The organism is Cryobacterium frigoriphilum (assembly GCF_004403305.1).
Taxonomy (GTDB): Bacteria; Actinomycetota; Actinomycetes; order Actinomycetales; family Microbacteriaceae; genus Cryobacterium; species Cryobacterium frigoriphilum.
Map to the genome: position 1 here is coordinate 56,622 of NZ_SOHE01000060.1, position 56,325 is coordinate 112,946.

Below are 56,325 nucleotides of genomic sequence, written 5' to 3' on the forward strand. Positions count from 1 at the left end.
GAATTGGCCACACGGGGCCACACCAGACCCAGGCGTTGGCGGGTCAGCAGCTGCGGTCAGGTCCTGAGCTCGGGATGCTCGGCCGGCAGGCCATGTCGTTGGCCGCTCCGGGCCAGGCGCAGGTTCTTGCTCTCCCAATCCGCGAGCGCCTGGCGCAGGGGTTCGAGCGCGGACAGTTCGGCGCAGCGCACGCTCGACTTTCCGCAGGTGCAGAGCTGCGGATGCCCCGGGTCGACCCGGTGCAGCGCGTTCAGGCGCCAGATCACCGCCATGGCCCAGTCCACCTGCTTCGCGGCGAGCTGGGCCCTGCGCTCGGCCCGCTTGATCAGATCATTCTCGAGCAACTCCCGCACCCCGCCGACAGCGGTGTGGTCGAAGTTGCCGGTGACGACCTTGCCGAGCTGGGCGACCTGTTCGGCAAGGCCCGCGATCTCGACGTCCTTGCCGCCGATCACGGCGACGGACGCCGCCGCAAAATCGGTGTTGGACTGCTGCTCCTCGGCGAAGCGCGCGGCCCAGGCCGTGACGTGCTCGCGATCCCGCCGCTCGGACTTCTCAGATCCGATGTGGCGCACACACTGCGGGCAGACGACCTGATCGTTCGGCGAGGTGAACGTGAACGGTTGAGCGCTCAGACAGCACAGGCACTGGGCCTGAATATCCTGGTGCAGCGGGTAGTTGTGGGTCACAGCGGGGTCCCTGGGTCAGATAGGTGAGGTGCCTACGACACTACGCGACCCGGCATACTTCGGCCCGGCGCACGCCGCCCTAAGCGACCGGCCGCACGCGCCGCTGCAACGACGGCTGGGTGCGAAACTGACCGGTCAGCACGAGCACGCCGATGACCGCGGCCATCACGATCCACGCAACCCAGCCCAGCGGCCCCACGGCGATCGGATCGGCCGGTGAACCGACGGCAATGACGAGGGCGAGAAAACCTGCCGTCGCGTTGAAGGCACCGTGCGCGAACACGGCCGGCCAGATCGAACCGGTGCGCAGGCGCAGCCAGCCCAGCAGCACCCCGTAGAAGACGCATCCGCCGACCATCATCGCGACCCCGAGAAGGTTGGGCTGGCTGAAGTTGTAGCCGAGCAGGATCAGCGGGCTGTGCCAGAGGCCCCAGAGCAGGCCGGTGACCAGCAGGGCCGGCCAGGTGCCCAGCGGCAGCAGGCTCGGCAGCAGCCAGCCACGCCAGCCGATCTCCTCGCCGAGGGCGAAGATCCCGTTGAAGAGTGCGGCAAACGGAATGAGGATCAGTTGCACGAGAATCACCGTGCCCACCGGAATCGGCAGCCCGCCGGGGCTCGCGGCCTCGAGCACCGCCGCGAAGCCCGAGAAGGTGATCAGATCCAGTTCGACGAGGTCGAGGCCCGCGGCGAGGAAGACACCGGCCACGACGAGCAGTCCACTGCCGAAGATTGCGGCGACGATCATCCAGACCGTGCGCTTCGCCGGTCGCAGCGGCCACAGCCCGAGGTACTGGCTGCTCGGACGGGGCCGCGGCTTCTGCACGAAGAACAGCACCACGAGTGTCGCGAGAAGCGGTGTGAACATGATCGCGGGCAGCAGCAGTCCGGCCAGCGGATGGCTCAGCCCGTCTCCCGAAAGCCACAACGGCAAGGCGACCAGCCAGGCCAGACCACACGCCAGCAGCGCGAAAACCAGCACGGCCGGCCACGGAACGCGATCCAGCACGAGTCCATCGTCGGCGGGCGACAACCCCGCGCGGCTGTCCGCTTCCGTGTCACTGGCCGATCGTGCGGCTGACGTATCGTCGGCTGCGGTTCTGTTGCTCATGGCGATCTCCCCCGAGTGTGGCTTGGCTTTTAAGCCTAGCGGCCGCATCCGCTAAAGCAAACCGTTCGGCCTGATTTTGCCGGATCCTACGAGAGGATGTCCTTGGTCGCGAACCGGCCATAAGCGAGGGCGCCAAAGACCACCATGTAGCCGCCCTGCAGCAGGGCGTTGTCGCTGAAAGAGTCCCAGAGAATGGGCTGACGCAGAATATCGGCGAAACCGAGCCAGTAATGACTGAAGAGCCACGGATGCAGCCACTCCAGCTGCGGCAGCACGTCCAGAATCTGCGAGGTCACCGCGACCACGATCGTGGCGGCCATCGCCCCGACCGGAACACTCGTCAACGTCGAGATGAAGAGCCCGATCGCCGAGAGCCCGAGCAGCGACACCGTGACATACAAGGCGATCAGCACCGACCGACCGATGGAATCCACGACACTGATCGTGTCCCCCGACAGCAGGGTGACCGGCCCGATCGGAAACAGGATCGCTCCGATGACCGCGCCCGTGATCGCCACGGTCAGGGTCGCGGCCAGGCAGAACGCCGCGGCTCCGGCGAACTTCACGAGCAGCAGGCGCACCCGGCCGGCCGGGGCCACGAGCAGGTAGCGCAGCGTACCCAGGCCGGCCTCACCGGCGATGGTATCCCCCGCCGCGACACCGATGGTGAGCGGCAGAAAGAGCGGAATCGCCACGACGAGGGCGGTGATGCCCACGAACAGGCCATTCTGCGTGATGCGATCCAGAAACGGCGGACCCTGCCCGGCCGAGACCTCACTGCTCGAGAGCCGCACGGCGACCGCGATCAGAATCGGGATCAACGCGAGCGCGAGCAGCATGGCAATGGTGCGGCGCCGGCGAAACAGCACGGCCAGCTCGGAGGCCAGCAGCGCCCAACCGAACGACCCGTTCCGAACCGGCGCGGCTAGGCGTTCTTCACTGGACGACATCAAAACCCTCCCCGGTCAGCGCCACGAAACGGTCTTCGAGGCTCGCTTCCTCGACCACGAAGCCGCGCACCCGCACATTCGCGGCCACGAGCGACGCGACGATTCCTTCGGCCGTCACGCGGCGGTCGACGAGCGGCGCGCTCACCGTGTACGTGTCGGCGGGCCCGGCGTCGTCCGCGAGCGGATGACCCGGGTCACCGGCCGCCGTTGGCGCCAGTCCCAGCCGCAGCAGCACTCCACGGGCGATATCCACGTCGGGTGTCTGCAACCGCACGAACGCCTGGCCAACCCGGCGCAACTCGTCGAGGGTGCCGGACGCCACGAGCGACCCGGCGCTCATCACGGCGGCATGGGTGCAGACCTGTTCGATTTCGGCGAGCAGGTGGCTGGAGACAAAGACGGTGGCACCACCCGCGGCGAGTGAACGCACGAGGTTGCGCACCTCGCGGGTGCCCTGCGGGTCGAGACCGTTGGTGGGTTCGTCGAGCACGAGCAGGTCGCGGGGCATCAGCAGCGCGTTGGCCAGGCCGAGGCGCTGCTTCATGCCGAGAGAGTAGGCGTGCACCTTCTTCGTGGCCGCGTGTGACAGGCCGACCCGGTCGAGCGCTTCGGCGACCCGGGTCCGCCGGGTGCGCCCGAAAGCGAAGCGGTCGGCGGTGTCGAGGCGATGCAGGTTCGCGGCGCCCGAGAGAAAGGGGTAGAAGGCAGGGCCTTCGACGAGCGCGCCGACGCGGGGCAGCACCTGCTGCAGGCGGCTCGGCATGTCCTCGCCGAGCACCCGCACCCGCCCGCTTGTCGCTCCGGCGAGTCCGAGCAGCATGCGGATCGTGGTGGTTTTGCCCGAGCCGTTGGGCCCGAGAAATCCGTAGACGGCGCCACGCGGCACCCGCAGGTCCACCTCGTTCACAACGGTCTGTCGGCCGAATCGTTTGGTCAGGCCGACCGTTTCGATGGCCAGGCCGGTATCGGCCACAGCGGTATCGGCCCCGGCGGTACCGGGCCAGTCAGCGTCACTCACTCGGCGGCGGCAGCCTGCAGGGTTTCCACGGGCACGGATCCGGCGAGCACCCGCCCGTCATCGGTGACGAGCACGTTGAGCAGGGTCGTCGAGAACAGCGCTCCGCCGGTCACCGAGGTCGTGAGCTGCGCGAACAGCGGTGAGGAGGTCAGCTCCGCCGACACGGTGCCGGCCGGCAGCTCGGCCACGGCGGCCCAGCCCTCTCCGGTCACGGTGACCGGCAGGTCACCGGCTGCCAGGTCGCTCAGATCCTTCTCCGTCAGCGCCTCATGGTCGGCGTTGCCGTCGTGCTCGGGCAGGGCCTGCTCGGTCACGGTGGCGCCGGCCGGTGGGGTGAAGGCGAACAGCGCCGCATCCGGTGCCGTGAAACTCACCTTGGTGAAGGCGACCCGGAACGCCGGGTCCTCCTGGCCGTGGGCGCGCACGTCGACGCTGAGCGGCATGCCGGTCTCGCTGTCAACAAAGATCGATGCGGATGCGACGAGGGTCTCGTCGGTGCGCGGGGTCAGCCGCAGCTCGTAGGCATCCCTGCCGGCGATCGCGGTGTCGGTACCGACCGTCACCTCGGTGCTGGCATCCAGGTCGCTGAGCAGCCTGTCGGCCAGTTCGGCCGGGGTGGGCATGGCGCCTGCCTCGGCCTGTGCCTTCGCCGTGGCGTCTTCGAGCTCGGCACGGGCATCCGCGTGAACGTCGGCCGGAATGGCCAGGTGGGTCGCTTCGTTGGTCTCGGAGTCGTAGAACCAGACCTCGTCACCGTTGACGATGAGATTGCGCTCATTGAGCGAGTCGATCACCTGCACCCGCAGGTTGTCGGCGCCGTCGGCGAAGACGCGGGCGGTGTGCGAGCCGGTCAGCAGCTCGAGGGCGGTCGTCGCAGCGGATGCCGCAGCATCCGTCTCGGAATCCCCGGACCCGCTCGGCATGCTCGAGAGGGCGGAGCCGAGATCGGGCAGCCCGAGGTTCGACGTCTGCTCGAGGGTGCCCGAGAAACTCGAGACGGTGCTGTCACTGACGAGCCCGAGCACCTCCTGGGCGGTCTTGTCCGGCAGGTCGACGGCGGCTCCGGCCTGCATCGGAACGGCGACAACGGCCACGGCGATCACCGCGGGAACCACGACGGCGGGCAACCACCGCACCCATACGCGAGTCATTCGGTGCATCCCTCAGACAGCTCATCCATACGCCCGAGGGTACGCCGCCCAGCTGACCCCTGTACACCCCGAAGCCCCGAGGATGCCCTGCTCGTGGCGAATTCTCAGCCGCCTGCGGTCGCCGCGCGCCGGGCCGCCCGCCACGATAATCTGGTCTGATGCAGCAGCCCAGCCCCCGCCCGCAGTCGAGCCCAGCGCCGAGCCGCGTGCGCCAGGCCCTCGCCGGCGTCGGATTTCTGCGCAAGGGACTGTCGATGTGGGCCACCTCGCCGCGTCTCATGTTCATCGGGGCCGTCCCCGCCCTCATCGTCGGAGCCGCCTACGTCGTGGGCATCGTGTTTCTCGTGATCAACCTGAACGGCATCGCCGAGTGGGCGACCCCTTTCGCCGCCGGCTGGGCAGAGCCCTGGCGCACCGCCGCACGGTTCGCGGTCGCGGCGGCGGTCGTGATCGGCAGCATCGTGCTCCTCTCTTATACCTATGTCGCCGTCACACTGCTCGTCGGTGACCCCTTCTATGAGCGCATCTGGCGAACGGTCGAAACCAGGCTCGGTGACGCGCCGCCCGAGAGCAGCACCGGCCTCGTGCGCTCCGTACTGCGCTCGATTGCCGACGCTCTGCGACTGCTGGCCCCGGTGCTGCTCGTCGGTGTCGTCATTCTGGTCTGCGGCCTCATTCCGGTCCTCGGCGGCCTGCTGGCCTTCAGCCTCGGAGCGCTGTTCGGCGGCTGGATCCTCGCCCTCGAACTCACCGGCCTCGCCTTCGACGCCCGCGGCTATACGCTGCGCCAGCGCCGTGGCCTGCTGGCCGGCCGCCGGGCGACGAGCCTCGGATTCGGCGTCGCCACCTACCTCCTGTTTCTTATTCCCTTCGCCGCGGTGTTCGTCATGCCGGCCGCGGTCGCCGGCGCCGCCCTGCTCAGCCGCGATACCCTCGCCCGCGCTGCCGCGCCGGCAGCCTGACTCCTCAGCCGGGCAGCAGAATCGTCAGGCCCCAGATCGCGACCGTCAGCACGACGAAGACAATGGGCAGCACGACCCATTCGTGATGCGCCCGCCGCAGCTCCGGCGCGCGCGGCGCGTCGTCGCGGTACGGCATCGACGACGCCACCGGCGGCGCCAGCCAGGCGCGGGCATCCCGAATCTGCACGAACTCCTCAAAGCTGAGGGGCTCGCCCGCACGCCCGGCAAACGGATCGATCACGGGTTCCGGCCGCGACTGTGCCCCGGGCGCTGTGGCCCGCAGCAGGTCCCTGGCCTCAATCAGCCTCACGAACTCGGCCGTGGCCACCCGAATATCGGCGTCGGTGGCCCCGACGAAGCGATCCGGGTGAGACAGGCGGGCCCGGCGCTGAAAGGCCCGGTCGACATCGGCGACGGATGCCCCACCACTCACGTGCAAAATGGCCGCCGCTTCAGCGGGGGTCATGACGAGGCCCGGTAGGCCCGCAGATAGGCCTCGTAGGCCAGCCGATCGAGCTCGATTTTCACCCGCGGCGCATTTTCACGCAGGTTGTCGAGGAGCGCGGTGTTGATCGTGTCCATGCTTCGGGCTGCGTGGATGATCTGGATCGGTCCCCAGAGCATGGCCGCCCAGAACACGATGAACAGGCCGATCGGGGCGGCAATGGCCGTCAGGGCACTGGTGACGATGGCTCCGGTGCCGAGCACGAGCAGTCCGATCCAGATCGACCGGCGGGCCCGGGCCGTGTAGGTGTGGGCGTACTCTTCCCACGCTCCCTCGTTGCGGCGCCAGAACACCCAGCCAGCCGGCGCGGGCGGGCAGTCGGGCGTCGGCGTCCAGCCCGGTGCGGGTTGCCAGCCGAGGTGCCCGGCCACCCAGTCGGCGGTCGGCGCGGTCCAGCGTGGGGGTTGCTGAAACTCCAAGGGCAGCCGGTGTGCGAGCTGTGAGGCGTCGACCATGCGACGAGCGTAGTGCTCAGACCGTCACCTGCGCGAGGACAAACTTCACGCTCGCCGCGGGCTCGTGACAGCCCATTTCGGTGAAAGCCGCAGCCGGGTACAGAAAAAGGCCCCGGATTTCTCCGGGGCCTTTCCGTACTTCACCTGCTTTGTACTGCACGTGCCGTGTACTGCACGTGTTCACATGTGCGCGAGAGGGGACTTGAACCCCTACGTCCTTTCGAACACTGGCACCTGAAGCCAGCGCGTCTGCCAATTCCGCCACTCGCGCGAACTTACAGATCGTAGCACTGGAGAAGTCCCGGGCGCGAATCGGCCCGAATCGGCCGGTCGAACAGCCACAACGTACCGGTAGGATTTCACCCCGGTAGACGCACTCGACCACCCCCACCCGCCGATCCGTGGAATTGGCCGGGCCGGAACGGGCCACGTAAGATACCCTTTTGTGCCCGTCTGCGCCCTTCAGGCGGGTTAACACCCGAGACAAGTAGCATGCTCATAGCCAGAAATACGGATCGGGAGACCTGTGGGCATTTTAGATAGCTTCGAGAAAGGCCTTGAGCGTGTCGTTAACGGCGCGTTCGCCAAGACCTTTCGCTCAGGGCTGCAGCCGGTGGAGATTACCTCCGCGCTGCGACGCGAGCTGGACACGAAAGCCGCGGTCGTCTCGCGGGAACGCATCCTCGCGCCCAATCGCTTCACGGTGCGCATGGCCCACCCCGACTACGTGCGCATGTCCGCACTCGGTTCGACGCTCATCGACGAGCTCACCGATCTCGTACAGGCCTACGCCACCGAGCAGCGATATCAATTCGCCGGCGGCCTCGACATCACGATCAACGAAGATCCCAGCCTCACCGAGGGCCTCGTACAGGTTGACTCGAGCACGACGAAGGGCGGCGACAGTCGCCCCTCGAGCGCCCCAGCCGCCGCGCGGCCTCGAGCCGCCCCGGCCGCCAGCACCCCCATCCTGGACATCGCCGGCAAGCAGTACCCGCTGGTCAAGACCCGCACCGTCATCGGCCGCGGCAGCGATGCCGACATCACCGTCGACGACACCGGCACCTCCCGCCAGCACGTCGAAATTCTCTGGGACGGCGCCCATGCCCAGGTGCGCGACCTCGGCTCCACCAATGGCTCCCAGCTCAACGGCTCCCCGGTGAGTCAGGCCACCCTCGAGAACGGGTCTGTCGTGACCATCGGGCGCACCCGCATCCTCTTTCGACTCGTTGAGCAGAGCGCCCGGCCGCAGTCCGGCGCGCGCCCCGACAACGCGTCGGATCGCCACGACATGGGCGGATTCTGGGGGCCAGCAAAATGAGTCCCAGTGAACTGACCCTGCTTGTGCTGCGCCTCGGCTTTCTGCTGCTGCTCTGGCTGTTCATCTTCGGCATCGTCTACGCCCTGCGCAGCGACCTCTTCGGCCAGCGAGTGCGCAAGATGAAGACGGATGCCCCCGCCACGCCCGTTCCGGCGGCCGCCTTCGCCGCGGCATCCGCTGCCCCCGCCGCGGCGGCCCGTGCCTCCGCCGCCCCGACCCCGCCGAGCAGCGTCGGCGAACGCGCCACCGCGCAGAACGCCACCCGCCTCGTGATCACGAGCGGCCCCAAGGCCGGCGTCGAGTTTCCGCTGACGACCGAGTCGATCACCATCGGCCGTTCCAACGACTCCAGCCTCGTCATCCGTGACGATTACACCTCCACCCATCACGCCCGGCTGATGCTGTGGAACGAGGAGTGGATGATCCAGGACCTCGACTCCACCAACGGCACCTTCCTCGCCGGCAGCCGGGTCGCCATCCCGACCCCCGTGCCCCTGAACGCCACCATCAAAATTGGCGCGACCAGCTTCGAGCTGCGGCGGTAGCTGCATGGCGACAGTGAGCCACAGCGCCGCCGCGTCCCACGTGGGCAAGGTGCGCGCGAACAACCAGGACTCCGGCTATGCCGGGCACAGCCTGTTTGTGGTCGCCGACGGCATGGGCGGACATGCCGGCGGTGACGTGGCATCGTCGATTGCGACGAAGCGCATCATCGAGGCCGACACCCGCTACCTGTCCGCGCAGGAGGCCGAGTTCGCGCTGCGCGCCGCCCTCGTTGCCGCGAACTCCGAGCTCGCCGAGACGGTCTTCGAACACGCCGAGCTGACCGGCATGGGCACGACCGTGAGCGCGATCGTTGTGCTCGAGAACGAGGTCGCGATCGCCCACATCGGTGATTCCCGCATCTACCTGCTGCGCGACGGCGAACTGTCGCAGATCACCACCGACCACACCTTCGTGCAGCGGCTCGTCGACAGTGGCCGCATCACCGAGGCCGAAGCGGCCGTGCACCCCCGCCGTTCCGTGCTGATGCGCGTGCTCGGCGACGTGGAGTCCTCCCCCGAGGTTGACACCTCGATCCTCGCGACCCTCGACGGTGACCGCTGGCTGCTCTGCTCCGACGGCCTCACCGGCGTCGTGTCCTTCACCGGTATCGCGAACGCCCTCTCGAGCGGCCTCAGCGCGACGGATGTCGCCGATCGCCTCGTGAAGGAAAGCCTCGACGGCGGCGCCCCCGACAACGTCACCGTGGTGATCGTCGACGTCGGTGAGGGCGTGGCCCGCACCGACAGCCCGACCATCGTCGGTTCGGCGGCGAATCCGCTCGCCTTCGGGGAGGAACCCGGCCGGGTGCGCGCCCTGCGCCTGCCCGCCCTGCGGCTGCACCCCGTGCGCGAGGCGCACTTCGAGCCCGACTCCCAGGATTACCTGTCCGAACTCATCGAAGAGGATGCCCGCCGCGCCCGCCGCCGCAAGGCCACCTGGCTCGTTGCCATAATCTTGCTGACCGCATCGATCATCGGCGCCGGGTTTCTCGGCTACCAGTGGACCCAGACCCGCTACTTCGTCGGCGTCGAGGGCACCACGGTCGCCATCTACCAGGGTGTGCAGCAAGACCTCGGCCCGATCAAGCTGTCGAGCGTCTACGAGGACACCAACCTGGAGCTCTCCGCCCTGCGCGTCTACGACCGCCAGTTGGTGGAACAGACCATCAGCGCCACCTCGCTGGGCGATGCCATGAAAATCGTCGAGCGACTGAACAATTCGAGCAGCGAGTAGACGCCGTGACCCTGAACACCGCCGCCACCAGCGCCATTCCCGCCGACCCTGGCCCGAAAGTGCGTGTGCCGCAGAAGATGCGCCACCTCGAGCTGTTCCTGCTGCTCATTGCCTGCGGCATCAACGCGAGTGCCGTCGTGCTCGTGCAACTCGGCGCGCTCGGCGCGATCGACACCACCCTGCTCTACCTCGGCGTGACCCTGTCGGTGCTGGTGATCGCGCTCCACTTCGTGCTGCGGTTCGTGGCCCGCGAGGCCGATCCCTTCATTCTGCCGATCGCCACCCTGCTCAACGGACTCGGCATCGCGATGATCTACCGCATCGACATCGCCAACCAGGAAAGCGGATGGGAGAGCGCCGCCGTGCGGCAGACCGCCTGGAGTGGTCTCGCGATCGCCTGCGCCATCGCCGTGCTGCTGATCATCCGCAACCACCGCGTGCTCTTTCGCTACACCTACATCTTCGGTTTTCTCGGCGTGCTGCTGCTGCTGCTGCCCCTCGTGCCCGGCCTCGGCCGGGAGATCAGCGGCGCGCGCGTCTGGATCAGCATGGGATCGTTCGCGACCTTCCAGCCCGGTGAAATAGCCAAGATCGCCCTTGCCGTGTTCTTCGCCGGCTACCTCGTGCGCAACCGCGACAGTCTCGCCACGGTCGGCAAGAAGTTCCTCGGCATGCGGTTTCCGCGTCTGCGTGACCTCGGGCCGATCCTCGTGGTGTGGGCCCTGTCGATGTCGGTCATCATCTTCCAGCGCGACCTCGGCACCGCGCTGCTGTACTTCGGACTGTTCCTGGTGATGCTGTATCTCGCGACGGCCCGCATGAGCTGGGTCATCCTCGGGGTCGGCCTGTTCCTCGGCGGCGCCGTGCTCGCCAGCCAGACCCTGCAGTACGTCAACGGCCGCTTCACCAACTGGCTCGACGCACTCAACCCGGCCGTCTACGAAGCCAGGGGCGGCAGCTTTCAGCTCGTGCAGGGGCTGTTCGGCCTGGCCAAGGGCGGGCTGCTCGGAACCGGCTGGGGCCAGGGCCGCCCCGAGATCACGCCGGTGCCGCAGAGTGACTACATCATCGCGAGTCTGGGTGAGGAGCTCGGCCTGGCCGGCCTGTTCGCCATCCTCGCCCTGTACCTGCTGCTCGTTGCCCGCGGCTTCCGCATCGGCTTCGCCGGGCAGGACGACTTCGGCAAGCTGCTCGCCGTGGGCCTCGCCTTCGTCATCGCCCTGCAGTGCTTCATCGTCATCGGCGGCGTCACTCGGGTCATCCCGCTGACCGGACTCACCACACCCTTCCTCGCCGCCGGTGGCTCCTCCCTCATCGCCAACTGGATCATCGTCGCCCTGCTGCTGCGCCTGTCCGACACCGTGCGCAACCAACCCCGGCTGGTGGTCTAATGAATCGCGAACTCAAGCGCGTGAGCATCGTCGTGATGCTCATGTTCATCGCGCTGCTCAGCTCCACGTCGATCGTGCAGGCCTTCGAGGCCGAAAGCCTCAACGCCGATCCCCGCAACACCCGCACGCTCTACGACAGCTACTCCGTTGAGCGCGGCGCGATTCTCGTCGACGGCGACCCGATCGCCCAGTCAGTGCCGGCCGACGACAACTTCAAGTACCTGCGCACCTACGCGAACGGGCCGCTCTACGCATCCGTCACCGGCTTTATTCCGATCAACGGCGCCCCGACCGGCCTCGAGTTCGCCCTGAACAGCGAACTGACCGGAACCAGCAACTCGCAGTTCTTCGACAAGATCAGCGACATCGTGACCGGGGCAACGCCCAAGGGTGCGGCCGTCGAGATCACCATCGATCCGGTCGCCCAGCAGGCCGCCTGGGACGCCCTCGGCGACCAGACCGGGTCGGTCGTCGTCACCGAGCCCGCCACCGGCCGCATCCTGGCGATGGTCTCCAAGCCGAGCTACGATCCGAACCGGCTGACCGTGCACGACAACGCCGCCGTGACCGAGGCCTACGACGCCCTCGTCAACGATGCGGGTGACCCGCTCATTGACCGCGCCATCAACTCGCTGAACCCTCCCGGCTCGGTCTTCAAGCTCGTCGTCACCACGGCCGCCCTCGAGTCGGGCGATTTCACCCCGGACAGCACCTTCCCCAACCTGCAGACCTACATCGCACCCGGCACCACGAGCGAGATCGAGAACTCCGGCGGCAACACCTGCGGCGGCGGCGACACGGTGACCCTCGCGACGGCCCTGCGCCTCTCGTGCAACGTACCGTTCGCCGAGCTCGGCGTGCAGTTGGGCGACGCCGCCATTCTCGAGACCGCGAAGAAGTTCGGTTTCAACAGTGAATTCCAGATCCCGATGGATGTCACGGCGAGCATCTATCCCGAGGGCGGGCTTGACGACGCCTTCACCGCGCAGACCGCGTTCGGCCAGTATGAGGTGCAGGCAACGCCTCTGCAGATGGCCATGGTGTCGGGCGCAATCGCCAACAAGGGTGTGGTGATGCAGCCCAACGTCGTCGAAGAGATTCTGGCTCCCAACCTGAGTTCGATCAGCGCCTTCGAACCCCAGGAGTTCGGCCGGGTGATGAGCGCCGAAACGGCGGCCACCCTCACCGAGATGATGGTCAATGGTGTTCAGACGGGTGCCGCGAGCAATGCGAGAATAGACGGGGTCAACGTGGCGGGCAAGACAGGCACAGCACAGAACGGTTCGACAGACCCGTACACCCTGTGGTTTACCGGTTTTGCTCCGGCGGAAGACCCGGACTACGCAATCTCCGTTCTCGTTGAGGACGGCGGGGGAATGGGCCAGACCGGGTTCGGTAATCTACTTGCCGCACCAATCGCACAACAGGTACTAGAGGCGGTGCTAAATAAATGAGACCCACTACAGGGCTCACCTTCGGGGGACGATACGAGCTGCAATCGCGGATCGCCATCGGAGGCATGGGCGAAGTGTGGAAGTCCACCGACCTCGTTATTGGTCGTACGGTCGCCATCAAGATCCTGAAAGACGAGTATCTCGGTGACCCCGGTTTTCTCGAGCGCTTCCGCGCCGAGGCCCGCCACGCCGCCCTCGTCAACCACGAAGGCATCGCCAACGTCTTCGACTATGGAGAGGAAGACGGCAGCGCCTTTCTCGTGATGGAGCTGGTGCCCGGCGAGGCCCTCTCCACGATCCTCGAGCGAGAGCACACCCTGCCGACCGACAAGGTGCTCGACATCGTCGCGCAGACCTCGGCGGCCCTGCACGCCGCGCACGCCGCCGGCCTCGTTCACCGTGACATCAAGCCGGGCAACCTGCTGATCACGCCCGAAGGTCGCGTCAAGATCACCGACTTCGGCATCGCGCGCATCGCCGATCAGGTTCCGCTCACCGCGACCGGCCAGGTCATGGGCACCGTGCAGTACCTTTCGCCCGAGCAGGCGAGCGGCCACCCCGCCTCGCCGACCACCGACATCTACTCGATCGGTATCGTCGCCTACGAGTCGCTGGCCGGGCGTCGTCCGTTCACGGGCGAGTCGCAGGTCGCCATTGCGATGGCGCAGATCAACGAGATCGCGCCCGACCTGCCCGACACCATCTCCGAGCCCGTGCGCAACCTCGTCTTCGCGTGCCTCGCGAAGAACCCGGCCGACCGGCCGGCCTCGGCCGCGCACCTCGCGCGCGCCGCATCCGCTTTGCGCCGCGGAGACGTGGCCGCCGCCGCCGCCGCCGTGCCGGCCATCCTCGACGGCACCACGGCCACCGCCGCAACCATGCTGATGCCCGGTGCCGGCAACAACGACGCCACCACCATCATGCCGGCCGCAATTGTGGGGTCCCGCACCGATACCTCCGCCGACGCCGAGGGCAAGAAGAAAAAGCGCAGCCCGTGGACCTGGCCGCTCGTGGCCCTGATCGCCCTGCTCGCCATTGTGCTGACCGGCACGCTGATCGCCCTCGTCACGCAGAACAACGAGACTCCCGCGCCCGTGCCGACGTCGGCCTCGGCCACCCCGAGCAGCACGCCAACCCCCAAGCCGACCACCGCGTCGCCGACTCCCACTCCGAACACGGTCACCGTGACGCAGGCCGACTTCATCGGCCTGTCGAGCGCGGATGCGCGCGCCAAGCTCGAGGGTATGGCGCTCGTCGCGAATATCGAACCCGGTAATGCCGCCACGACGGGCGACGACGTGGACAAGGTGTACTCGGTCAACCCGACCGGACCGGTGCAGAAGAACGCAACGATCACCGTCAAGGTCTACGCCGAGATCGTGGCCCCGACCACACCGGGTGCCGCACCGACCGTTGCCCCCGCCGCCACGACGCCCGGAACGGCCGTCACCGTGACCTGGACCGACCAGAGCTGCCCGAGCGGGCAGACGCTGTCCGGCTATGAGGTTCTCGCCGAGGGCGGCGGCACGTCGTCGCCGGCCCCCTCGGGTGCCGACTCCAACTCGGCCACGGTCACCGCGGGCAGCTCGACGTTCACGGTCAAGTTCCGCTTCTTCTGCGGCCAGGTCGGTTCCGAGTATTCTCCGGCCGCGACGGTCACCGTTGCCGCCGTACCGTCGCCGGCCGCGACCCCGACACCCACCCCGACCGCGTAGTCAGGCGGCCACACAATACGCGGCTACACAGGGAAGGTTCGCTAAACTATCGATCACTGTGTGTTGAGGCAGTGTTCGGTTGAGCGCGGGGAGAGTTGCATTGTCTGAGGATGGCCGTTTGCTGGCCGGTCGTTACCGGATCGGTGCCCTAATCGGACGCGGCGGCATGTCTGACGTGCACGTCGGCACCGACTCCCGTTTGGGCCGAACCGTCGCGATTAAGCTTCTGAAGTCCACCCTCGCCGTTGATCCGGCCTTCCGCACGCGTTTTCGCCAGGAGGCCCAGGCCGCCGCGCGCATGGCGCACCCGACCATCGTGCGTGTCTTCGACGCCGGTGAGGAAACGGTCACCGACGACAGCGGCACCGAGACGCAGATCCCCTTCATCGTCATGGAGCACGTCGACGGACGTCTGCTGAAGGACATCATCCGTGAGGGTCCGATCGACGCCACGGAGTCGGTGCGCATCATCGACGGCGTGCTGACCGCCCTCGAGTACTCCCACCGGGCCGGTGTCGTGCATCGCGACATCAAGCCGGGCAACATCATGATCACCAAGTCCGGCCAGGTCAAGGTGATGGATTTCGGCATCGCCAGGGCCATTTCCGACTCGTCGGCGACCGTCGCCCAGACGACCGCCATCCTCGGCACCGCTTCGTACTTCTCGCCCGAGCAGGCCAAGGGTGAGTCCGTCGATGCCCGCACCGACCTATACTCCACCGGCGTCGTGCTCTTTGAGATGCTGACCGGTCGCACCCCGTTCCGCGGCGATACCCCGGTCGCTGTCGCCTATCAGCACGTGAGCGAGATCCCGGTCAAGCCGAGTTCGCTCAACCCGAAGGTGTCACCCGCACTCGACATCGTCGTTGCGCATGCCCTCACGAAGGATCGGTTTGGCCGCTACCAGAGCGCCGTCGAGTTTCGCACCGATGTCGAGACCGCGGGCGCCGGAAACGTGCCGGTGCACCGTTCGGTCGAAGAGGCCGGTGGCGGACTGTTCGGTTCGGCGCCGCTCGTCGCATCCGGTTCCGAGCTCGCGCTCAAGCAGCTCACCGAAGACCAGACGATGGCGCGCACCCAGCGCCGCCCCCCGGTCATCTGGGTGTGGGCCGGCATCGTGAGCGTGATCGTGATCGTGTTCGCCGTCGTGTACTGGGTGTACAGCCTCACCCCCTCCGACAACCTGCCCGACACCACCCGGGCGGTTCCCGCCCTGATCGGCCAGAGCTACGACACGGCGCAGGACACCCTCATCGACCTGGACCTGCCGGCGACTCGCGCCGAGGAGGCCAGCGCCGACGTTCCGGTCGACCAGGTCACCCGCACGGAGCCCCCGGCCGGTACGCTCGTCAATCCCTCAGAGGTCATCAAGGTGTTCGTCTCGACGGGCGCGCAGCCCGTCGATGTTCCCGACGTCACCAACCGTTCGATAGCGGATGCCCAGGCGGCCATCACCGAGGCCGGTCTGGTTCCCGGCTCGGTCACCACAGAGAACTCACCCACGATCGGGGCCGACGTCGTGCTGCGCACCGACCCCGAAGCCGACACCGAGGAACAGGTTGGTCAGACCGTGAATTTCGTGGTCTCGAGCGGCCAGGTGACCCTGCCCGACCTCACCGGTCAATCGCTGAGTGTCGCGACCGAACTGCTGCTGGGCAGCGATCTGGGCCTCTCGGGCGTTCCGCAACCCGACCAGGGCTGTGCCGCCGAACCCAACTCCCCGGTCACCACCCAGTCACTCGCTCCCGGCGACGTGCCTCAGGGATCCGTGATCACTCTCACCTACTGCGCCGGCTGACTCCGCCCTGACCCTGCTCGCGAGAGCGGGTGAGTCGTCGCTCTGACGACGTCAGACCGGCGAATCGCCCGCTCTCGCGGAAGCCGCTGTCCCGTTCAGGCCAGGCGCAGCAGCGGGTGCAGGCCCTGCGCGGTGGTCTGGGCCTCCGGCAGGCCGCAGAGCGCGAGCCAGTTCGCGAGCATGAGGTAGCCGCCCTCGGTCAGCACCGACTCGGGGTGGAACTGCACGCCGAGAATGGGCGCCGTGGCGTGCCGCAGGCCCATGATCACGCCGTCGTCGGTCTCCGAGGTCACGACCAGCTCGCTCGGCACGGTCGAGGCAACCACCGCGAGCGAGTGGTACCGCGTCGCCGTGAACGGCTGCGGCACCCCGGCGTAGAACGGGCTGTCGTCGTGCCTGATGACGCTCGTCTTGCCGTGCATCAGCTCTGCGGCATTGGTGACCGTCGCCCCAAACGCCTCGGCAATGGCCTGGTGGCCGAGGCACACGCCGAACAGGGGCACCTGGGCCTCCAGCGCGGCGTGCACGAGGGCGATCGACACCCCGGCGTCCCCGGGCGCACCCGGGCCGGGGGAGAGCAGCACGCCGTCATAGCGGCGGATGCGCTCACTCGCCTCCGAGACGTCGAACGCGTCGTTTCGCAGCACGTCGGTTTCGGCGCCCAGTTCCCTGAGGTACCCGTTCAGGGTGTACACGAAACTGTCGTAGTTGTCGATGACAAGGATTCGGGTCATGGACTACCCACCGTGGCTTCCTGATTGTTGACGAGCAGTTCGACCCAGGGAAAAACCCAGGTCGCGAGGGCATAGAGCGCGCCGACCAGCAAGAGCAGCGCGAGCAGAATTCGCAGCCAGAGCGGCCCGGGCAGAACGCGCCAGAGAGCAAGATACATCGGTACGTCCTATCCCGCGGCCTGCGCGGCAATGATGGGGGCGAGATCGGTCGGGGCGCCGGCCGAGGTCGGCTGCCAGGACTCAAAGACCCCGTACGCGATGATGCGTTCGGCGGTGGAGAGCAGGGGATTGCAGCTCGTGAGGGTAATGAGGCGGTCGACGGCCGCGGCATCCGGTGCATTCGGCACCGGTGCGATGACCTCGACGACCGAGGGGGAGACGTACTCCATGTCGCGGTAGCGGTAGGTGTAGTACCCGTCGGCGGTCTGCACGTAGATGGCATCGTTCAGCTGCAGCTCGTTGATCAGGTGCATGCCGCCGCCGTAGGCGCTGCGGTGTGCGGCGACGGCGAAATTGCCCACCTCGCCGGGCATCTGCGTTCCGGGGTAGTGGCCGATGCCGAGCCGGGTGCTGTTGAGCACGTCGTGGCCGGTGCCCTCCGCGACCGTGCGGTGGTAATCGGCACCAAACCGGGGCACGTAGAGCACCGCGAAGGCGTCGGCATTGCCCGGGACCGCCGCCACGATCGGGTCACCAAAGTCGGTCGCACTCGACGTCTCGCCGTCATCGTCGGGATCCGGTGAGGCGGATGCCTCCGCCTCGGCTTCGGCCTGCGCCAGACGGTCCTGCTCGATCCATTCCTGGCTGATCTCACTCGCGGCGTTGGATTGCTCTTTCGCCATGATCGCGTCGTTCCACCAGAGCTGCCAGCCGAGGAACAGCATCACGAGCACCCCCGCCGTGATGAGCAGCTCTCCCAGCACACCGATCACCGAGAGACTCGATCGAGAACGAGGTCGGGTTCGGGTTCGGCGTTCCGCGCGCCGCGAAGGGGCGACGCTGGTCTCAGCCGGTTCCGTCATGGCTCGAGTCTAACGGCGGGCTCCCACGGATACGCCCAGAATCAGCTGTGCCGGCGCCCGGCGCAGGCCGAGTGCTCGCCCGATGCCGTGCCGCATCCGCTCTGACCGTGCATGCAGCAGATAAAGGTAAGATCGCACCTATGGCACGCACCGATCCCCGCTCCAAGTCCGACCGCGATTCCAAGCCGGCCCGCGAAACGGTCGTCCGTTCGGGCGAGCAAGCGCCAAACGCGGTCTGGTTCAAGCCGGTCATGTTCGGTTTCATGCTTCTCGGCCTGGCCTGGATCATCGTGTTCTACTGGAGCCAGAGCGAACTGCCGATTCCGGCGCTCGGCTCGTGGAACATTCTCGTGGGCTTCGGAATCGCCTTCATCGGCTTTCTGATGACCACTCGCTGGCGCTAGAACGCCACACCCCCGAATTGGGGAGCGCGCTTTTCCCCCCTTGCTGAGTCGAGTTACACGGGTGTAATTATCCCCATGTGGAAACTCCTGTGGATAACTTCGGGCCCGTGAACAGGGCGTTAACACTCGCCCAACGGGGCATTGAGTTCCGCCTCAGACGAACAGAAACCAGCACGAAAGCGCCACCAGCACCGCGGCGACAGAGCCGATCAGCAGCGTCTGCAGTGACTTGTGACGGATGCGCCGGGTCTGCACGTAGATCAGCCCGATGATGGCCCCGCCGATCAGACCGCCGACGTGTGCCTGCCACGAGACATTGAGGCCGGGCAGAAACCCGATCACGAGGTTGATGCCCACGAGCACGAGCAGTTGCGTGGCATTGCCGCCGAGGCGCCGCTGAATGACCAGAAACGCGCCCATGAGGCCGAAGATGGCTCCGGAAGCCCCCACCACGCCGACGGCGGGATTGGACAGGAAGAGCACTCCGAGTGACCCGGCCAGACCGCCGAGCAGGTACAGGGCAAGGAATCGCCAGCGGCCGAGCATGGGCTCAAGCAGTTGGCCGAAGATCCACAGCGTGTACATATTGAGCAGCACGTGAAAGATCGAGCCGTGAACGAGCACGCTCGTGAGCATGCGCCACGGCTCGAAGCTGCCGGGATAGGAGTAGGCGCCGGCGTAGAGCATCAGGTTCGTGATCTGACTGCCGAGCAGGAACTGCAGCGCGTAGACGAAGAGGGTGATGCCGATGATGCCGAAGGTGACGGCGGGCTTACCCTGGCCCGTCAGCCGGGTCAGAATCGCCGGCTTGGTGCGTGGTGCGTTCCTGCGCTGCTCACTCATGCACTCGGGGCAGATGACGCCCACGGCGCCCTGCGTCTGGCATTCGGGGCAGATGGTGCGGCCACAGCGCTGGCAGAGAATGAAACTCTGCCGACCCGGGTGTCGGTAACACGAATTGGCGCCCGAGGTCGGCAGATCACTCATCTTGAGGTGTGGGTTCTGGGTGTGACTAGACGGACTCGACGGAGACGCTCTCGATGACGACGTCCTTCAGGGGCCGGTCACGGCCATCCGTCGCGACGGTCGCGAGCTGCGCGACGATGGCACGCGAGGCCTCGTCTTCGACGGCGCCGAAGATGGTGTGCTTGCCCTGCAGCCAGGTCGTCGGGACGACGGTGATGAAGAACTGCGAGCCGTTGGTGCCGCGGCCACCCTGCAGGCCGGCGTTGGCCATGGCCAGCACGTAGGGCTGCGTGAAGTCGAGGTCGGGGCTGATTTCGTCGTCGAACTGGTAGCCGGGGCCACCGGTGCCCTGGCCGAGCGGGTCGCCGGCCTGAATCATGAAGTCCTTGATGATGCGGTGGAACACGGTGCCGTCGTAGAGGGGAGTGGTCGACTTGACGCCCGTGGCCGGGTGCTTCCACTCGATCTCACCGGTGGCCAGACCCACGAAGTTCTTGACGGTCTTCGGCGCGTGATTGCCGAAGAGGTTGACCTTGATCGGTCCGAGGGTGGTGTTCAGGGTGGCGACAGCAGTGTGCTTAGACATGCTGCAATTCTTGCACAACGCACACTTTGGTTCCTGTTTGGAAAGCGTTTGGCAGCAAGACCCGCGCGGATACTCAGAGCGCTCCCAGTCGATTCAGTGGCAGGATGGGGTTATTCGCCACACGATTACAATGGAGGGTCCAGATGAGCCTGTCACGCAAGCGCCGCAAGGAACTCATTCGCCTGCGCAAGAGCGCTGACGAACTGTGGAGCCACCAGCAGGAAGTGTTGGATCGCGCCAACACCGTAGCCCGGGAAGCCGGCCACCAGGCCAGCGTGCTCACCCGTGAAGAAGTTGTCCCCCGCGTTCGCGAGGGATACGAGCACTACCTGCGTCCCGGCGTCACCGCCACGCAGGACCTCGCCGATGGTGTGCGCCGCCGCGTCGTGCACGACGTGCTGCCGGGAATCGGCACCGCGATCGGCACCGTCATGAGCGTCGGTGACGTCGCCCGTGACGCGCGCGTGCGCGCGGCCCTGACCCGTCTGCACCTGCAGAAGCCCGTCATCGTCGAATCCAAGGGCCCCGGGGTCGGGTCGTACCTCGCGATCGGTTTCGCCGTGGTCGCCGCTGTGGGCGTCGCCTACGCCGTCTGGCAGACCTTCCGCGCCGACGACGAGCTCTGGGTCGCCGACGACGAGCTCGACGCGGCCGTGCGCGAGGCCTAAACCACGCCACATCCGTTATCGAAGGCCCGCATCCGTTGGATGCGGGCCTTCGGTCGTTCAGGCGGAGCAGAGCCAAAAAAAGCCCGACCCAGGGGCCGAGCTGACGATGTCTGCGAAATGTTCGAAGCGATGCTGTTCGAAGCGATCTGTGGAGCCACGGGGAATCGAACCCCGGACCTCCTGCTTGCAAAGCAGGCGCTCTACCAATTGAGCTATGGCCCCGACTCTTCACCGGCTGTAACGCGGGAAGACGAACGGTCGTGCGGCAAATCTATGTTGCGTGGGGATACCGGGATTTGAACCTGGGACCTCTTCATTATCAGTGAAGCGCTCTAACCAACTGAGCTATATCCCCCCGTGGAGCAGATTAGAGACTACCTGAATCTGGGCGAAACCTGAAATCGAGCGCCACTTTCATCGAAAGTGGCGCTCCACGCCCACAGGATCACGCTAGTTGTTCGTGAAGCCGACGAGCAGTCCGCCGGTGATCTTGACGCTCAGGTTGTACAGAACGGCGTAGATCGCGCCCAGAGCGGTGATCACAACCGTGTTCAGCACCGCCACGACGACCGCGAAGCCCATGACGTTGGCCACCGAGAGAATGCTCGTCAGATCCGACGAACTGCCCGCGATGTCGGTGTACAGGGCGTCGGCCTTGGCAAAGATGCCGGTCTGGTTCAACACCGTGAAGATCAGGAAGGTGGCGACGATCGTGACGATCGCCAGGCAGATGGCGACCAGGAACGACAGCTTCACGCTCGACCAGAAGTCGACGTACACCAGTTTGAGACGCACCTGCTTGGTCGACGTCTGACGGGTCGATTTCTTGGCTAGTTTCTCTGCAACGCTACTCATTGGGCGATTCTACTTTCCCCGAATCACTTTCCGGTGTACCGTCTGCTTCTTCGACGACCAGATTGCGTTCGATGTTCTTCGCGATCGAAATGATGCGGTCTTCGTCCGCGAACTTCGCAAAGACCACGCCCATGGTATCCCGGCCCTTGGCCGGAACCTCGGCAACATTGGAACGAATGACCTTGCCACTGGCCAGAACCACGAGAACCTCGTCCTGCTCGCCGACGATGAGCGACCCCACGAGGTCGCCTCGGTCATCGTTGAGCTTGGCGACCTTGATGCCCAGGCCGCCGCGGTTCTGCAGGCGGTACTGGTCGGCCGCGGTGCGCTTGGCGTAGCCGCCCTCGGTGACGACGAACACGTATCCGTCGTCGGCGATCACGGAGGCGTCGAGCAGGGTGTCGTCCCCGCGGAAGTGCATGCCGATGACCCCGGAGGTGCTGCGGCCCATGGGGCGCAGGGCCTCGTCGGTCGCGGTGAAGCGAATGGACATGCCCTTACGGGAGACCAGCATGAGGTCGGAGTCGTCGTCGACGAGCAGCGCGGAGACGAGCTCGTCGCCCTCACGCAGCTTGATGGCGATGATGCCGCCGGTGCGGTTGGTGTCGTATTCGCTCAGTGCGGTCTTCTTGATCAGGCCGTCGCGGGTGGCGAGCGTGAGGTACTGGGCAACCTCGTAGTCGCGGATGTCGAGGATTTGGGCGATCTCTTCACCCGGCTGCATGGCAAGCAGGTTGGCGACGTGCTGGCCCTTGGCGTCCCGCCCGGATTCCTGCGCCTCGTAGGCCTTGGCACGGTACACCCGGCCGGTGTTGGTGAAGAACAACAGCCAGTGGTGGGTCGTGGTGACGAAGAAGTGCTCCACCACGTCGTCGGCGCGCAGCTGCGCGCCCTTGACGCCCTTGCCGCCGCGGTGCTGGTTGCGGTAGTTGTCGCTGCGGGTGCGCTTGATGTAGCCGCCACGGGTGACGGTGACGACCATTTCCTCTTCGGGAATGAGGTCTTCGATCGACATGTCGCCGTCGTAGCCCATCATGATCTCGGTGCGGCGGTCATCGCCGAACTTGTTCGTGATCTCGGCGAGCTCGTCCTTGATGATCGTGCGCTGACGTTCCGGGCTCGCGAGGATCGACTTGAATTCGACGATCTGCAGCTCGAGGTCGGCGGCCTGGTCGATGATCTTCTGACGCTCGAGGGCGGCCAGGCGACGCAGCTGCATGGTGAGGATCGCGTCGGCCTGCAGCTTGTCGACCTGCAGCAGGTCCATCAGGCCTTCACGGGCGTCGTCGACGGTATTCGAGCGACGGATGAGCGCGATCACCTCGTCGAGGGCGTCGAGCGCCTTCAGGTAGCCGCGCAGAATGTGTGCCTCTGCCTCGGCCTTCTTCAGACGGAACTGGGTGCGCCGAACGATGACCTCGATCTGGTGCGCCACCCAGGCGCTGATGAAGCCGTCGAGGGCGAGAGTGCGGGGCACCCCGTCGACGATGGCGAGCATGTTCGCGCCGAAGTTTTCCTGCAGCGGGGTGTGCTTGTAGAGGTTGTTGAGCACGACCTTCGGCACCGCGTCGCGCTTGAGCACGATGACGAGGCGCTGGCCGGTACGACCGGAGGTCTCGTCGCGGATGTCGGCGATACCGCTGATCTTCGCGTCTTTGACGAGGTCGGCGATCTTGATCGCGAGGTTGTCGGGGTTGACCTGGTACGGCAGCTCGGTGATCACGAGGCAGGTGCGACCCTGCAGCTCTTCGATGCTGACGACGGCGCGCATCGTGATGGAGCCGCGTCCCGTGCGGTAGGCCTCCTGGATACCCTTGACGCCGAGGATCTGGGCGCCGGTGGGAAAGTCGGGTCCCTTGATGCGCAGGATCAGGGCTTCGAGCAGCTCGTCGCGGGTGGCGTCGGGGTTGTCGAGATACCACTGGGCGCCGGCGGCGACCTCACGGAGGTTGTGCGGGGGAATGTTGGTGGCCATACCCACGGCGATGCCGACGGAACCATTGACGAGCAGGTTCGGGAAGCGGGCGGGCAGCACGGTCGGTTCGAGTGTGCGGCCGTCGTAGTTGTCCTGAAAATCGACGGTGTCTTCGTCGATGTCGCGCACCATTTCCAGGGCGAGCGGGGCCATCTTGGTTTCGGTGTACCGGGGGGCGGCGGCGCCGTCGTTGCCGGGGGAGCCGAAGTTGCCCTGGCCGAGAGCCAGCGGGTAGCGCAGGCTCCACGGCTGAACGAGACGCACGAGGGCGTCGTAGATCGAGGAGTCACCGTGCGGGTGGAACTGACCCATCACGTCGCCGACCACACGAGCGCACTTCGAGAACGCCTTGTCGGGGCGGTAGCCACCGTCGAACATGGCGTAGATCACGCGGCGGTGCACGGGCTTCATGCCATCGCGCACGTCGGGCAGCGCACGCCCGACGATGACGCTCATCGCGTAATCGAGGTAGGAGCGCTGCATCTCGAGCTGCAGGTCGACCTGGTCGATCTTGCCGTGCTGGGTCAGGTGCGCGGCCGCAGCCGCGGCATCCGCTGCCAGAATCGCGCCCTCCGCGTTGGCCTCGGGGGTCGCCTCGGGGCCGGTGGAGCCGCTGGTGTCGTCAGATGTCAAGGAAACGCACGTCCTTTGCGTTCTTCTGGATGAAGTTGCGTCGGGATTCGACGTCTTCGCCCATCAGGGTGGAGAAAATTTCGTCGGCGGCCGCGGCATCGTCGAGGGTGACCTGCAGCAGGGTACGGGTTTCGGGGCTCATCGTGGTCTCCCACAGCTCCTTGTAGTCCATCTCACCGAGGCCCTTGTAGCGCTGGATGCCGTTGTCCTTGGGGATGCGCTTGCCGGCGGCGGCGCCGTCGGCGAGCAGGGCGTCGCGCTCCTTGTCGGAGTACACGTATTCGTGCGCCGAGTTGGCCCACTTGAGGCGGTAGAGCGGCGGCTGCGCGAGATACACGTAGCCGAGGTCGATCAGCGGGCGCATGTAGCGAAACAGCAGGGTCAGCAGCAGCGTGGTGATGTGCTGGCCATCGACGTCGGCATCGGCCATCAGCACGATCTTGTGGTAACGCACCTTGTCGGGGTTGAACTCTTCGCCCATACCGGCACCGAACGCGGTGATCATGGCCTGCACCTCGTGGTTGGCGAGGGCGCGGTCGAGACGGGCCTTCTCCACGTTGAGGATCTTGCCGCGCAGCGGCAAAATGGCCTGGGTCTCCGGATTACGGCCCTGCACGGCGGATCCGCCGGCCGAGTCGCCCTCGACGATGAAGATCTCGCTGAGCGAGGGGTCTTTGCTCTGGCAGTCCTTGAGCTTGCCGGGCATACCGCCGCCCTCGAGCAGTCCCTTGCGGCGCGCGGTTTCGCGCGCCTTGCGGGCCGCCTGGCGGGCAGTGGATGCGCTGAGCGCCTTGCGAATGATTTCGCGCGCCGAGCTGGGGTTGCGGTTGAACCAGTCGCTGAGCTGGTCGCCGGCGACGCGCTGCACGAACGCCTTCGCCTCGGTGTTACCGAGCTTGGTCTTGGTCTGGCCCTCGAACTGCGGTTCGGCGAGCTTGATCGACACGACCGCGGTGAGTCCCTCACGCACGTCATCACCGGTGAGGTTGTCATCCTTTTCTTTCAGGATGCCCTTCTCGCGGGCGTACTTGTTCACCAGGGTCGTCAGCGCGGCACGGAAACCCTCTTCGTGGGTACCGCCCTCGTGGGTGTTGATGGTGTTCGCGTAGGTGTGCACGCTCTCGGTGTACGCGGTGGTCCATTGCATGGCCACCTCGAGCGCGATCTTGCGTTCGTGGTCTTCCCACTCGAACGAGATGATCTCCTCGTTGACGAGGTCGGCTTTCTTCGCCCGGTTCAGGTACTCGACGTAGTCGACGAGGCCCTGCTCGTACATGAACGTGTTGTGCACGAACTTGCCCTCGTCATCGAGGTTTTCGGGTCGCTCATCGGTGAGGGTGAGCTGCAGGCCCTTGTTGAGGAACGCCATCTGCTGAAAGCGCGCGCGCAGGGTCTCGTAGTCGAAGACCGTCGTCTCGAAGGTCTCCTCGCTCGGCCAGAACGTGATCGTGGTGCCGGTGGCATCCGATTCCTCGCCCTTTTCCAGCGGTGCGTTGGGGTGGCCGTCGGCGAAACTCTGGCGCCAGACGTGACCCTGCCGGCGTACCTCGACCTCGAGGCGGCTCGACAGGGCGTTGACGACGGAGCTGCCGACGCCGTGGAGTCCACCGGAAACGGCGTAGCCGCCACCGCCGAACTTGCCGCCGGCGTGCAGCACGGTCAGTACGACCTCCACGGTCGAGCGGCCTTCTGCCTTGTGAATGTCGACCGGAATTCCGCGGCCGTTGTCTTCGACGCGCACCGCGCCATCCGCCAGAATACGGATGCCGATGGTGTCGCAGTAGCCCGCGAGGGCCTCATCGACGGAGTTGTCCACGATTTCGTAGACGAGGTGGTGCAACCCGCGCGGACCGGTAGAACCGATGTACATTCCGGGTCGTTTGCGAACGGCTTCCAGGCCCTCGAGAACCTGGATATCGTCTGCGCCATATTCGTGTGCCGGCTCGGCGTGCGGGTCTACCGTCATCTGAAATTGTGCTCCTGACCGTCGCAAAGGCGACCATTTAGTCTATCAAATGGTCAGCGGCCCGCCCGCCACAATCGCCAGCTAAGGCACTGTGCTCGCGGTTTGACCAGATTTGACGACCTAGCCGTAGGTATCGCGCGGGCCACGCCCTGGGATTGATCTGGGACCCTTTTTCCAGGAGGGGGCGTTGGGTCCGTGAAAACGGATCGAGGCGATGCCGGCATCCGGGTACTTAGAAATGATGTGCGTCATGATATCGACCCGCATCAGCCGCAGCTGGGTGGCCCACGCCGTTGACTCGCAGTGCACGGTCAGTACGCCCTCATCGATGCCGGCCGGGCTCGAGTGGTTCGCGGTTTCGTCACCGGCGATCTCACGCCAGGATGCAAGCAGTTCGGACTGCGAGAGCGGCGAGTTCCAGCCGAGCTGCGCGGTGAGGGAGGCGATCGTGTCGCCGAGACCGCGCGGGTCGCGGCCGGCGCCGAACGGAACCGAAGAACCCTGTGGGTCGGGCTGGCGTTTGCGACCGCGCGACCGCCGGGCATTGGGATCACCAAAAACGTCTTTAAAGCGCAGAAAGACGCGGGCTGCCTCGCTCGGTTCAGTTTTGCGTTCAGGCTCAGCCATCGACCACCGCACCTCCTCGAATATGTATAGTGTGCGCCACGAGAGCCTCCGGCACATCCTCCAATACTGCCGAGGTGATCAGAACCTGTTCGAATCCGGTCATCGCGGCGGCGAGCCGGGTTCGGCGGGACTGATCGAGCTCGGCGAAGACGTCATCAAGAATCACGACGGGGTCGCCGGTGGTGGATTCCAGGCGCAGTAGCTGCGCGGATGCGAGTTTCAGCGACAAAGCGAACGACCAGGACTCACCGTGGCTCGCATAGCCCTTCGCGGGCAGGTCATTGAGCGAGAAGATCACGTCGTCGCGGTGCGGGCCGGCGAGCGTGATGCCGCGTTCGAGCTCTTTGCGGCGCAGGCCGGCGAGGGCGGAGCGGAAGACGTCTGCCGTGCTCGCACCCGCCTGAATCTTCGGGATCCGTGGCTCGACGGTCGCGCTGACCGAAGCCCCCTGGAGTGACACCTCACCATCGGCATCCGCTCCCAAAATGCTGAGGGCTCCGGACAGGGTGGGCCCGTGGTCGGCGCCGACCACGGCACGATATGCCGCCCGCAGTGGCTCGCCCAGCTGGCGCACGAGTTCGGCGCGTTCGTCGATGATCTCAGAGCCGAAGGCAACCAGCCGTTCGTCCCAGATTTCTAGGGTACTGAGCTGGTTACCCTTGACACCGGATGCCCTGGCCGATTTCAGCAGGCTGTTGCGCTGTTTCAGCACCCGGTCGTAGTCCGCGAGCACGCCCGCCAATCGCGGAGTTCGAAGCACCAGCAGCTGGTCGAGAAAACGGCGGCGGCCGCCCGGATCCCCCCGCACGAGGGCGAGATCCTCCGGCGCGAAGACCACGCACGAAAAGTAGCGCGGCAGGTCGCGGGTGCGTATCACCGAACGATTCACCTGAGCCCGGTTCTGACCGGTGCGATTGAGCTGGACCTCGGCAAGAATCTGCCGACCGTTGGATTCGAGGCGAGCACGAATGATCGCGGCATCCTGACCGGCCCGAATCATCGCGGTCAGCGTCGACACCCGATGGGAACCGAGCGTGCTCAGGTAGCCGAGCGCTTCGACCAGGTTGGTCTTACCCTGGCCGTTGCGCCCGACGATGAGGTTGGGCCCGGCAAAAAGCGGCACCTCGGCCTGCGCGTAGTTGCGAAAGTCCGTGAGGGAGAGGTGGGTGACGCGCACCTAGCGCAGCAGCAGGTTGGGCTGCAGCAGGTACTTGTAGCTGTCGGCGCCGGCCGTTTCCCGGGAGGTCTGGCTGGTGATGAGCACCGGCCCCGGCTTGTTCGGATTCTCGGTCTTGGTGAACGAGATGCGCACGAACTCGGAGTGCACCGCGCTGAGGCCGTCAAGCAGAAACTGCGGCTTGAGCGAGACGACGGTGTCGGTGCCGGACAGAATGGCGTCGATCGATTCCTGCGCCTGCGCCTGCTCCGAGCCCACGGCTTCGAGGGTCAGTCCGTCCTGGGTGAACGTGAAGCGTAGCGCGGCTTCGCGCTCGAGCACGAGCTGCACGCGACGGGTTGCCTCGATGAGGTCGGCGGTGTTGAGCACCGCGTAGTTGTCGACGTTGCTCGGAAAAAGTCGCCGAACCGGAGGAAAATTGCCCTTGATCAGCAGGCTCGTCACGGTCTTCTTGTTCGCCGTGAAGGCGATCAGTTCGCGATCGTCGGTGTTGGTGATCGAGACGGAAATGGTGCCGCTGTGCCCGAAGGTCTTGCCGACTTCCTGCAGCGTGCGCGCCGGAACGAGGGCCGTGATCGTTCCCTGCCCGGTGTTACTGCCCGGATCCCAGTCAATCTCGCGAACGGCGACGCGGTAGCGGTCGGTGGCGACCAGACCGAGGCTGTTTTCTGAGACCTCGAGCTGCACGCCGGTGATGACCGGAGTCACGTCGTCGCGGCTCGCAGCGACAGCGACCTGGGCGACGGCTGCGGCGAATTCTTCGGCCGGTACGAGCCCAGATTCGGCGCTGACCTGCGGAATACTTGGATATTCCTCAACCGGCATAGACAGCAGGGTGAAGTTCGCCGAACCACAGCTGACTTTGATTCGGGATTCTTGAGTCTCGAATCGCACGGGTGCATTGGGCATCCGGCTGGCAATCTCGGCCAGGAGACGGCCAGAGACGAGCACCCTGCCGGGTTCCTCGACATCCGCTGCGATCTCGGTTTGAGCGGATACCTCGTAGTCGAACGACGACAGGACGAGTCCGGTGTCGGTCGTCTCGATCAGCACACCGCTGAGGATGGGCAGGGTGGTGCGCTGGGGCAGGAGCTTGACAGCAAATGAAACCGCTTCGCTGAAGACATCCCGGTTGGCCGTAAATTTCACGAAACCACTCCTGTTCGATCGATGCGTGGAGGCTCAACACTAGTCGTCTTGTAATTCGGTCTGGGACGAACCGGCCTGGGCCGGCAACCATCCGGTGCGAAAGCACAAAAGGTTGTCGGCCGAAGAGAGAGAGAAGTTAAAGGTTAATCTTCTTAACCGTTGTGGAAACTGTGGATAACTTTGTCATTCCCTTGTAATCACAGGGAACTACAAGAATGTAAGTTGTGGGCGACCTGTGCGAACTCGAGGCACAACATCGAATGACAAGAATTGCCAGGCCCCGAGTTTTCACAACTTGTCATTTTGTTTCTACAGGTTGTGCCAGTTAATTCTTGTAGTTTCCACAGGCTTATACACAGGTGTGAAAACTACGAAATTCGCTGAATTATTTGAAGCGGTGGTCCTGTTTGATGCGATTTGTGAGCTCGGTGACCTGGTTGTAGATCGAACGACGCTCCTTCATGAGCTCGCTGATCTTCTTGTTGGCATACATGACGGTCGTGTGGTCACGGTTGCCGAAGAGCTGTCCGATCTTGGGCAGGGACAGGTTGGTCAGTTCACGGCAGAGGTACATGGCGATCTGGCGAGCCGTAGCCACGGCCTGGGACCGGCTCGAACCGTAGAGGTCGTCGACCGTGAGCTTGAAGTAGTCAGCGGTGTTGGTGATGATGTCGACCGGAGCGATGACATTGTCGTCGTCGAGCGTGATGAGGTCTTTTAGAACCGTCTGAACGAGGTCCATGTCGACCGGAGTGCGGTTCAGACTCGCGAAGGCGGTCACGCGAATCAGAGTTCCCTCCAGCTCGCGAATGTTCGATGAGACCTTCGAGGCCATGAATTCGAGAATGTCGTCGGGTACCTGCAACTTCTCGCTCTGGGCCTTCTTGCGCAGAATGGCGATGCGCGTTTCCAGGTCGGGGGCCTGGACATCGGTGATCAGACCCCACTCGAACCGGCTGCGCATGCGGTCTTCGAACCCGGTGAGGTGTTTGGGAGGCAGGTCGCTCGTGATCACGACCTGCTTGTTGTGGTCGTGCAGGGTGTTGAAGGTGTGGAAGAAGGCTTCCTGGGTCTCTGCTTTTCCCTGCAGAAACTGGATGTCGTCGATCATCAGAATGTCGATGTTGCGGTACCGGGCCTGAAAGGCGGATCCCCGGTTATTGGCGATCGAGTTGATGAAGTCGTTGGTGAACTCTTCGCTGCTGACATACCGCACCCGAATACCGGGATACAGGCTCATCGCATAGTGGCCGATGGCGTGCAGCAGGTGAGTCTTGCCCAGCCCGGAGGATCCGTAGACAAAGAGCGGGTTGTACGCCTTGGCGGGGGCTTCGGCCACCGCGACGGCAGCGGCGTGGGCGAACCGGTTGGACTGACCGATGACGAAGTTGTCGAAGCTGTACTTATTGTTGAGCCGAGTGTCGTGTGGGCGTTCGGGGGAGGAGGCAGCACTCTCGAAGACCGATTGGGGTGCGGCGACACTCAACACATCGGGTTGCGCCGGCGGTTGGTGAACCGGGCGTAACGATTCCTGTTCGAGCTCGGGATTGACGACCACATAGAACGTGGAAACGGCCGTTGCCGCGTCGAGCTGGCCCATCGCGGTCAGCAGGGGAACGCGCATCCGCTGGTTGAGCATGCTCGCGGTGAATTCGTTGGGTACCTCGAGGTAAAAGGTGCCGGCGGCGATGCCCTTGGGTTCGACGAGACTCAGGAACCCGTACAACATGGGTGTGATCGTCACATCTGACTCCAGCGTGGTCAGAACCGACCGCCAGGTCTGCATGATGGGCTGTTCGCCGTCTGCCATGGTTTCCTACAATCTCTGCGTGGACTTTTGTGAACTATTCACAAAGTTATCCACCGCCTGTGAGTAAATCGGCAAAAATTCGCCGGTTCGCCGCAAACGCGGGCGTCTGCCTGTGGATAACTTTCATTCACGGTAGTCAAATCTGGTCTCAGAGGCGAATTTTCAGCCACTATTGGCCCCAATTTTCCCGCGTGTCACTACACGACGACGGGCCGGCGACTGTGCAGACTTGATGGTTTCGGGCCGCGAGTTTGACCAAAACGAGTCGAGGCCGTAGTTTTAATCAGTTGACCCTGTCCTCGGGCCAACCAATTCTTTCCCGGCCGCTGTTTCGGCCAGCGGAGACAACAGTGGAGAAATCATGAGCAAGAGAACGTTCCAGCCGAACAACCGTCGTCGCGCGAAGGTGCACGGTTTCCGTCTGCGCATGCGCACCCGCGCCGGCCGCGCAATCCTCGGTGCCCGCCGTCGCAAGGGTCGCACCGAACTTTCCGCGTAAGCGCCGCGGTGCTCGCGCAGGTAAATCGCATCACGCACGGCAGCGACTATAAAGAAGTCGTTCGCCGGGGTGTGCGGGTCGTTGGCCCGCACATCGTGACCTATCTGCGCCGCAGCACGACCGCTCTGGGCCCGGATGCGCCTGCTCGTTTTGGCTTTATCGTCGCGAAGAACGTCGGTAATGCCGTGCGGCGCAACCGGGTTCGTCGGCGCCTGAAAGCGGCCAGCTTTCTTCTGGTCGGGGCGGTTCCCCCGGGCACCGACATAGTTTTTCGGGCACTTCCCGCTGCGAATGCGGCGGAGTGGTCCGAGTTGACCGCGGAAATCAGCCGCGGTGTCACCAACGCTGTCACCAAGGGACATCGGCCTCGATGAATCCCCTCGTCGGAACGGTGATCCTGCTGCCCCGCAACGCGGGCGTGCTGCTTCTTCGCGGCTACCGTGCAGTGATTTCACCGCTTTATGGCGAAGTGTGCAGGTATTATCCTTCTTGTTCGGCCTATGCACTCGGGGCCGTTCAGGAACACGGCCTTGTGGTTGGATCGGCCCTGGCCGCGCGTCGTCTGGCGCGATGCCATCCGTGGGCCGAAGGTGGAATCGATGACGTTCCCCTGAAGCGTAAACGTCGCTATGTCGTGACGTCGTTCGGATTTGTCGTCACACAAAGCCACGGAAAGGGCTGACCCGAAGTATGGACATCCTAAGTGTGATCCTCTGGCCGCTGAAGTGGGTCGTCGAGCTTTTGCTCGTCGCCTTCCACTGGCTGTTTTCCCAGACGGGAATCGCGGCGCTGGGCTACGACGAAGGCCTGACGTGGGTGCTCTCCATCGTGGGACTCGTCATTGTGGTGCGCGCCGCCCTGATCCCCATTTTTGTGCGGCAGATCAAGAGTCAGCGCAAGATGCTCGAGGTCGCACCGCAGCTGAAGAAGATTCAGGACAAGTACAAGGGTAAGAAAGACCAATTCTCGCGTGAGGCCATGTCCCGCGAGACGATGGCGATGTACAAGCGCACGGGCACCAACCCCCTCAGCTCGTGCCTGCCCCTGCTGCTGCAGATGCCGATCTTCTTTGCGCTGTTCTCGGTGCTCAACGATGCTCAGCGTTCCAACGCCGGCGTCGGCCCGCTCAATCAGAGCCTGGCCGAGAGCTTCGGCAATGCGACCCTGTTCGGTAATGCCCCGCTGCACGACACCTTCGCCTCGCAGTGGTCACTGTGGACCGCGGGTGACCCGTTCAACCTGACCGTCATGGTGATTGCCGCGGTCATGGTCGTGCTGATGACTGCCTCGCAGTTCATTACCCAGCTGCAGATCGTATCGAAGAACATGTCGCCGGAGACCAAGGCGAGCCCCATGTTCAAGCAGCAGCGCATCATGCTCTACCTGCTCCCCCTCGTCTTCGCCTTCTCGGGCGTCGCGTTCCCGCTCGGTGTCATGTTCTACTGGCTGACCTCCAACATTTGGACGATGGTTCAGCAGTTCATCGTCATCCGCAACATGCCGACACCCGGCAGTGAGGCCGCCAAGGCCCGCGAGGAGCGACTCGCCCGCAAGGGCAAGCTCATTGCCAGCGATGGGGACGTTATCGTTGTGGAAGAGCCCAAGAAGCCCGTGCAGCGTCAGCAGCCGGTCAGCAAGAACCGGGCCAAGAAGCAAATCGGCCCGAAGAAGTAGTTCGAGACTCAAGAAGGAAGCGGACTCCTGTGACTGAAGTGAGCGAAAACGACGTGACCGAAACTACGGTTGCGCCCACAGCTGCGCCGGAGGCGCTCCTCGTGGATGCCCCGCTTGGTGTGGCTGGTGAGGCAGAATCGACGGATGGCGCTGCTGCTGTCGTCGCCAAGCCGGGAGCTCCCGCTGCTCCCTTTGTCAGCGTTGTTGCCTCCGAGACCGGGTCAGCTGCCGGGGACGCTGTTCCCACCGTGGACCAGCTCGAGCAGGAGGGTGACATCGCGGCCGACTACATCGAGGAGTTTCTCGATATCTGTGACCTTGACGGGGACATCGACATCGATGCACGCAACGGTCGGGCGTACCTGTCGGTCAACGCGGCGGAGGGGGCCAACCTTCGGGTGCTGTCGAAGCCGGATACGGTGACGGCACTTCAGGAACTCACCCGCCTGGCCGTGCAGAACAAGACGGGGTCTTTCTCGCGACTTATCCTCGATATCGGTGGCTCCCGCGAAGCGCGTGAGGCCGAACTGGCCGATCTGGTCGCACGTGCAATTGAGCGTATCGAAGCGGGCTCGTCCGAGGCGGCATTGCCGCCGATGAGTTCGTACGAGCGCAAACTCGTGCACGACATCGCCTCGGGTCGCGGGTATTCCTCGGAGTCAGAGGGCGAAGGCCGCGATCGGCACACCGTCATTTCGGCGCTTTAATTATGGGTGTTGAGCTCGACCTGGAAACCGAACCGATCCAGGCTGCAGAACTGTGCGGCGACCATCTCGAACAAGTTCGTGCTTTTACGCATGATTTAGCTGATCAGGGCGAAATTCTTGGCCTCATTGGCCCTGTGGAGATTCCGCGCTTGTGGAGTCGACACATTCTCAACTGTGCCGTCGTGGCACCCCTGCTGCGACCGGGAGTAGTCGGCGATGTGGGCTCAGGTGCCGGCTTGCCCGGGCTCGTGTTGGCGATTCTCCGACCCGACGTCTCTTTCGTGCTGATCGAACCGATGGAACGCCGGGTAGCCTGGCTGAACGATCAGGTCGCCTCGCTGGCACTGGCCAACGTCACGGTCACCCGCGCGCGCGCCGAAGAGGTCCACCCGGAGCATCCGTTTGATCAGGTCACGGCTCGGGCGGTCAGTGCGTTCCGCACCTTGATTCCGCTCACCGCTCCCCTGCTGCGCTCCGGCGGGGAGCTGGTACTCATGAAGGGCGCTCGGGCTGAGGAAGAGATCGAGGGTGCGGCCAAGGCCATTCGAAAGTATCGGCTACACGACGTCGAGGTGGTAACGCTCGGAGAAGGCGTGCTGCCCGACGTAACGCGGGTCATTCGAGCTACAGTGGAGTAGCCACGGCTCTTTCCAGAACCAACCATCCGAACCGTCCATTGAGTGTCCAACGCAAAGGTTTCACGTGAAACATCCTGGTGAAGACCAGCACCTCAGCGACAAGGCCACGGGATTTGACGGAACCACGCCACTTGCCCGCGAGATTGCCGAGCTGACCCGCCGACGTCAGGTCATTGCGGCCGACGACCTGCCCAAACCCGAGTCAACTCGTGTTCTCACGATCTCAAATCAAAAGGGTGGAGTTGGCAAGACCACGACCGCGGTGAATCTGGCTGCTGCGCTTGCGCGGCAGGGTGCAAAGGTTCTCGTTATCGACCTGGATCCGCAGGGCAATGCGTCGACGGCCCTTGGCGTTGAACACCACGCCGAGATTTCGAGCGTGTATGACGTCATTGTCGGCGATGTCCCGCTCGGGGAGGTCGTGCAGCGCAGCCCTGAGTTCGGTGAACTGTATTGCGTGCCGGCCACCATTCACCTGGCCGGCGCCGAAATCGAACTGGTGTCGATGGTCGCCCGCGAGCAGCGTCTGCGCCGCGCGCTCGATCTGCACCTGCGGGAGCTGGACGACCCCTATGACTACGTCTTCATTGACTGTCCCCCGTCGCTCGGGCTGTTGACGATCAATGCGTTTGTCGCCGCACGCGAGGTCTTGATTCCTATTCAGTGTGAGTACTACGCACTTGAGGGACTCAGCCAGTTGTTGAAAAACATCAAACTTATCGAGAAACACCTGAACCCGGATCTCACGGTTTCGACCATCTTGCTGACGATGTACGACGGACGAACCAACCTGGCGAACCAGGTGGCACAGGATGTGCGCGATCACTTTCCGAATGAGGTCCTGAAGACCCTTATCCCGCGTTCTGTACGCGTTTCTGAGGCTCCGAGTTATGGGCAGAGTGTCGTAAGCTATGACCTCAACTCCGCAGGATCGCTCTCGTACCTCGAGGCAGCGGCCGAAATTGCGCGCCGCGGCGCTCCCCTGACAGGAAGATAATCCACATGGCAAAGCGAACCGGCCTCGGCCGCGGCATTGGAGCCTTGATTCCGGTGCAGGACGATGCGAGTGCGGCGCGCCCGGTCGATGTCTTCTTCCCTCGTTCCATTCCGGTGAAGGTCACTGGTGCCGCGCCGGCAGAGAGCGCGGAAGTGGAACGGGGTGTGGCCAACGGGGGTTTGGCCCCGGTTCCGGGAGCGCGTCTTGCTCATCTTGATCCCAACGATATTGTGCCCAACGCTCAGCAGCCGCGCACGACGTTTGATGACGCTGATCTCGCGGAGCTCGTGCACAGCATCATTGAGGTCGGCGTGCTGCAGCCGATCGTGGTGCGTCCCCTGGTTGAACAACCGGGTAAGTATGAGCTTGTCATGGGTGAGCGTCGGCTGCGCGCAACCAAGCAGGCCGGACTGTCCACGATTCCGGCGGTGGTCAGGGACACAGCCGATGTGGATATGCTGCGCGATGCGCTACTCGAGAACCTGCATCGAGCGGAGCTGAATCCACTGGAAGAAGCATCGGCTTACCAGCAGCTTCTCGCTGACTTTGGAATCACTCAGGAACAGTTGGCGGCGAAAATAGGCCGGTCACGCCCGCAAATCACGAATACACTGCGGTTACTGAAGCTGCCCGAGGCGGTACAGCTGCGGGTTGCGGCGGGGGTACTGACAGCCGGACATGCGCGGGCAATTCTTTCGGTGGGGGACCCGGCCGGAATGCTGCGGTTGTCCGACAAGATTGTGAATGAAGACCTGTCGGTGCGCGCCGCGGAGGCCGCGGCGACTGCTGGACCGCGTGCGGCAGCGCCCGCAGTGAAGCCCGAGCCCGGTCGTCGGCAGGGACACCTCGATGAAATCGCCGAACACCTCGGAGATCGGCTCGATACGCGCGTCAAAATCAATCTGGGCGCACGAAAAGGGCACATTACGGTCGATTTCGCGACCATCGGTGACCTGAACCGCATCCTGGGCGCCCTGGGCGAGCCCGGCTTCGGAGCCAACTAGCCTTAGTGCGCGTGCTCCCGAGACGTTTCACGTGAAACACTCTCGATGTATCGTCGGCCCCGCCTGACGAGACCACTAGTGCCGATCCGTTGGTCGAGCCTGCCGAGCCCACGAGTGCCGATCCGTTGGTCGAGCCTGTCGAGACCACGAGCGTTTCACGTGAAACTCTCCCAGGTTCAGGAAGTCCTCCGGTGGTCGAGCTTGCCGAGACCACCTCTGCTTGTGATCTCGACAAGCTCGATCAGCGGTGCGTTGCCTCACGCGTCCTCCATCCCGTCGGTCGAGCTTGCCGAGACCACGAGCGTTTCACGTGAAACCCTCCCGGGATCAGGCACTCCTCCGTTGCTCGAGCCTGCCGAGACCACTTCGCCTGTGATCTCGACAAGCTCGATCAACGGTGCGTTGCCTCACGCGTCTCCCGTCTTGTTGGTCGAGCCTGCCGAGATCAATATCGCCGATCCGTTGGTCGAGCCTGCCGAGACCACTTCTGCTGTGATCTCGACAAGCTCGATCAACGGTGGGTTGGCTCCGCGTTTCCCGATCCGTTGGTCGAGCCTGCCGAGACCACTTCGCCTGTCCTCTCGACAAGCTCGATCAGCGATGGGTTGCCTCAGGCGTTTCCCGATCCGTTGGTCGAGCCTGTTGAGACCACTAAGTGCCGGTTTGAGAAGAATCGAAAACCCTGGGCCTGCGGAGTCACCTTGTGGCCGCTACGTATCAAGGCCTGTGGATGAAATGGGGGTCACGGCGTAGGCCTCAAGCTTTGGATACTCTGTGGATCCCTTGCAAACATTGGGCTCTGAGGCAGTGCTGGGCCAAGTTTGTCGAGATTGCCCTGTGGATAACCCTGTTGAAACTTGAGACCATGCCATGGTGTCGGGTATGCCATACATGTATATTCTGCGATGTTCAGACCGGTCGTTTTACGTTGGGAGCACCTGGAATCTCGAGCACCGATTGTGGCAGCACGCGCAGGGAGAGGGGTCTGAATACACGAAGCGCAGGCTTCCCGTTCGGCTGGAGTACTTCGAAGAGTATGAGCGGATATCGGAGGCGTTTGGACGCGAGAAGCAGGTGCAGGGGTGGGGTCGCAAGAAGCGGCAGGCTCTGATTGATGGCCGGTTGGGAGATCTGTCGAAACTCAGTCATACGGCCAAGAATCCGCCCAGGCCGGCGGGGGATGAAATGGAGTTGGGTAGCCAAGGTGGATTGGGGAATGAGCCTTGAGGGCGTAGGTGATCTCGACAGGCTCGATCAACGGGGCGTGCAGAGGGCGGTGGTCTCGACAGGCTCGATCAGCGGGTGTACGGAACGAGGTGATCTCGACAGGCTCGATCAACGGGGCGTGCAGAGGGCGGTGGTCTCGACAGGCTCGATCAGCGGGTGTACGGAACGAGGTGATCTCGACAGGCTCGATCAACGGGGCGTGCAGAGGGCGGTGGTCTCGACAGGCTCGATCAGCGGGTGTACGGAACGAGGTGATCTCGACAGGCTCGATCAACGGGGCGTGCAGAGGGCGGTGGTCTCGACAGGCTCGATCAGCGGGTGTACGGAACGAGGTGATCTCGACAGGCTCGATCAACGGGGCGTGCAGAGGGCGGTGGTCTCGACAGGCTCGATCAGCGGGTGTACGGAACGAGGTGATCTCGACAGGCTCGATCAACGGGGCGTGCAGAGGGCGGTGGTCTCGACAGGCTCGATCAGCGGGTGTACGGAACGAGGTGATCTCGACAGGCTCGATCAACGGGGCGTGCAGAGGGCGGTGGTCTCGACAGGCTCGATCAGCGGGTGTACGGAACGAGGTGATCTCGACAGGCTCGATCAACGGGGCGTGCAGAGGGTGGTGATCTCGACAGGCTCGATCAGCGGGGGGTGAGCAGCGGAGCGGGGGGTGAGTGTGGGGCGCGGGAGATGTTTCACGTGAAACCCCGCCGCGGGGGAGGGGTGCTTAGGGGTGGGCGATGGCGTCGCGGGCCAGGGCTTCGTAGACCTCGCCGAGCGTCTGGCCGGAGGCTTCGATTGCCTGCGGTACCAACGAGGTCTCCGTGAGCCCGGGCAGCACATTCGCCTCAAGGAACCACGGAGTGCCGGATTCGTCGACGATGAGGTCGATGCGCGACAGGTGGCGCAAGCCCAGCAGCGTGTGGATCGCAACGGCGGTCTCAGCGACGCGTGCGGCGATATCCGCTTCAATGCGGGCCGGAGTGTAGAAATCGGTTTCTCCGGCGTTGTAGCGCGCCTCAAAGCTGTACACGCCATTCACGGGCACGATCTCGACGGCGGGAAGCGCGACGGGGCCGTTTCCCTGGTCTACGACCGCGACGGCGAGCTCGGTTCCGATGACCTGATTCTCGACCAGGGCGACGTCGGCGTAGGTGAACGCGTCTACCATGGCGCGCGGGAGCGCCGTCGCAGCCGTCACGATCGTGACGCCCTGCGCGGACCCGCCCTTGGTCGGCTTCACGACGACCGGCATACCGAGTGAGCTCAGCACGTGCTCGAGCACACTCGCGGCGCCGAGGTCGCGAAAGGTTTCCTTCGACAGCGAGATTGAGTCGGGCGTGGGGAATCCCGCGCGCCGCACCAGCTCTTTCGCCGTGGGCTTCGACCAGGCCAGCGCCGATGCCGCCCCGCGGGAGCCGACGTACGGGATGCCGGTCGTTGCCAGCAGGGCACGCAGCGCTCCGTCTTCGCCGGTGGCACCGTGCAGGGCGGGCCAGATGACGTCGGGGTGGCGTTCGGCAAGTTCGCTGAGCAGCCCAGCCCCCGGGTCGAGCACCGTGACCCGGTGCCCGAGCCCGGTCAGCGCGTCGGCCACCCGTCGGCCCGACCGCAGCGAAACGTCGCGTTCGTGCGAGATGCCGCCCGCAAGAACGACGATATCGAGTGCTGTTGATTCAGTCATGATCAGGCCTTTTCCTTGCAGTGTGGGTCGGAGACAGATGAAACCGGGCGAAGCCGGGCGAGCTGTGGGGCTAAGAGATGTCGGGCGGCGGGGCGCCAAATCGACGGTTATCCCGGTGTGAATCAAGCGATCCGGTACCCGCGAAGGTGTCGAGCAGGTCGAGTTCACCGCGAATGACGGTGGCGAGGCGACGGATGCCGACGCGAATGTTCTCCGGCGTCGGGTAGCAGAATGAGAGGCGCATATTCTGGCGGCCCTCGCCGTCGGAGAAGAAGGCCGTGCCCGGAGTGTAGGCCACGAGCTCCTTGACCGCCCTTGGCAGCATGGCCTTAGAGTCGAGCTGCTCCGGCAGGGTCACCCACACGTAGAACCCGCCGTTGGGGTTCGTCCAGGTGAGTTCGGGCAGGTACTCGTCGAGGGCCGCAATCATGGCGTTCTTGCGTTCGTGGTACACCCCGCGGAAGGTATTGATCTGCCCCTTCCAGTCCGCTGTTGAGAGATACTCAGAGATTATCAACTGGGTGAATGAACTAGGCGACAACACCGCGGCCTCATTGGCCAACACCAGCTTCTCCCGAATGGCGTGCGGGGCGAGTGCCCAGCCAACACGAAAACCGGGGGCCAGCGTCTTCGAGAAGGTGCCCAGGTAGACAACGCCGTCGCGCTCGACCGAGCGCATCGCATCCGGTGCCGGCCGGTCGAAGTACAGCAGGCCGTAGGGATTGTCCTCGAGAACCAGAATGTTGTTGTCGCGGCAGATTTCGAGAATCTCGAGCCGACGTTCCCAGGTGAGGGTGACTCCGGCCGGATTGTGGAAACTCGGGATCGTGTAGAGAAACTTAATGTTGCGCCCAGCCGCCTTCAACCGAGCAATGTGCTCACGCAGTGCTTCGGGGATGAGTCCATAGTCATCCATCGGCACATGCTCGACATCGGCCTGGTACGACCGAAAAATGACGAGCGCGGTGACGTAGCTGGGGCCCTCGGACAGAACCACGTCACCGGGGTTGAGAAAGAGTTTGCTGACGAGTTCGAGCGCGTGCTGGGAGCCGGTCGTCACCACCACGTCGTCGGCGTGCGCCTTGATGCCCTCGAGCGCCATGACCTCGAGAATCTGTTCACGCAGAACGGGAACTCCCTGACCAGAGCCGTATTGCATGGCTGTTGCGCCCTGTTTGCGCATCACGCTTTCCATGGCGTTGATGACGAGGTCCTGGGGCAGCGCCGCGACGTACGGCATGCCGCCGGCGAGGGAAACCACCTCGGGCCGGGAGGCCACCGCGAAGAGCGCACGCACCTCGGAGGCGCGCAGTCCTCCGGCTCGTTCGGCGTAGTGGTGATACCACGGGTCGAGGTTGTTGCCGGCTTGGGAAGAGCCCTGTTTTGTCACGTCACATCCGTTCTCAGTTCACTTCATCGTATGGGGTCGGCAAACGCCCACCCGTCGCGGGGGCCTGCGGGGGTACGGGAAAGCCCCGCCCGGATGTACCGGACGGGGCTTTCTCTGGGCTGTGCTGGCCTGTGAGGGCCGTACGGCCTAGACCAGGTAGTCGGCGAGGTCCTTCTCCAGGGCCGGCTTCGGCTTGGCGCCGATGACGGTCTTGACGACCTCACCCTTCTGGAAGACCTTCATCGCGGGGATGGAGGTGATCTGGTACTTCGCGGCCAGGGCCGGGTGCTCGTCGACGTTGAGCTTGACGATGTCGAGCTTGTCGGCGTGCTCGGTGGCGATCTGGTCAAGGATGGGGCTCACGGCGCGGCAGGGGCCACACCACTCGGCCCAGAAGTCGACCAGCACGGTCTTCTCGTTGTTGATGACTTCCTGGTCGAAGTTTGCCTCGGTTACTGAGCGTGCAGACATGTAATGCTCCTTAGTTGCTAAGTGTTGCTGTGACGAGTGAGGGGGCGGCCGATTCTGCCTGCGACAGCACGGCTTGAGACAGCAGGGCCTGGGGAAGGGTACTGAGGTAGTGCTCGGCGTCGAGGGCGGCGACGGTACCGGATGCCGCGGCGGTGATGGCCTGCCGGTAGGTGGGGTCGATCACATCGCCGGCAGCGAAGACACCGGTCTGGCTGGTCTTGGAGGTACGACCGGCCACGGCGATGGTGCCATCGGGCGTGAGGTCAAGCTGCTTGTGCACGAGGTGGGTGCGGGGATCGTTACCGATCGCGATGAAGACGCCGCCGACCTCGAGGTGGCTTTCGGCACCGCTGACGCTGTTCTTCAGCGTGAGGCCGTCAACCGCATTCTCGCCGGTGATACCGACGACGGTCGAGTTGTAGATGAACTCAATCTTGTCGTTGGCGAAGGCCCGCTCCTGCATGATCTTCGACGCGCGCAGGGTGTCGCCGCGGTAGACGACGTAGACCTTGTCGGCGAAGCGGGTGAGGAACGTGGCCTCCTCCATCGCGGAGTCACCGCCGCCGATCATGGCGATGGTCTTGCCCTTGAAGAAGAAGCCGTCGCAGGTGGCACACCAGGAGACGCCGCGGCCGGAGAGGCGCTCTTCGTCGTCGAGGCCGAGCTTGCGGTACGCGGATCCCGTTGCGAAGATGACGGAGAGGGCTTCGTGCGTTTCACCGTTGCCGAGGGTCACGGACTTGATCGGGCCAGTGAGATCAAGGGACTCGACGTCATCGAGCACGACCTCGGTGCCGAATTTTTCGGCCTGTTCCTGCATCTTCATCATCAGGTCGGGGCCCATGATGCCCTCGGGAAAGCCCGGAAAGTTTTCGACGTCGGTGGTGTTCATCAGCTCGCCGCCGGCCTCGACCGAGCTGGCGATGAGCAGCGGGTTCAGCTGGGCGCGGGCGGCGTAGATGGCGGCGGTGTACCCGGCCGGTCCGGAACCGATGATGATGATCTGGCGCACACAAACTCCTTGGCTGGGTGAAGCGAATCGGGGAAGCGGTTATGAGGGGATCCGGCTCGATGAGCTCGGAATGCCTCGATGCCCGTTACAACACATCCTATTCGGTGGCTATTCCACGCCCCCCAATCGCCCGGGCGGATTACCAGTGAGCGCGGTGCGCGGGCGCTGGTCAGCGGCGCAGGCGGGCGCGCAGTGGCGTCAGGAATGCTTGCAGCTCGGCGCTGCGCATGAGCAGCAGCATGCCGAAATACGACGAGGCCATCACGAGGCCAACGGCGATCATGGACACGATCGCCCCGAACCGCCCGGAGACCGCGAAGCCGCCCTGCTGCGTGCCGCCGAGCAGCCAGACAAGACTCAGGCCGAGTAACACCGGGAGGATGGCGGCCGTGAGGTATTTGACCAGGCTCTGCAGCATCCGTCGACCGTCAAGGCCCCCCAGGCGCCGGCGCAGCAGAACCGCAGCCAGAGCGGCCTGCAGCACCCCGGACACGGTGATGACACCGGCGATACCGACGGCGATCCACTCGACCGGCAGCTGGGTGCAGCCGAGCACGCCGAGCAAAATCAGCACGACCTGGAACAGCGTGAAGAAGAACGGCGTGCGGGTGTCGCCGAGCGCGTAGAAGGTTCGCTGCAGCACGAAGAGCACACAGAACGGCACCAGACCGACGATGAACGCGAGGATCACGTTGCCGATGCCGACGATCTGGTCGAAGGGCGACACGAAGACCGCCGCGAAGGGGTAGGCACACACGGCGATGACGGCCGACGCCAGGACGATCAGCAGCGTCGTTCCGCGGATGGCCGACGAGGCATCCGTCTTGACGAGGTCGAACTTGGCGAGGGCCGCGTGTTCGCTCATGCGGGTGAAGTAGGCCGTCGCGACCGAGACGGTGATGACCGAGTGCGGCAGCATGAAGATGAGCCAGGCGGTCGCGAGTACGAAGACGGATGCCTGCCCCGTCGCGAGCGTGGCGACCTGCGTTTCGGCGATGCCGGCACCGGTGGTGAGCAGCAGCATGCCGAAGGTCCAGCCGGCCATGCGGCCGGTGGCGCGCAGGCCCACGCCGCGAAAGTGAAAGTCCGGCCGGAAGCGCAGACCGATGCGGCGCCAGAAATAGAACAGCACCAGGGCCTGCGCGACGACGCCGAGGGTGGCGCTGCCGGCCAACACGGCGACCATCGCGGGCGTGACCTCACCGGCGGAGCGCGACCCGGTGGGGTCGGCACCGAACATGATCGCGAAGACGACCAGACCGGCGATCGCGACGACGTTGTTGAGCACGGGAACCCAGGTGAAGGGACCGAACGATTTGCGGGCGTTGAGCACCTCGCCCAGCAGGGTATAGAGGCCGTAGAAGAACATCTGCGGCAGGCACCAGTACGCGAAGGCGATGGCCAGGGCGAGCTGATCTGACGAGAGATTGAGTCCGATGAAGCCGGTGATCAGCGGGGCCAGCGCGACGGCGACGACGGTCGTGATCGTGAGAATCAGCAGCGCGAGGGTCAACAGCTTGTTGATGTAGGCGGTACCGCCGTCGGCGTGCTGGCTGGCCCGCACGATCTGGGGCACCAGAACGGCCGTCAGGATGCCGCCGGCCACGATGACGTAGACGGTGTTCGGCAGCTGGTTGGCGATGCTGAAGGCGTCGGCGCTGTCGCCGTAGGCACCGATCATGCCCGCGAGCACGATCAGCTTCACGAAGCCGAGAATGCGGGACACGATCGTGCCGGAGGCCAGAAACAGGCTCGCCCGGCCGATGCCGCCGGAGTCGACCGTGGCGCTAGCCATGGGGCTGCACCGTCAACGGGTACGGCGGCGCTGTCGGCGGGGAGTCCGAGCCTGGGTCGGGCAGCTCGGCGCTGTCGGCCGTGCCGTCGGCTTCGCGCTCGGCGCGCTCCTTGCGGCGGCGCACGATGTTGCGCCAGATTCCGAAGCCGAAGAAGGCCACGACGAGTCCCGCGAAGATCGCGGCGCCCACGCCCTCCCAGTCGGCGCGCACGTTCACCGCGATCGGTGCTGATTCACCGAGCGCCGTTCCGGCGGGAGTGAAGAGGGTGACCCGCAGGGTGACGTCGCCGTTGCCGATCGCGGCCGAGACCGGGATGGTGATGGCTTTCGCGGAGTTGGGATCGATGGTCGTGTCGAGATCGCTGCCGACGATCAGACGCCCGTTAGAGGGAATCACCTGCACGCGCACCGTCACCGACTGGTCGAAGGTGTTGTTGAGGGTGATCGGGAAGGGCACCTTGCTGCCCAGCACCTGCACCGGTCCGCGCGTCGTGACGGTGACCGATTGCAGCGTTTCAGCGGATGCCGCGAGGCTCGTCGTGATCTGGTCCTGCCAGCTCACTGACTGGTCGGCCCAGGAGGTGGAGAGCAGCGAGAGCAGTTCGAGTCGTGCCGGTGCGGTGACGGTCACCGGGTCGGCGAGCACGCTGGAGAACCCGGTCAGCTGCGCTTCGCGCTCGAGCAGTGAGCGAACCGGGCCGAGGCGGCTGTCCGGCTCGGCCCCCGAGTCGAAGTCCACTCCCGCGGCCGGGGGGGCACCGAGCGCGGCCTGCAGCGTCGCCGGGGTCTCCCAGAGCAGGCCGCTGAGGGCCTCCAGGGTCTGGCCGACGCGGTCGGCGGACTCCGGCCAGCCCCGGTCGAAACTCGCCACGAGCGTGCGGGCCGTGCTCGGGTCCTCGGCCGAGACGACGGCGAGTCGGGACGCGACCTCGGCCATGGCGGCGCTCCACGTCGCATCCGTGGTCGCCATCGCGGCGGTGTGCAGCGCATCGGAGAGGGCATCGTCGGTCACCAGGCCCGTGCCGCTCGGCAGGGCGACGACCGCGTTCGGGGTGGGGATCTCGGAGCGGTTCACGTTCGTTTCGCTCAGCACGGTCGTGGTGAGGCCGCTCGCCGCGAAGAAGTCGAGGTCGTCGCGGGCGACCGTTCCCGTGCCGGGCCAGGCGATGTCGGTGCGGGTGTAGTCCCAGGCGAGCAGGTCGGCGCTCGTCGGCGGGGTCACGGTGTCCGTGGTGGTGCCGTCGGCGGGCGGCGCCGTTGCCGCGTCTGTGCCGTCGGTTTGCTCGGTGCCCTCTGTCGCGTCGGTCGGTGTTGCGGTGGGCGTCGTGAAGAGCGCGGGATCGATGCTCGGGTCGAACGAGATCGGTGCCAGCACCGCGGCCGCGCCGGCCTGTGATTGCAGGGCGGGGTCGGCATCCGCGTAACCGAGCGGAAAGATGTCGTTGCTGGCCAGGTCGAGCCGGCTCAGCCAGTCGAGGGCGCTGGCCGGCGCGGACGAACCGAGGATGCGAATTGACGCGATGATCATCGGGTCGATCGCGATGGCCACCGGACGGTTGATGACACCGTCCAGCTGACGGGTGAGGAGGCCGGCCGCGCTCGTATACGACTCCAGAGCGATCGCGGGAATCAGTCCGGCGGATCCTTCCGGCACGGTGATGGGCATCAGAACCGACAGGTTGACCGGTGTAATCTCGTCGTCGAGAAACCAGACGAACGTGCCGCGTCCCTCAACCTGCAGGTCGGAGCCCGCCTCGAGGGTGGCCGCGATGCCACGCGCGCCCCAGTTGTTCAGCGCGGTCAGGCTGACGGATGCCGCGGGCACGGTCACCGGAAGGGTCACCGTCGCTCCGGCCGGGATCGCACTCGTTGTCGGCACGCTCACGAGCAGGTCGCCGCGGTTGGTGGACTCGGCGTCGGCGAGCCAATCCTCCAGGGCCGTGCGGGTGGTGAGGGCACGCTGGGCAAGATAGATGTCAACCGTGCCGAGCCCGATCTCGGCGCTCGTGGGGTTGGCGATGGTCACCGAGACGGTCAGGTCTTCGCCCGGCCGCAGGGGCGCCAGGCCGGCGGGAGCGACGGTGAGGCTCGGCTCCGAGGCGTCGGTCGCGGCGGGGAGCGAGGTGGCCAGGCCCGCGGTGTTGGCTGCTGTGTTGGCTCCGGCCTCGGTCAGCCCGAGGGCGCCGGCGGGCAGCATGACGCTCGACGCCGCGAGCAGCAGGCCGAGCAGGGCGGCGACCCGTGGCATCCGTCGGCGTGGACGAGCGCCGCGCACGGCGCGGGAAATCGCAGGCCGGCGCGCGGGAATTGACTCGGCCACCATGCACTGAATCTTACGGCGGTGATCCGGGAGTCCCGTGCGCGGCCCGCGCGCGCCGAGCAACGTCGTCGTCGGCAACTAATATGGAGGGATGCAAAGCGTCGCGTCTGCCCTCGCGCGACTGGGGGACCTGGCCGCGTCACCCACCGTGTCCCGCCTCGCGGCCGCATTCGCCGCCGCCGGCCACGAGCTGGCCCTGGTGGGCGGCCCGGTGCGCGACTCCTTTCTCAACCGGCCGGTACACGACCTCGATTTCACGACGGATGCGACGCCCGACCGTATTTTGCACCTCGTGAAACCGCTCGCTGATGCCCACTGGGACATCGGCCGGGCCTTCGGCACGATCGGCGCGCTGGTCGGCGGCGAGACCGTGGAGATCACCACCTACCGCGCCGACAGCTACGACGGCACGACCCGCAAGCCCGACGTGGTCTTCGGAACGAGTCTCGAAGAAGACCTGATGCGCCGTGATTTCACGGTGAATGCCCTCGCGTTGCGATTGCCGGCCGTGACCCTCGTCGACCCCTCGGGCGGCATCGACGACCTGCTGGGCAAGGTGCTGCGCACGCCGTCGACGCCCGCCGTATCGTTCGGCGATGACCCGCTGCGGATGCTGCGCGGGGCCCGCTTCACCTCCCAGCTCGGCTTCACCCTCGACGTGGAAACCGCCGACGCGATGGAGGCGATGCGGGAGAGTATCGCCATCATCTCGGCCGAACGCATCGGCGATGAGATCGCCAAGCTGCTGCGCTCGGACAACCCGAGGGCGGGCATCGAGGTGCTGATGGAATCCGGGCTGGCCGAGATCGTGCTGCCGGAAATTCCCGCGCTGCGCCTCGAAATAGACGAGCACCACCACCATAAAGACGTCTACCAGCACACGCTGACCGTTCTCGAGCAGGCGATCGGCTACGAGAAGAGCCGCGGCAACCTCGGCGGCCCTGGCCACGCGCCCGACCTCATCGTGCGCCTCGCGGCGCTGCTGCACGACATCGGCAAGCCCGCGACCCGCAAGCTCGAGCCCGGCGGTGTCGTGAGTTTCTACCACCACGACGTGGTCGGATCCAAGCTCGCCAAGAAGCGGCTACGCGCCCTGCGCTACGACAACGAGACGATCAACGCGGTGGCGAAGCTCATCGAGCTGCACCTGCGCTTCTTCGGCTACACCGAGGGCGCCTGGACGGATTCGGCCGTGCGCCGCTACGTGCGGGATGCCGGCGATCAGCTCGAGCGCCTGCACATTCTGACCAGGGCCGACGTGACGACCCGCAATCGGCGCAAGGCAGACCGGTTGGGCTTCGCCTACGACGACCTCGAACAGCGCATTGCCGCCCTCGCCGAGAAGGAGCAGATGGATGCCGTGCGTCCCGACCTCGACGGGGAGCAGATCATGGCCATTCTGGGCGTTCGTCCCGGGCGTGAGGTCGGTGAGGCCTACCGTTTTCTGCTCGAGCAGCGCCTCGACGACGGTCCGCTCGGGGTGCCCGAGGCCACCCGGCGCCTGCAGTCCTGGTGGGCCGAACGTTCCTGAGCTCATTCGCGAGCTCATTCGCGAGAATTTTCGGGGGCATGATCGGGTCCTCCACAGGGTGGCGTCAGGGCGAGTTGTGCACAGATTGGTGCAATCGTGCCCGGTGCGAGCGGATGCGGCGCAGGATGGCAGCAGATGGTCGGCGCGGAGGGCGCCGGGTCACGAAATAGCAAACTGCTCGTTCGTGCGGTAGTCTGGGCAGGTTGTCTGCGCGCCGAACTCTCGGCCTCCGCGTTCGACACATGCACAACCCTCCTGTTGCAGAAAGTCTGCAGCCGTTTTAGTCCGAAGGAGGTGGGTTAGTCATGCATCAGTACGAACTTATGGTTATCCTCGATCCCGAGATCGATGAGCGCACCGTAGCTCCCAGCCTTGACAAGTTCCTCAACGTTGTTCGCAACGATGGCGGAACCATTGACAAGGTTGATGTCTGGGGTCGTCGTCGTCTCGCTTACGAGATCAACAAGAAGACCGAAGGCATCTACGCCGTTGTCGACTTCACCGCGAACGCCGATGCAACGGTCGAGCTCGACCGTCAGCTGAAGCTGTCCGAGGCCGTCATGCGCACCAAGGTGCTCCGCGCCGAAGAGGGCATCGCCCAGGTCGTCGTGGCCGGCAAGCTTGCCGCCGAGAAGGCCGCCCGCAAGGCAGCCAACCCGAAGGTCATCGCTGCCAAGGCTGAGGCTGCTACCGCTGCTGCCGCCGCGAAGATCGCTGCAGCTGCTGCCGCGAAGACCGCTGCCGCTACGGCTGAGGCAACCCCGGCTCCGGTCGAGGCTCCGAAGGTCGCGGCTCCCGCAGTCGTCAAGGCTCCGGCTCCCGCTACGGCCAAGTCTGCCGCTCCGGCAGCCAAGGTCGCCGCTGCTGCCGCCGCTGCGAAGCCTGCCGCTGCGAAGCCGGCTGCCGCCAAGGTCGCCGAGGCTCCCGCCGCGGACGCGTCCACCGACAAGGCAAGCGACAAGTAGCCCATGGCCGGCGAGACCGTAATCACCGTAGTGGGCAACCTCACCAGCGATCCGGAACTGCGTTACACGCAGAACGGGCTGGCCGTTGCCAACTTCACCATCGCCTCCACTCCGCGCAATTTCGATCGCGCAACGAGCGAGTGGAAAGATGGTGACGCACTCTTCCTGCGTGCGAGCGTTTGGCGTGAATTCGCCGAACACGTGGCCGGCTCATTGACCAAGGGTGCTCGCGTCATTGCGACCGGGCGTCTCAAGCAGCGTTCCTACGAGACCAAGGAAGGTGAGAAGCGCACGAGCATGGAGCTCGAGATCGACGAAATCGGTCCTTCGCTGCGCTACTCCACCGCCGCGGTCACCCGGGCACCGTCTAACGGCGGCGGCGGCCAGCAGAGAGCCAACACTCCTGCCCCGCAGCAGCAGCAGTCCAACGATGAGCCCTGGGCGCCCACCGCCCCCGCCAAGACGGCCGCGCCTGCGGCGTCCGGCGGAGACGCGTGGAACAACCCGGGCAACTTCGGCGACGAGACTCCCTTCTAGGCTGCGCCCTCGGGCCTGGCTTCTCAGCTGCGCCTACGGGCCTGGCTCACGACAATTTCAAGAAAGTAAAGGAAATCATGGCTGGAAAGTCGAGCGGCGACCGCCGCAAGCCGCTCCGCGGTGCTAAGGGTGGCAAGAACGCCGCCCCCGCGAAGTCGATCCGGGTTGGTGTCATCGATTACAAGGATGTCCCCACCCTTCGTAAGTTCATCTCCGAGCGTGGAAAGATCCGCGCCCGCCGCATCACAGGCGTTTCCGTTCAGGAACAGCGCCTCATCGCCCGTGCCGTCAAGAACGCCCGCGAAATGGCCTTGCTGCCCTACGCAGGCTCAGGCCGGTAAGGAACCCCAACATGTCGAAATTGATTCTGACGCATGAGGTCTCCGGCCTCGGTGCACCCGGCGACGTCGTAGACGTCAAGAACGGCTACGGCCGTAACTATCTCGTTCCCAAGGGTTTCGCTGTGGCGTGGACCCGCGGTGGCGAGAAGCAGATCGAGCAGATCAAAGCCGCTCGTCTGGCCCGTGAGCACGCAACCCTCGAAGAGGCTCAGGCCTTGAAGGTTGCGCTCGAAAACGCCAAGGTCAAGCTGGTCGTCAAGGCCGGCGCTGGCGGGCGCCTCTTCGGCTCCGTCAAGACCGCTGATGTGGCCGACGCGGTTGCCGCGGCCGGCCTCGGTGCCATCGACAAGCGCAAGATCGAGCTCAGCGCGATCAAGCTGACTGGCGAGCACCAGGCTACGGTTCGTCTTCGTGACGAGCTCAGCGCCACGATCACCCTCGAGGTTGTCGCAGCGAAGTAGTCGCACCACCTGCGTTACCAGTACCACCAGCAACACATCGATGTAGCGGAGGACTCCGGATGGAGTCCTCCGCTACACCTCGTTAAGGGCCAATTTCAGTTGCCGAGTTGCGTACCGAACGGGCTGCTTTGTGCACAGGTCGGGCACCAGGCAAGCGGTTTCGAAGCAATCTCAAAACAACTTTTTTCACAGGGCTGTGGAAACATAAAATACCTGATCAAAGTTTGTTTTTTCGAGAAAATTGTTTCGTTGTCCACAGGGCTGTCCACAGGTTGTGCACACGCTCAGCGGCGTTTCGCCCAGATTCTCCACAGAGTTATCCACAGGCATATTAGGTGGACACCGAGTCGGGTATCTAGGGTAGGCGAGCGGCATCTTCCTGCTCTGTACACACCCTCGCGACAATGTCTGAGGGTGCTGGTACACCGGAACCACCACTGCATCACCACCACTGCACTACCAAACAGGGAAGAGGCGCGACGTGTCCATCGCTCATCTGGGTCTGGCTGATCAACGCGGCGCGTCCGACCGCGGCCTCGAAGCGCGAACAACGGATGCCCCGCGCAGCTCCGAGCGCACCCTGCCGCACGACCTGCTCGCCGAGCAGAGCGCCCTCGGCGGCATGATGCTCAGCAAGGATGCCGTCGCCGACGTCGTCGAGACCGTGCGCGGCGGCGACTTCTACATTCCCAAGCACGAGATCATCTTCGACGCGATCCTCTCCCTGTACGCCCAGGGCGAGCCGACCGACGTCATCACCGTCACCGACGAGCTCACCAAGGTCGGCGAGCTCTCCCGTGCCGGTGGCGCCGACTACCTGCACACCCTCACGAGCCTGGTTCCCACGGCCGCCAACGCCGGTTTCTATTCCACCATCGTCGCGGAGCGTGCCCTGTTGCGCCGCCTGGTCGAGGCCGGCACCCGCATCGCCCAAATGGGCTACGCGGCCGAGGGCGAGGTGCTCGACCTCGTCAACACCGCTCAGGCCGAGATCTACGCCGTCACCGGCGGCACCCAGACCGAGGACTACGTTCCCCTCACCGACGCCGTCACCGCTGCCATCGACGAGATCGAGGCCGCCAAGCTCAAAGACGGCCAGATGAGCGGAGTGCCGACCGGCTTCGCCGACCTCGACGAGCTCACCAACGGCTTTCACGGCGGCCAGCTCATCATCGTCGCCGCCCGCCCGGCGCTCGGCAAGTCGACCCTCGCTCTCGACTTCGCCCGCTCCGCCTCGATCAAGCACGACCTGCCGAGCATCTTCTTCTCCCTTGAAATGGGACGCAGCGAGATTGCGATGCGTTTGCTCGCGGCGGAGGCATCCGTTCCCCTGCAGAGCATGCGCAAGGGCAGCGTTGATGCTCGGGACTGGACGACCATCGCCGCGACCCGCGGACGCATCAACGATGCTCCGCTCTACATCGACGACAGCCCCAACATGACCCTCGTCGAGATTCGCGCGAAGTGTCGGCGCCTGAAGCAGCGGGTCGGGCTCAAGCTCGTTGTCATCGACTACCTGCAGCTGATGACCTCGGGCAAGAAGGTCGAGTCGCGCCAGCAGGAGGTCAGTGAATTCTCGCGTGCACTCAAGCTCTTGGCCAAGGAGCTGCAGGTACCCGTCATCGCGCTCTCCCAGCTCAACCGTGGCCCAGAGCAGCGCGCCGACAAGATGCCGGCCATCAGCGACCTGCGCGAGTCCGGCTCGCTCGAGCAAGACGCCGACATGGTGATTCTGCTGCACCGCGAGAGCGCCTACGAGAAAGACAACCCGCGCGCCGGCGAGGCCGACCTGATCGTGGCCAAGCACCGTAACGGTCCGACCCGCACCGTGACCGTCGCCTTCCACGGCCACTACTCGCGCTTCGCGGACATGGTCGCGGGCGGCTGACCCGCAGCAGCGCTGCGCGACACCACGGGTGCGGCCCCGTCTGGGGGCAGCGGATGCGGCGGGCGAGCACCGCGTGAGCGGTATGGTGACACCCAGGGGTGCCGTTGGGGAGCCCCGGAAGTCGGGTGCCGCGTGACGAGCAGGTGGGCGAGGGTCGGTCGTGGTTCGCTGACCGCATCCGTCGCCGTTCTGCTCGCCGGCCTCTCGCACGTCGCGGCCGGCGGTACCGCCCCGGCCCTGCTCGGCAGCGTTGTTGCCCTCGCCTTCGCCGTTCCGGTCAGTGTGCTGCTGGCCGGCAAGACCCTGTCGCTGTTTCGGTTGTCGCTCGCCGTCGGCGTGAGCCAGCTGCTGCTGCACGCCCTGTTCGGCCTCGGTGCCGGTAGCGGCGGGGCCATGACCGTCGCCGGCCATCACGGCCTGGTGACCGTCGCCGCCGACACCACGGTGGTGCACGCCCTGCAGCACGGCGCCATGCACTCCGGCGGCACCATGTGGTTGGCTCACGGCCTCGCGGCCCTCGTCACGGTGATCGCCCTGCGCCGCACGGAACGAGCGACCGTCGCCCTGCTGCATTTCGCACAGACGCAGCTGCGCGCCGTGCTCATCGTCTTCAGCGGGGCACTGCCCGTTCTGATCCGCGCCACCACCGTGCGCACCAGCCTGCTCGGCACCTTCGTGCCCAACGAGCTCGCCGTGCTGCTCTCCCCGATGCGGCATCGCGGCCCGCCACGGGTTCAGACCGCACTCTAAGCTCTCTCTCACGCCTGCCGCGCGGTCCGCCCGCGCAGGCGCCGCCATCCGTTGGCGGTGCGTACCCCGTGCCCTCGTGGCACCGGACCAACGCCTGCTCAGCGGAAGACCCCAGCACAGCCACCGACTCACACCTCGGAGGTCGCCATGAGCGCGCCCCTGTCCCCGCCCGATCACCCGGCGCTGCCCCGCCTCACCGCACGCGTGCTTGCTCTTGCAGCGGGCGCGGCGCTCGCCCTGCTGCTGCCGATCGCGTTGGCCACCCCGGCCGGCGCGCACGACCAGGTGATCTCCAGCACGCCCGCCGAGGGCGAGCACCTCGCAGCGGCACCGGGCGAGGTGGCGATGACGTTCACGAGCGACGTGCTCGAACTCGGCGCCATCATGCTCGTGGTCGACGCGAACGGCGAAGACTGGGCCAGCGGCCCGCCAGAACTCGAAGGGGCCCAGGCCGTGCAGGCGCTCACCGACGGACTGCCGGACGGCGCCTATCAGCTGCGCTGGCGCGTGGTTTCGGCCGATGGCCACCCGATTTCGGGCACCGTCGACTTCACCATCGGTTCGGTGCCCGAGACGGATGCCGCGGCCGCGGAGCCCCGTGCCACCCCGGCCGCCGTCGCGGCCGAATCCGACACCGCCGTGACGGGCGGCAGCGACTTTCCGCTGCTGCTGACCGGCCTGATCGGAGCATCCGTCGGCATCGGCGTCTACCTGCTGGCCCTGCTCCGGCGCCGCGGGCGACCCCACGTGGCTCGGGCGCACAACAACACTCTTCACCACCCTACGAACGGAATCTGATCCCATGACACGTACACACACGTCCCCCCGCCTGATCGTGCTGGCCGCAGCGACCCTGCTCGCCCTGGCCGGCTGCGCAGCCAGCCCCGCTGTACCCGCGAACACCGCGGACACCGCTGCAGCTGCCGATGCACTCACCATTCAGGATTCCTGGGTGAAGGCCGCCGAGACCGGCATGTCGGCCGCGTTTGGTCTGCTCGAGAACTCGTCCGACACCGACATCACCATCGTCTCGGCCGTGAGCGCCGCCGCGACCATGATCGAACTGCACGAAACGGTCGAAAATGATGCCGGAGCACTGGTTATGCAGCAAAAAGAGGGCGGCTTCGTCGTTCCCGCCAACGGCTCGTACGAGTTGGCTCCCGGCGCCAACCACCTCATGATGATGGGCCTCAGCGCGGCGCTTCCGGCCGGAACCGAGTCGACCTTCACGCTGACACTCTCTGACGGCTCCGAGTTCGAGTTCGCGGCCACGGCCAAGGACTACGCCGGGGCGAATGAATCGTACGAGGGCGGCATGGACATGAACGACGGCCGGTAATGTCTGACGAGAATCTCGACCGGGGCGCCGGCTCAGGCGCCGCAGCCGGCCATCGACTCAGCCGCCGCCACCTGCTGTTCGGCGGGGCCGCCGCGGGCATTGGCGCCGCCAGCGCCGTGGGAATCGATCTCGCGACCCGTCCGGCCCGGGCGGCCCGTCGGGGCGCACAGATCACCGCCCCCGTGGCCGGTGCGGCCGACGGATCGGAAACCGTCGCGTTCTATGGACCGCACCAGGCCGGCGTGGAGACGCGGCCGCAGGCAGCCGTCACCCTGGTGGCGCTCGACCTGCTGCCCGAAACGGATGCCGGCGCGCTGCGACGGATGATGCGGGTGCTGACCCACGACGCGGCCCGGCTGACCCAGGGTCAGGCGGCTCTGGCCGACTCGGAACCGGAACTCGCCGTCACCCCGGCCCGGCTCACCGTGACGTTCGGCTTCGGTCCGGGGCTCGTCGCCCGGGCCGGAGGCGCGGCACCAGCCTGGCTGCGGCCGCTGCCCGCCTTCGCGATTGACCAGCTTGACGACGCCTGGAACGGCGGCGATCTGCTGCTGCAGATCGCCGCCGACGACCCGGTCACGGTCGCGCACGCGACCCGCATGCTGCTCAAAGACAGCCGGTCCTTCACAACCGTGCGCTGGCGGCAGACCGGTTTTCGTCGATCGGCCGGCGTTGAAAAGCCCGGCACGACCATGCGCAACCTGTTCGGACAGGTCGACGGCACCGTGAATCTGGTGGCCGGAACCGAAGATTTCGATTCGCTGGTCTGGGGCGGGGCCGACAATCCGGCCTGGCTGCACGGTGGCACGGGCTTCGTGCTGCGGCGCATCCGAATGAACCTCGACAAGTGGGACGGACTCGACCGGGCCGGGCGGGAGGCATCCGTCGGCCGCACCCTGGCGACCGGCGCGCCGCTGACCGGCAGCCACGAGACCGATGAGCCGGACTTCACGGCGACGACGGCGATCGGGTTTCCCGTGATTGCGGAGTTCTCGCACCTGCGCCGGGCCCGCTCCGAGAACCGGGGCGAACGCATTTTGCGTCGTGGCTACAACTACGACGACACGCCCGACGCGTCGGGCGTGTCCAATTCGGGGCTGCTCTTTGTGGCCTTCCAGGCGGATGTCGACGCCCAGTTCGTTCCCATCCAGCGCCGCCTCGACGAGCTCGATCTGCTCAATCAGTGGACCACTCCGATCGGCTCAGCGGTCTTCGCGATCGCCCCCGGGTGCGGCCCCGACGGGTATATCGGCCAGACGCTGTTCTGAACGGCGCCAGCTCCGGTCTCGACGCACCCAGGAGGCGGCGAGACCGGTCGGCGTCCCGCGGTCACGTACAGGCGGGCCGCGTAGACTGGGCAGGACCTGTCCAAGTGATGAAAGGGGTCGTGCGTGGCGAAATCGCAGCCGGCATCCGCTGCCCTGCCGCGGTACTGGACCGTACCGATCGGCCGTGCCCTCATCGCCCTCGTTGCCGCCGTCGTGATCACCTTCAACCGGGATCATTCGGCGGCCTTCGGACTGATGGTCTTCGGTGGCTATGCCCTCATCGGCGGCATTTTTCTCACGATTGCCAGCTGGCGCACCCTCGTCGACTCCCGCGACCGCCAGCTGTTCGTGGTTCAGGGTCTTGTCGGCGTGCTCGCCGGTGCCCTCGCACTGCTCTTCGCCGACGGCGGGCTCGGCTTCTTCCTCTACCTGGTCAGTGTTTGGGGGGCCATTACCGGGTTCCTCGAACTGTTCAGCGGCGTGCGTCGCCGTCGCGCGGCATCCGTCGGCGTGAGCCCACGCGACTGGATGAGCATGGGCGGTCTCACCGCGGTGCTCGCCCTCGCCTTTCTGCTGCTGCCACCGAACACGGTCGTCGCCGTCGGACTGCTCGGCGCCTACCTCGTAGTGCTCGGCATGTACCTCGTCATCGGCGGGCTTTCCCTCAAATGGGCGGCGACGGATGCCCCGCGTCCCGTCGCTCCCGTCGCCCCCAGTGCCCCCACTGCCAACGAATCGGACACCCAGTGACCCAGAACCCCCCGCACCAGCCCAGCCGTTCCGACCGACTGAAGCCCTTGGAACTGGTCGGTATCTCGGGGGCGATGGGGCTGTTCGTCGGCCTCACGATCCTGCTCACCACCCGCGAGGTCGTGCTGAGCCTGATCGCGCTCGGCATCACCTTCATCATCGCGCTCGTCGTCATCGCGATGCTCGTACTGGGCATGAAGCCGAACGCCGCCGAG

56 protein-coding genes, 3 tRNA genes and 1 pseudogene (1 of these 60 cut by a window edge) are annotated in these 56,325 nt (G+C 65.4%); 32 read left to right on the forward strand and 28 right to left on the reverse strand.

The window, feature by feature from the left end:
• Positions 1-56: 56 nt before the first annotated feature.
• The 5 genes from E3T55_RS14350 to E3T55_RS14370 all read right to left on the reverse strand — a co-directional run bounded on the left by E3T55_RS14350 (position 57) and on the right by E3T55_RS14370 (position 4,916).
• A complete protein-coding gene (locus tag E3T55_RS14350; protein WP_134520250.1) occupies positions 57-689 on the reverse strand; it encodes a hypothetical protein in 633 nt (210 codons plus the stop codon).
• A gap of 79 nt (positions 690-768) precedes the next feature.
• Positions 769-1,797, reverse strand: coding sequence for a CPBP family intramembrane glutamic endopeptidase (locus E3T55_RS14355; RefSeq protein ID WP_134520251.1), 1,029 nt, complete (start codon positions 1,795-1,797; stop codon positions 769-771).
• A gap of 86 nt (positions 1,798-1,883) precedes the next feature.
• A complete protein-coding gene (locus E3T55_RS14360; RefSeq protein WP_134520252.1) occupies positions 1,884-2,747 on the reverse strand; it encodes an ABC transporter permease in 864 nt (287 codons plus the stop codon).
• The gene (locus tag E3T55_RS14365) at positions 2,734-3,765 is read right to left on the reverse strand and encodes an ABC transporter ATP-binding protein (protein ID WP_241993073.1); all 1,032 of its coding nucleotides are present in this window, start codon (positions 3,763-3,765) and stop codon (positions 2,734-2,736) included. Before E3T55_RS14365 ends, E3T55_RS14360 begins: the two co-directional genes overlap by 14 nt.
• Positions 3,762-4,916, reverse strand: coding sequence for a LolA family protein (locus tag E3T55_RS14370; RefSeq protein WP_174775473.1), 1,155 nt, complete (start codon positions 4,914-4,916; stop codon positions 3,762-3,764). Before E3T55_RS14370 ends, E3T55_RS14365 begins: the two co-directional genes overlap by 4 nt.
• Before the next feature lie 158 nt (positions 4,917-5,074).
• Here E3T55_RS14370 and E3T55_RS14375 point away from each other — a divergent pair, with 158 nt between their 5' ends.
• Positions 5,075-5,878 (forward strand): EI24 domain-containing protein, encoded by an 804-nt coding sequence (locus tag E3T55_RS14375; RefSeq protein ID WP_134520253.1) that lies wholly within the window; start codon positions 5,075-5,077, stop codon positions 5,876-5,878.
• Between the two features lie 4 nt (positions 5,879-5,882).
• Here the strand turns inward: E3T55_RS14375 and E3T55_RS14380 are convergent, their stop codons facing one another.
• From E3T55_RS14380 to E3T55_RS14390, 3 genes are all read right to left on the reverse strand, one after another.
• Positions 5,883-6,344, reverse strand: a complete 462-nt coding sequence (locus E3T55_RS14380) for a J domain-containing protein (RefSeq protein WP_134520254.1) — start codon at positions 6,342-6,344, stop codon at positions 5,883-5,885.
• Positions 6,341-6,838, reverse strand: coding sequence for a hypothetical protein (locus E3T55_RS14385; protein ID WP_134520255.1), 498 nt, complete (start codon positions 6,836-6,838; stop codon positions 6,341-6,343). Before E3T55_RS14385 ends, E3T55_RS14380 begins: the two co-directional genes overlap by 4 nt.
• A 187-nt stretch (positions 6,839-7,025) precedes the next feature.
• Positions 7,026-7,109: transfer RNA gene (locus tag E3T55_RS14390), tRNA-Leu, on the reverse strand.
• Between the two features lie 255 nt (positions 7,110-7,364).
• Between E3T55_RS14390 and E3T55_RS14395 the strand changes: the two genes are divergently transcribed.
• From E3T55_RS14395 to pknB, 7 genes are all read left to right on the forward strand, one after another.
• A complete protein-coding gene (locus tag E3T55_RS14395; RefSeq protein WP_134520256.1) occupies positions 7,365-8,159 on the forward strand; it encodes an FhaA domain-containing protein in 795 nt (264 codons plus the stop codon).
• Positions 8,156-8,704, forward strand: coding sequence for an FHA domain-containing protein FhaB/FipA (locus tag E3T55_RS14400; protein ID WP_134520257.1), 549 nt, complete (start codon positions 8,156-8,158; stop codon positions 8,702-8,704). The genes E3T55_RS14395 and E3T55_RS14400 overlap by 4 nt, the downstream gene beginning before the upstream one ends.
• Positions 8,705-8,708: 4 nt before the next feature.
• Complete coding sequence (locus E3T55_RS14405) at positions 8,709-9,938, forward strand: protein phosphatase 2C domain-containing protein (protein ID WP_134520258.1); 1,230 nt, start codon at positions 8,709-8,711, stop codon at positions 9,936-9,938.
• Between the two features lie 77 nt (positions 9,939-10,015).
• Positions 10,016-11,329, forward strand: a complete 1,314-nt coding sequence (locus E3T55_RS14410; protein WP_134520393.1) for an FtsW/RodA/SpoVE family cell cycle protein — start codon at positions 10,016-10,018, stop codon at positions 11,327-11,329.
• Positions 11,329-12,783, forward strand: coding sequence for a peptidoglycan D,D-transpeptidase FtsI family protein (locus tag E3T55_RS14415; RefSeq protein WP_134520259.1), 1,455 nt, complete (start codon positions 11,329-11,331; stop codon positions 12,781-12,783). Before E3T55_RS14410 ends, E3T55_RS14415 begins: the two co-directional genes overlap by 1 nt.
• Positions 12,780-14,498, forward strand: coding sequence for a protein kinase domain-containing protein (locus E3T55_RS14420; RefSeq protein ID WP_134520260.1), 1,719 nt, complete (start codon positions 12,780-12,782; stop codon positions 14,496-14,498). The genes E3T55_RS14415 and E3T55_RS14420 overlap by 4 nt, the downstream gene beginning before the upstream one ends.
• A 100-nt stretch (positions 14,499-14,598) precedes the next feature.
• Positions 14,599-16,296 (forward strand): Stk1 family PASTA domain-containing Ser/Thr kinase, encoded by a 1,698-nt coding sequence (pknB, locus tag E3T55_RS14425; RefSeq protein ID WP_134520261.1) that lies wholly within the window; start codon positions 14,599-14,601, stop codon positions 16,294-16,296.
• Positions 16,297-16,391: 95 nt separating this feature from the next.
• Here pknB and E3T55_RS14430 read toward each other — a convergent pair whose 3' ends face one another.
• From E3T55_RS14430 to E3T55_RS14435, 3 genes are read right to left on the reverse strand one after another with little or no spacing between them, the layout of a single operon-like run.
• Positions 16,392-17,030 (reverse strand): aminodeoxychorismate/anthranilate synthase component II, encoded by a 639-nt coding sequence (locus tag E3T55_RS14430; RefSeq protein WP_134520262.1) that lies wholly within the window; start codon positions 17,028-17,030, stop codon positions 16,392-16,394.
• Positions 17,027-17,188 carry a hypothetical protein gene (locus E3T55_RS20310; RefSeq protein WP_166791799.1) on the reverse strand — a complete coding sequence of 54 codons (162 nt, stop codon included), beginning with the start codon at positions 17,186-17,188 and terminating at the stop codon, positions 17,027-17,029. The genes E3T55_RS14430 and E3T55_RS20310 overlap by 4 nt, the downstream gene beginning before the upstream one ends.
• Positions 17,189-17,197: 9 nt before the next feature.
• Positions 17,198-17,962, reverse strand: a complete 765-nt coding sequence (locus tag E3T55_RS14435) for a class E sortase (RefSeq protein WP_241993075.1) — start codon at positions 17,960-17,962, stop codon at positions 17,198-17,200.
• Between the two features lie 230 nt (positions 17,963-18,192).
• Between E3T55_RS14435 and E3T55_RS14440 the strand changes: the two genes are divergently transcribed.
• Positions 18,193-18,456 (forward strand): cell division protein CrgA, encoded by a 264-nt coding sequence (locus E3T55_RS14440; RefSeq protein ID WP_134520264.1) that lies wholly within the window; start codon positions 18,193-18,195, stop codon positions 18,454-18,456.
• A gap of 153 nt (positions 18,457-18,609) precedes the next feature.
• On the opposite strand, the gene E3T55_RS14445 is transcribed toward E3T55_RS14440, so the two are convergent.
• Together E3T55_RS14445 and E3T55_RS14450 are read right to left on the reverse strand one after the other, a co-directional pair.
• Positions 18,610-19,443: a rhomboid family intramembrane serine protease gene (locus E3T55_RS14445; protein WP_134520265.1), complete on the reverse strand. Its 834-nt coding sequence runs from the start codon at positions 19,441-19,443 to the stop codon at positions 18,610-18,612.
• 25 nt (positions 19,444-19,468) lie between these two features.
• Positions 19,469-20,008, reverse strand: coding sequence for a peptidylprolyl isomerase (locus tag E3T55_RS14450; protein WP_119975778.1), 540 nt, complete (start codon positions 20,006-20,008; stop codon positions 19,469-19,471).
• A gap of 143 nt (positions 20,009-20,151) precedes the next feature.
• Here E3T55_RS14450 and E3T55_RS14455 point away from each other — a divergent pair, with 143 nt between their 5' ends.
• On the forward strand, positions 20,152-20,676 hold the full coding sequence (locus tag E3T55_RS14455) for a hypothetical protein (protein WP_134520266.1): 525 nt from the start codon (positions 20,152-20,154) through the stop codon (positions 20,674-20,676).
• Between the two features lie 149 nt (positions 20,677-20,825).
• Here E3T55_RS14455 and E3T55_RS14460 read toward each other — a convergent pair.
• From E3T55_RS14460 to dnaA, 9 genes are all read right to left on the reverse strand, one after another.
• Positions 20,826-20,898, reverse strand: a tRNA-Ala gene (locus E3T55_RS14460).
• A gap of 59 nt (positions 20,899-20,957) precedes the next feature.
• A tRNA-Ile gene (locus E3T55_RS14465) sits at positions 20,958-21,031 on the reverse strand.
• A 95-nt stretch (positions 21,032-21,126) separates the two neighbouring features.
• On the reverse strand, positions 21,127-21,531 hold the full coding sequence (locus E3T55_RS14470; RefSeq protein WP_134520267.1) for a DUF3566 domain-containing protein: 405 nt from the start codon (positions 21,529-21,531) through the stop codon (positions 21,127-21,129).
• Complete coding sequence (gene gyrA, locus E3T55_RS14475; protein ID WP_241993088.1) at positions 21,524-24,067, reverse strand: DNA gyrase subunit A; 2,544 nt, start codon at positions 24,065-24,067, stop codon at positions 21,524-21,526. The genes E3T55_RS14470 and gyrA overlap by 8 nt, the downstream gene beginning before the upstream one ends.
• Positions 24,068-24,128: 61 nt before the next feature.
• On the reverse strand, positions 24,129-26,105 hold the full coding sequence (gene gyrB / locus E3T55_RS14480; protein ID WP_134520269.1) for a DNA topoisomerase (ATP-hydrolyzing) subunit B: 1,977 nt from the start codon (positions 26,103-26,105) through the stop codon (positions 24,129-24,131).
• A 120-nt stretch (positions 26,106-26,225) separates the two neighbouring features.
• Entirely contained in the window at positions 26,226-26,732 is a 507-nt protein-coding gene (locus tag E3T55_RS14485; RefSeq protein WP_134520270.1) for a DciA family protein, read from the reverse strand.
• Positions 26,725-27,909: a DNA replication/repair protein RecF gene (gene recF / locus E3T55_RS14490; protein ID WP_134520271.1), complete on the reverse strand. Its 1,185-nt coding sequence runs from the start codon at positions 27,907-27,909 to the stop codon at positions 26,725-26,727. The genes E3T55_RS14485 and recF overlap by 8 nt, the downstream gene beginning before the upstream one ends.
• Positions 27,910-29,058, reverse strand: a complete 1,149-nt coding sequence (gene dnaN, locus E3T55_RS14495; protein WP_134520272.1) for a DNA polymerase III subunit beta — start codon at positions 29,056-29,058, stop codon at positions 27,910-27,912.
• A gap of 385 nt (positions 29,059-29,443) precedes the next feature.
• Complete coding sequence (gene dnaA / locus E3T55_RS14500) at positions 29,444-30,868, reverse strand: chromosomal replication initiator protein DnaA (RefSeq protein WP_134520273.1); 1,425 nt, start codon at positions 30,866-30,868, stop codon at positions 29,444-29,446.
• Between the two features lie 361 nt (positions 30,869-31,229).
• On the opposite strand from dnaA, the gene rpmH reads away from it, so the two are divergent.
• The 10 genes from rpmH to E3T55_RS14550 all read left to right on the forward strand — a co-directional run bounded on the left by rpmH (position 31,230) and on the right by E3T55_RS14550 (position 38,263).
• Positions 31,230-31,367, forward strand: coding sequence for a 50S ribosomal protein L34 (gene rpmH / locus E3T55_RS14505; RefSeq protein ID WP_010204566.1), 138 nt, complete (start codon positions 31,230-31,232; stop codon positions 31,365-31,367).
• An 8-nt stretch (positions 31,368-31,375) separates the two neighbouring features.
• Positions 31,376-31,741 carry a ribonuclease P protein component gene (gene rnpA / locus E3T55_RS14510; protein WP_134520274.1) on the forward strand — a complete coding sequence of 122 codons (366 nt, stop codon included), beginning with the start codon at positions 31,376-31,378 and terminating at the stop codon, positions 31,739-31,741.
• Entirely contained in the window at positions 31,738-32,049 is a 312-nt protein-coding gene (yidD, locus tag E3T55_RS14515) for a membrane protein insertion efficiency factor YidD (RefSeq protein WP_134520275.1), read from the forward strand. Before rnpA ends, yidD begins: the two co-directional genes overlap by 4 nt.
• 8 nt (positions 32,050-32,057) lie before the next feature.
• Positions 32,058-33,041, forward strand: a complete 984-nt coding sequence (gene yidC / locus E3T55_RS14520) for a membrane protein insertase YidC (RefSeq protein ID WP_134520276.1) — start codon at positions 32,058-32,060, stop codon at positions 33,039-33,041.
• A 248-nt stretch (positions 33,042-33,289) separates the two neighbouring features.
• Entirely contained in the window at positions 33,290-33,748 is a 459-nt protein-coding gene (locus tag E3T55_RS14525; RefSeq protein ID WP_134520394.1) for a Jag family protein, read from the forward strand.
• A 2-nt stretch (positions 33,749-33,750) separates the two neighbouring features.
• Positions 33,751-34,386 (forward strand): 16S rRNA (guanine(527)-N(7))-methyltransferase RsmG, encoded by a 636-nt coding sequence (gene rsmG, locus E3T55_RS14530; protein WP_134520277.1) that lies wholly within the window; start codon positions 33,751-33,753, stop codon positions 34,384-34,386.
• Positions 34,387-34,450: 64 nt separating this feature from the next.
• On the forward strand, positions 34,451-35,383 hold the full coding sequence (locus E3T55_RS14535; RefSeq protein ID WP_134520278.1) for a ParA family protein: 933 nt from the start codon (positions 34,451-34,453) through the stop codon (positions 35,381-35,383).
• A 5-nt stretch (positions 35,384-35,388) separates the two neighbouring features.
• Positions 35,389-36,387, forward strand: coding sequence for a ParB/RepB/Spo0J family partition protein (locus tag E3T55_RS14540; protein WP_134520279.1), 999 nt, complete (start codon positions 35,389-35,391; stop codon positions 36,385-36,387).
• A gap of 891 nt (positions 36,388-37,278) precedes the next feature.
• Positions 37,279-37,614 carry a GIY-YIG nuclease family protein gene (locus E3T55_RS14545; RefSeq protein ID WP_241993076.1) on the forward strand — a complete coding sequence of 112 codons (336 nt, stop codon included), beginning with the start codon at positions 37,279-37,281 and terminating at the stop codon, positions 37,612-37,614.
• A complete protein-coding gene (locus E3T55_RS14550; protein ID WP_134520281.1) occupies positions 37,604-38,263 on the forward strand; it encodes a hypothetical protein in 660 nt (219 codons plus the stop codon). The genes E3T55_RS14545 and E3T55_RS14550 overlap by 11 nt, the downstream gene beginning before the upstream one ends.
• A 72-nt stretch (positions 38,264-38,335) precedes the next feature.
• Here the strand turns inward: E3T55_RS14550 and E3T55_RS14555 are convergent, their stop codons facing one another.
• From E3T55_RS14555 to E3T55_RS14580, 6 genes are all read right to left on the reverse strand, one after another.
• Positions 38,336-39,292, reverse strand: a complete 957-nt coding sequence (locus tag E3T55_RS14555) for a D-alanine--D-alanine ligase family protein (RefSeq protein WP_134520282.1) — start codon at positions 39,290-39,292, stop codon at positions 38,336-38,338.
• 70 nt (positions 39,293-39,362) lie between these two features.
• Positions 39,363-40,682, reverse strand: a complete 1,320-nt coding sequence (locus E3T55_RS14560; RefSeq protein WP_134520283.1) for an aminotransferase-like domain-containing protein — start codon at positions 40,680-40,682, stop codon at positions 39,363-39,365.
• 147 nt (positions 40,683-40,829) lie between these two features.
• Positions 40,830-41,153 (reverse strand): thioredoxin, encoded by a 324-nt coding sequence (trxA, locus tag E3T55_RS14565; protein WP_134520284.1) that lies wholly within the window; start codon positions 41,151-41,153, stop codon positions 40,830-40,832.
• 10 nt (positions 41,154-41,163) lie between these two features.
• Complete coding sequence (trxB, locus tag E3T55_RS14570; protein ID WP_134520285.1) at positions 41,164-42,165, reverse strand: thioredoxin-disulfide reductase; 1,002 nt, start codon at positions 42,163-42,165, stop codon at positions 41,164-41,166.
• Positions 42,166-42,334: 169 nt separating this feature from the next.
• Positions 42,335-43,960 carry a murein biosynthesis integral membrane protein MurJ gene (gene murJ / locus E3T55_RS14575; protein ID WP_134520286.1) on the reverse strand — a complete coding sequence of 542 codons (1,626 nt, stop codon included), beginning with the start codon at positions 43,958-43,960 and terminating at the stop codon, positions 42,335-42,337.
• Entirely contained in the window at positions 43,953-46,283 is a 2,331-nt protein-coding gene (locus tag E3T55_RS14580; protein ID WP_134520287.1) for a DUF6049 family protein, read from the reverse strand. The genes murJ and E3T55_RS14580 overlap by 8 nt, the downstream gene beginning before the upstream one ends.
• An 88-nt stretch (positions 46,284-46,371) precedes the next feature.
• On the opposite strand from E3T55_RS14580, the gene E3T55_RS14585 reads away from it, so the two are divergent.
• The 12 genes and pseudogenes from E3T55_RS14585 to E3T55_RS14640 form a co-directional block, all read left to right on the forward strand.
• On the forward strand, positions 46,372-47,811 hold the full coding sequence (locus E3T55_RS14585; protein ID WP_134520288.1) for a CCA tRNA nucleotidyltransferase: 1,440 nt from the start codon (positions 46,372-46,374) through the stop codon (positions 47,809-47,811).
• A gap of 305 nt (positions 47,812-48,116) precedes the next feature.
• Positions 48,117-48,485, forward strand: a pseudogene (gene rpsF, locus E3T55_RS21085) (30S ribosomal protein S6); the annotation flags it as partial.
• 294 nt (positions 48,486-48,779) lie between these two features.
• Positions 48,780-49,313, forward strand: a complete 534-nt coding sequence (locus E3T55_RS14595; RefSeq protein ID WP_134520290.1) for a single-stranded DNA-binding protein — start codon at positions 48,780-48,782, stop codon at positions 49,311-49,313.
• Positions 49,314-49,390: 77 nt separating this feature from the next.
• On the forward strand, positions 49,391-49,654 hold the full coding sequence (rpsR, locus tag E3T55_RS14600; protein ID WP_035835236.1) for a 30S ribosomal protein S18: 264 nt from the start codon (positions 49,391-49,393) through the stop codon (positions 49,652-49,654).
• An 11-nt stretch (positions 49,655-49,665) separates the two neighbouring features.
• A complete protein-coding gene (gene rplI, locus E3T55_RS14605) occupies positions 49,666-50,115 on the forward strand; it encodes a 50S ribosomal protein L9 (protein ID WP_134520291.1) in 450 nt (149 codons plus the stop codon).
• Between the two features lie 481 nt (positions 50,116-50,596).
• Positions 50,597-52,003 (forward strand): replicative DNA helicase, encoded by a 1,407-nt coding sequence (gene dnaB, locus E3T55_RS14610; protein ID WP_134520292.1) that lies wholly within the window; start codon positions 50,597-50,599, stop codon positions 52,001-52,003.
• Between the two features lie 132 nt (positions 52,004-52,135).
• Positions 52,136-52,753, forward strand: a complete 618-nt coding sequence (locus tag E3T55_RS14615) for a hypothetical protein (protein ID WP_134520293.1) — start codon at positions 52,136-52,138, stop codon at positions 52,751-52,753.
• Between the two features lie 147 nt (positions 52,754-52,900).
• A complete protein-coding gene (locus E3T55_RS14620) occupies positions 52,901-53,551 on the forward strand; it encodes a copper resistance CopC family protein (protein WP_134520294.1) in 651 nt (216 codons plus the stop codon).
• Positions 53,552-53,555: 4 nt separating this feature from the next.
• The gene (locus E3T55_RS14625; RefSeq protein ID WP_134520295.1) at positions 53,556-54,092 is read left to right on the forward strand and encodes a copper chaperone PCu(A)C; all 537 of its coding nucleotides are present in this window, start codon (positions 53,556-53,558) and stop codon (positions 54,090-54,092) included.
• Positions 54,092-55,360 (forward strand): Dyp-type peroxidase, encoded by a 1,269-nt coding sequence (locus tag E3T55_RS14630; RefSeq protein ID WP_134520296.1) that lies wholly within the window; start codon positions 54,092-54,094, stop codon positions 55,358-55,360. Before E3T55_RS14625 ends, E3T55_RS14630 begins: the two co-directional genes overlap by 1 nt.
• A 123-nt stretch (positions 55,361-55,483) precedes the next feature.
• A complete protein-coding gene (locus E3T55_RS14635) occupies positions 55,484-56,110 on the forward strand; it encodes a DUF308 domain-containing protein (protein WP_174775474.1) in 627 nt (208 codons plus the stop codon).
• Positions 56,107-56,325 carry the 5' portion of a hypothetical protein gene (locus E3T55_RS14640; protein WP_241993077.1) on the forward strand. The gene runs 33 nt beyond the window's last position, so 219 of the gene's 252 nt are visible here — the first part of the coding sequence; it begins with the start codon at positions 56,107-56,109; its stop codon lies beyond the right edge, outside the window. The genes E3T55_RS14635 and E3T55_RS14640 overlap by 4 nt, the downstream gene beginning before the upstream one ends.

What these genes read in the sequence shown, in the direction of transcription:
- E3T55_RS14430 (WP_134520262.1), bottom strand. Translation starts at nt 17,030, where the DNA reads ATGACCCGAATCCTTGTCATCGACAACTACGACAGTTTCGTGTACACC.
- E3T55_RS14360 (WP_134520252.1), bottom strand. Translation starts at nt 2,747, where the DNA reads ATGTCGTCCAGTGAAGAACGCCTAGCCGCGCCGGTTCGGAACGGGTCG.
- murJ (WP_134520286.1), bottom strand. Translation starts at nt 43,960, where the DNA reads ATGGCTAGCGCCACGGTCGACTCCGGCGGCATCGGCCGGGCGAGCCTG.
- E3T55_RS14355 (WP_134520251.1), bottom strand. Translation starts at nt 1,797, where the DNA reads ATGAGCAACAGAACCGCAGCCGACGATACGTCAGCCGCACGATCGGCC.
- trxA (WP_134520284.1), bottom strand. Translation starts at nt 41,153, where the DNA reads ATGTCTGCACGCTCAGTAACCGAGGCAAACTTCGACCAGGAAGTCATC.
- E3T55_RS14400 (WP_134520257.1), top strand. Translation starts at nt 8,156, where the DNA reads ATGAGTCCCAGTGAACTGACCCTGCTTGTGCTGCGCCTCGGCTTTCTG.
- E3T55_RS14630 (WP_134520296.1), top strand. Translation starts at nt 54,092, where the DNA reads ATGTCTGACGAGAATCTCGACCGGGGCGCCGGCTCAGGCGCCGCAGCC.
- E3T55_RS14540 (WP_134520279.1), top strand. Translation starts at nt 35,389, where the DNA reads ATGGCAAAGCGAACCGGCCTCGGCCGCGGCATTGGAGCCTTGATTCCG.
- rplI (WP_134520291.1), top strand. Translation starts at nt 49,666, where the DNA reads ATGTCGAAATTGATTCTGACGCATGAGGTCTCCGGCCTCGGTGCACCC.
- E3T55_RS14415 (WP_134520259.1), top strand. Translation starts at nt 11,329, where the DNA reads ATGAATCGCGAACTCAAGCGCGTGAGCATCGTCGTGATGCTCATGTTC.
- dnaA (WP_134520273.1), bottom strand. Translation starts at nt 30,868, where the DNA reads ATGGCAGACGGCGAACAGCCCATCATGCAGACCTGGCGGTCGGTTCTG.
- rpmH (WP_010204566.1), top strand. Translation starts at nt 31,230, where the DNA reads ATGAGCAAGAGAACGTTCCAGCCGAACAACCGTCGTCGCGCGAAGGTG.
- E3T55_RS14440 (WP_134520264.1), top strand. Translation starts at nt 18,193, where the DNA reads ATGGCACGCACCGATCCCCGCTCCAAGTCCGACCGCGATTCCAAGCCG.
- yidC (WP_134520276.1), top strand. Translation starts at nt 32,058, where the DNA reads ATGGACATCCTAAGTGTGATCCTCTGGCCGCTGAAGTGGGTCGTCGAG.
- E3T55_RS14555 (WP_134520282.1), bottom strand. Translation starts at nt 39,292, where the DNA reads ATGACTGAATCAACAGCACTCGATATCGTCGTTCTTGCGGGCGGCATC.
- E3T55_RS14470 (WP_134520267.1), bottom strand. Translation starts at nt 21,531, where the DNA reads ATGAGTAGCGTTGCAGAGAAACTAGCCAAGAAATCGACCCGTCAGACG.
- E3T55_RS14380 (WP_134520254.1), bottom strand. Translation starts at nt 6,344, where the DNA reads ATGACCCCCGCTGAAGCGGCGGCCATTTTGCACGTGAGTGGTGGGGCA.
- rsmG (WP_134520277.1), top strand. Translation starts at nt 33,751, where the DNA reads ATGGGTGTTGAGCTCGACCTGGAAACCGAACCGATCCAGGCTGCAGAA.
- E3T55_RS14595 (WP_134520290.1), top strand. Translation starts at nt 48,780, where the DNA reads ATGGCCGGCGAGACCGTAATCACCGTAGTGGGCAACCTCACCAGCGAT.
- E3T55_RS14585 (WP_134520288.1), top strand. Translation starts at nt 46,372, where the DNA reads ATGCAAAGCGTCGCGTCTGCCCTCGCGCGACTGGGGGACCTGGCCGCG.
- E3T55_RS14455 (WP_134520266.1), top strand. Translation starts at nt 20,152, where the DNA reads ATGAGCCTGTCACGCAAGCGCCGCAAGGAACTCATTCGCCTGCGCAAG.
- E3T55_RS14550 (WP_134520281.1), top strand. Translation starts at nt 37,604, where the DNA reads ATGAGCCTTGAGGGCGTAGGTGATCTCGACAGGCTCGATCAACGGGGC.
- E3T55_RS14450 (WP_119975778.1), bottom strand. Translation starts at nt 20,008, where the DNA reads ATGTCTAAGCACACTGCTGTCGCCACCCTGAACACCACCCTCGGACCG.
- E3T55_RS20310 (WP_166791799.1), bottom strand. Translation starts at nt 17,188, where the DNA reads ATGTATCTTGCTCTCTGGCGCGTTCTGCCCGGGCCGCTCTGGCTGCGA.
- E3T55_RS14545 (WP_241993076.1), top strand. Translation starts at nt 37,279, where the DNA reads ATGTATATTCTGCGATGTTCAGACCGGTCGTTTTACGTTGGGAGCACC.
- E3T55_RS14580 (WP_134520287.1), bottom strand. Translation starts at nt 46,283, where the DNA reads ATGGTGGCCGAGTCAATTCCCGCGCGCCGGCCTGCGATTTCCCGCGCC.
- E3T55_RS14625 (WP_134520295.1), top strand. Translation starts at nt 53,556, where the DNA reads ATGACACGTACACACACGTCCCCCCGCCTGATCGTGCTGGCCGCAGCG.
- E3T55_RS14620 (WP_134520294.1), top strand. Translation starts at nt 52,901, where the DNA reads ATGAGCGCGCCCCTGTCCCCGCCCGATCACCCGGCGCTGCCCCGCCTC.
- E3T55_RS14385 (WP_134520255.1), bottom strand. Translation starts at nt 6,838, where the DNA reads ATGGTCGACGCCTCACAGCTCGCACACCGGCTGCCCTTGGAGTTTCAG.
- E3T55_RS14485 (WP_134520270.1), bottom strand. Translation starts at nt 26,732, where the DNA reads ATGGCTGAGCCTGAACGCAAAACTGAACCGAGCGAGGCAGCCCGCGTC.
- E3T55_RS14405 (WP_134520258.1), top strand. Translation starts at nt 8,709, where the DNA reads ATGGCGACAGTGAGCCACAGCGCCGCCGCGTCCCACGTGGGCAAGGTG.
- E3T55_RS14370 (WP_174775473.1), bottom strand. Translation starts at nt 4,916, where the DNA reads ATGACTCGCGTATGGGTGCGGTGGTTGCCCGCCGTCGTGGTTCCCGCG.
- E3T55_RS14375 (WP_134520253.1), top strand. Translation starts at nt 5,075, where the DNA reads ATGCAGCAGCCCAGCCCCCGCCCGCAGTCGAGCCCAGCGCCGAGCCGC.
- E3T55_RS14445 (WP_134520265.1), bottom strand. Translation starts at nt 19,443, where the DNA reads ATGAGTGATCTGCCGACCTCGGGCGCCAATTCGTGTTACCGACACCCG.
- rpsR (WP_035835236.1), top strand. Translation starts at nt 49,391, where the DNA reads ATGGCTGGAAAGTCGAGCGGCGACCGCCGCAAGCCGCTCCGCGGTGCT.
- E3T55_RS14420 (WP_134520260.1), top strand. Translation starts at nt 12,780, where the DNA reads ATGAGACCCACTACAGGGCTCACCTTCGGGGGACGATACGAGCTGCAA.
- yidD (WP_134520275.1), top strand. Translation starts at nt 31,738, where the DNA reads ATGAATCCCCTCGTCGGAACGGTGATCCTGCTGCCCCGCAACGCGGGC.
- gyrB (WP_134520269.1), bottom strand. Translation starts at nt 26,105, where the DNA reads ATGACGGTAGACCCGCACGCCGAGCCGGCACACGAATATGGCGCAGAC.
- E3T55_RS14410 (WP_134520393.1), top strand. Translation starts at nt 10,016, where the DNA reads ATGCGCCACCTCGAGCTGTTCCTGCTGCTCATTGCCTGCGGCATCAAC.